The organism is Streptomyces angustmyceticus (assembly GCF_040701845.1).
GTDB lineage: Bacteria > Actinomycetota > Actinomycetes > Streptomycetales > Streptomycetaceae > Streptomyces > Streptomyces angustmyceticus_A.
Genome location: NZ_JBFBHQ010000007.1, coordinates 172244 through 229146 on the forward strand (window position 1 = coordinate 172244; position 56903 = coordinate 229146).

At 72.0% G+C, this 56903-nt stretch carries 51 protein-coding genes and 2 pseudogenes (2 of these 53 running past the window's edge); 38 read left to right on the plus strand and 15 right to left on the minus strand.

Going from position 1 to position 56903, the window contains the following annotated elements; translation table 11 throughout:
- From AB0411_RS18625 to AB0411_RS18640, 4 genes are all read left to right on the plus strand, one after another.
- Window positions 1–633, plus strand: the end of a protein-coding gene (locus AB0411_RS18625; protein WP_366418374.1) for an FAD/NAD(P)-binding protein. Its footprint begins 996 nt before the window's first position; the window shows 633 of its 1629 coding nt (coding positions 997–1629); its start codon lies off the left edge, out of view; it ends in the stop codon at window positions 631–633.
- Window positions 596–1891 carry an ATP-grasp domain-containing protein gene (locus tag AB0411_RS18630; RefSeq protein WP_366418375.1) on the plus strand — a complete coding sequence of 432 codons (1296 nt, stop codon included), beginning with the start codon at window positions 596–598 and terminating at the stop codon, window positions 1889–1891. Before AB0411_RS18625 ends, AB0411_RS18630 begins: the two co-directional genes overlap by 38 nt.
- Before the next feature lie 2 nt (window positions 1892–1893).
- Complete coding sequence (locus AB0411_RS18635; protein ID WP_366418376.1) at window positions 1894–2877, plus strand: hypothetical protein; 984 nt, start codon at window positions 1894–1896, stop codon at window positions 2875–2877.
- Window positions 2878–3067: 190 nt separating this feature from the next.
- On the plus strand, window positions 3068–3895 hold the full coding sequence (locus tag AB0411_RS18640; protein WP_366418377.1) for a UbiA family prenyltransferase: 828 nt from the start codon (window positions 3068–3070) through the stop codon (window positions 3893–3895).
- Between the two features lie 47 nt (window positions 3896–3942).
- Here the strand turns inward: AB0411_RS18640 and AB0411_RS18645 are convergent, their stop codons facing one another.
- Window positions 3943–4608, minus strand: coding sequence for a helix-turn-helix transcriptional regulator (locus tag AB0411_RS18645; RefSeq protein WP_366418378.1), 666 nt, complete (start codon window positions 4606–4608; stop codon window positions 3943–3945).
- An 818-nt stretch (window positions 4609–5426) separates the two neighbouring features.
- Here AB0411_RS18645 and AB0411_RS18650 point away from each other — a divergent pair.
- The 4 genes and pseudogenes from AB0411_RS18650 to AB0411_RS38150 all read left to right on the plus strand — a co-directional run.
- A complete protein-coding gene (locus AB0411_RS18650) occupies window positions 5427–7466 on the plus strand; it encodes a thioredoxin domain-containing protein (RefSeq protein WP_366418379.1) in 2040 nt (679 codons plus the stop codon).
- A gap of 68 nt (window positions 7467–7534) precedes the next feature.
- Window positions 7535–8545 (plus strand): NADP-dependent oxidoreductase, encoded by a 1011-nt coding sequence (locus AB0411_RS18655; protein WP_366418380.1) that lies wholly within the window; start codon window positions 7535–7537, stop codon window positions 8543–8545.
- Between the two features lie 74 nt (window positions 8546–8619).
- A complete protein-coding gene (locus AB0411_RS18660; protein ID WP_366418381.1) occupies window positions 8620–9981 on the plus strand; it encodes an amidase in 1362 nt (453 codons plus the stop codon).
- A gap of 55 nt (window positions 9982–10036) precedes the next feature.
- Window positions 10037–10135, plus strand: a pseudogene (locus AB0411_RS38150) (MerR family transcriptional regulator); the annotation flags it as partial.
- Window positions 10136–10632: 497 nt separating this feature from the next.
- Here AB0411_RS38150 and AB0411_RS18670 read toward each other — a convergent pair.
- Together AB0411_RS18670 and trhA are read right to left on the minus strand one after the other, a co-directional pair.
- Window positions 10633–11262 (minus strand): TetR/AcrR family transcriptional regulator, encoded by a 630-nt coding sequence (locus AB0411_RS18670; protein WP_366418382.1) that lies wholly within the window; start codon window positions 11260–11262, stop codon window positions 10633–10635.
- A gap of 333 nt (window positions 11263–11595) precedes the next feature.
- Window positions 11596–12312, minus strand: coding sequence for a PAQR family membrane homeostasis protein TrhA (gene trhA, locus AB0411_RS18675; protein WP_366418383.1), 717 nt, complete (start codon window positions 12310–12312; stop codon window positions 11596–11598).
- Window positions 12313–12551: 239 nt separating this feature from the next.
- Between trhA and AB0411_RS18680 the strand changes: the two genes are divergently transcribed.
- Window positions 12552–14375: a phosphoenolpyruvate carboxykinase (GTP) gene (locus AB0411_RS18680; protein WP_366418384.1), complete on the plus strand. Its 1824-nt coding sequence runs from the start codon at window positions 12552–12554 to the stop codon at window positions 14373–14375.
- Window positions 14376–14551: 176 nt separating this feature from the next.
- Here AB0411_RS18680 and AB0411_RS18685 read toward each other — a convergent pair whose 3' ends face one another.
- Both AB0411_RS18685 and AB0411_RS18690 read right to left on the minus strand, forming a co-directional pair.
- Window positions 14552–15001, minus strand: a complete 450-nt coding sequence (locus AB0411_RS18685) for a hypothetical protein (RefSeq protein ID WP_366418385.1) — start codon at window positions 14999–15001, stop codon at window positions 14552–14554.
- 85 nt (window positions 15002–15086) lie between these two features.
- Complete coding sequence (locus AB0411_RS18690) at window positions 15087–16298, minus strand: pyridoxal phosphate-dependent aminotransferase (RefSeq protein ID WP_366418386.1); 1212 nt, start codon at window positions 16296–16298, stop codon at window positions 15087–15089.
- Window positions 16299–16474: 176 nt separating this feature from the next.
- Between AB0411_RS18690 and AB0411_RS18695 the strand changes: the two are divergent.
- The 4 genes and pseudogenes from AB0411_RS18695 to AB0411_RS18710 form a co-directional block, all read left to right on the plus strand.
- Window positions 16475–16702: pseudogene (locus AB0411_RS18695) on the plus strand (P-loop NTPase fold protein); the annotation flags it as partial.
- Window positions 16703–16724: 22 nt separating this feature from the next.
- Window positions 16725–17294: a hypothetical protein gene (locus AB0411_RS18700; RefSeq protein WP_366418534.1), complete on the plus strand. Its 570-nt coding sequence runs from the start codon at window positions 16725–16727 to the stop codon at window positions 17292–17294.
- Complete coding sequence (locus AB0411_RS18705) at window positions 17291–18736, plus strand: glyceraldehyde-3-phosphate dehydrogenase (protein ID WP_366418387.1); 1446 nt, start codon at window positions 17291–17293, stop codon at window positions 18734–18736. The genes AB0411_RS18700 and AB0411_RS18705 overlap by 4 nt, the downstream gene beginning before the upstream one ends.
- A gap of 173 nt (window positions 18737–18909) precedes the next feature.
- Window positions 18910–20409 carry an eCIS core domain-containing protein gene (locus tag AB0411_RS18710; protein WP_403146968.1) on the plus strand — a complete coding sequence of 500 codons (1500 nt, stop codon included), beginning with the start codon at window positions 18910–18912 and terminating at the stop codon, window positions 20407–20409.
- Window positions 20410–20460: 51 nt separating this feature from the next.
- On the opposite strand, the gene AB0411_RS18715 is transcribed toward AB0411_RS18710, so the two are convergent.
- Window positions 20461–22101, minus strand: coding sequence for an N-acyl-D-amino-acid deacylase family protein (locus AB0411_RS18715; RefSeq protein ID WP_366418388.1), 1641 nt, complete (start codon window positions 22099–22101; stop codon window positions 20461–20463).
- Window positions 22102–22261: 160 nt separating this feature from the next.
- Complete coding sequence (locus tag AB0411_RS18720) at window positions 22262–23551, minus strand: amino acid deaminase (protein ID WP_366418389.1); 1290 nt, start codon at window positions 23549–23551, stop codon at window positions 22262–22264.
- A gap of 322 nt (window positions 23552–23873) precedes the next feature.
- Between AB0411_RS18720 and AB0411_RS18725 the strand changes: the two genes are divergently transcribed.
- From AB0411_RS18725 to AB0411_RS18740, 4 genes are all read left to right on the plus strand, one after another.
- Window positions 23874–24911 carry a sugar kinase gene (locus AB0411_RS18725; protein ID WP_437042595.1) on the plus strand — a complete coding sequence of 346 codons (1038 nt, stop codon included), beginning with the start codon at window positions 23874–23876 and terminating at the stop codon, window positions 24909–24911.
- Window positions 24912–24978: 67 nt separating this feature from the next.
- Window positions 24979–25731, plus strand: a complete 753-nt coding sequence (locus tag AB0411_RS18730; protein WP_366418391.1) for an IclR family transcriptional regulator — start codon at window positions 24979–24981, stop codon at window positions 25729–25731.
- Between the two features lie 31 nt (window positions 25732–25762).
- Window positions 25763–26173 carry a RidA family protein gene (locus AB0411_RS18735; RefSeq protein ID WP_152104541.1) on the plus strand — a complete coding sequence of 137 codons (411 nt, stop codon included), beginning with the start codon at window positions 25763–25765 and terminating at the stop codon, window positions 26171–26173.
- Window positions 26174–26352: 179 nt separating this feature from the next.
- Entirely contained in the window at window positions 26353–27828 is a 1476-nt protein-coding gene (locus tag AB0411_RS18740; RefSeq protein WP_366418392.1) for a GntP family permease, read from the plus strand.
- A gap of 70 nt (window positions 27829–27898) precedes the next feature.
- Here AB0411_RS18740 and AB0411_RS18745 read toward each other — a convergent pair whose 3' ends face one another.
- Entirely contained in the window at window positions 27899–28387 is a 489-nt protein-coding gene (locus AB0411_RS18745) for an ATP-binding protein (RefSeq protein WP_403146974.1), read from the minus strand.
- 272 nt (window positions 28388–28659) lie between these two features.
- Between AB0411_RS18745 and AB0411_RS18750 the strand changes: the two genes are divergently transcribed.
- Entirely contained in the window at window positions 28660–29511 is an 852-nt protein-coding gene (locus AB0411_RS18750) for a helix-turn-helix domain-containing protein (RefSeq protein WP_366418394.1), read from the plus strand.
- Between the two features lie 10 nt (window positions 29512–29521).
- Window positions 29522–29713, plus strand: coding sequence for a hypothetical protein (locus AB0411_RS18755; RefSeq protein WP_366418395.1), 192 nt, complete (start codon window positions 29522–29524; stop codon window positions 29711–29713).
- Window positions 29714–29794: 81 nt separating this feature from the next.
- Here the strand turns inward: AB0411_RS18755 and AB0411_RS18760 are convergent, their stop codons facing one another.
- Window positions 29795–31147, minus strand: coding sequence for a M14 family metallopeptidase (locus AB0411_RS18760; protein WP_366418396.1), 1353 nt, complete (start codon window positions 31145–31147; stop codon window positions 29795–29797).
- 246 nt (window positions 31148–31393) lie between these two features.
- Between AB0411_RS18760 and AB0411_RS18765 the strand changes: the two genes are divergently transcribed.
- From AB0411_RS18765 to AB0411_RS18825, 13 genes are all read left to right on the plus strand, one after another.
- Window positions 31394–32296 carry a S1 family peptidase gene (locus AB0411_RS18765; protein WP_366418397.1) on the plus strand — a complete coding sequence of 301 codons (903 nt, stop codon included), beginning with the start codon at window positions 31394–31396 and terminating at the stop codon, window positions 32294–32296.
- A 528-nt stretch (window positions 32297–32824) separates the two neighbouring features.
- Window positions 32825–34285, plus strand: coding sequence for a hypothetical protein (locus AB0411_RS18770; RefSeq protein WP_366418398.1), 1461 nt, complete (start codon window positions 32825–32827; stop codon window positions 34283–34285).
- A 155-nt stretch (window positions 34286–34440) separates the two neighbouring features.
- The gene (gene cpaB, locus AB0411_RS18775; protein ID WP_366418399.1) at window positions 34441–35157 is read left to right on the plus strand and encodes a Flp pilus assembly protein CpaB; all 717 of its coding nucleotides are present in this window, start codon (window positions 34441–34443) and stop codon (window positions 35155–35157) included.
- Window positions 35158–35170: 13 nt separating this feature from the next.
- A complete protein-coding gene (locus tag AB0411_RS18780) occupies window positions 35171–36628 on the plus strand; it encodes an AAA family ATPase (protein ID WP_366418400.1) in 1458 nt (485 codons plus the stop codon).
- Window positions 36629–36631: 3 nt separating this feature from the next.
- Entirely contained in the window at window positions 36632–37015 is a 384-nt protein-coding gene (locus AB0411_RS18785; RefSeq protein ID WP_366418401.1) for a TadE family protein, read from the plus strand.
- Window positions 37012–37548 carry a TadE/TadG family type IV pilus assembly protein gene (locus tag AB0411_RS18790; RefSeq protein ID WP_366418402.1) on the plus strand — a complete coding sequence of 179 codons (537 nt, stop codon included), beginning with the start codon at window positions 37012–37014 and terminating at the stop codon, window positions 37546–37548. The genes AB0411_RS18785 and AB0411_RS18790 overlap by 4 nt, the downstream gene beginning before the upstream one ends.
- Window positions 37545–38885 carry a CpaF family protein gene (locus AB0411_RS18795; RefSeq protein ID WP_366418403.1) on the plus strand — a complete coding sequence of 447 codons (1341 nt, stop codon included), beginning with the start codon at window positions 37545–37547 and terminating at the stop codon, window positions 38883–38885. Before AB0411_RS18790 ends, AB0411_RS18795 begins: the two co-directional genes overlap by 4 nt.
- Window positions 38882–39829: a type II secretion system F family protein gene (locus AB0411_RS18800; protein ID WP_366418404.1), complete on the plus strand. Its 948-nt coding sequence runs from the start codon at window positions 38882–38884 to the stop codon at window positions 39827–39829. Before AB0411_RS18795 ends, AB0411_RS18800 begins: the two co-directional genes overlap by 4 nt.
- A gap of 38 nt (window positions 39830–39867) precedes the next feature.
- Window positions 39868–40761 carry a DUF5936 domain-containing protein gene (locus AB0411_RS18805; RefSeq protein WP_366418405.1) on the plus strand — a complete coding sequence of 298 codons (894 nt, stop codon included), beginning with the start codon at window positions 39868–39870 and terminating at the stop codon, window positions 40759–40761.
- Window positions 40762–41364: 603 nt separating this feature from the next.
- Window positions 41365–41529, plus strand: a complete 165-nt coding sequence (locus AB0411_RS18810; protein WP_018089307.1) for a membrane protein — start codon at window positions 41365–41367, stop codon at window positions 41527–41529.
- A 23-nt stretch (window positions 41530–41552) separates the two neighbouring features.
- Window positions 41553–42257, plus strand: a complete 705-nt coding sequence (locus tag AB0411_RS18815) for a pilus assembly protein TadG-related protein (RefSeq protein ID WP_366418406.1) — start codon at window positions 41553–41555, stop codon at window positions 42255–42257.
- Between the two features lie 67 nt (window positions 42258–42324).
- A complete protein-coding gene (locus AB0411_RS18820) occupies window positions 42325–42906 on the plus strand; it encodes a hypothetical protein (protein WP_366418407.1) in 582 nt (193 codons plus the stop codon).
- Window positions 42907–42916: 10 nt separating this feature from the next.
- A complete protein-coding gene (locus AB0411_RS18825; RefSeq protein ID WP_403146992.1) occupies window positions 42917–43552 on the plus strand; it encodes an OmpA family protein in 636 nt (211 codons plus the stop codon).
- A 58-nt stretch (window positions 43553–43610) separates the two neighbouring features.
- Here AB0411_RS18825 and AB0411_RS18830 read toward each other — a convergent pair whose 3' ends face one another.
- Window positions 43611–43964 carry a DUF192 domain-containing protein gene (locus tag AB0411_RS18830; protein WP_366418409.1) on the minus strand — a complete coding sequence of 118 codons (354 nt, stop codon included), beginning with the start codon at window positions 43962–43964 and terminating at the stop codon, window positions 43611–43613.
- Between the two features lie 81 nt (window positions 43965–44045).
- On the opposite strand from AB0411_RS18830, the gene AB0411_RS18835 reads away from it, so the two are divergent.
- Complete coding sequence (locus AB0411_RS18835; RefSeq protein WP_403147235.1) at window positions 44046–44771, plus strand: prepilin peptidase; 726 nt, start codon at window positions 44046–44048, stop codon at window positions 44769–44771.
- Between the two features lie 217 nt (window positions 44772–44988).
- On the opposite strand, the gene mgrA is transcribed toward AB0411_RS18835, so the two are convergent.
- Window positions 44989–46020, minus strand: coding sequence for an L-glyceraldehyde 3-phosphate reductase (mgrA, locus tag AB0411_RS18840; RefSeq protein ID WP_366418411.1), 1032 nt, complete (start codon window positions 46018–46020; stop codon window positions 44989–44991).
- A gap of 140 nt (window positions 46021–46160) precedes the next feature.
- Here mgrA and AB0411_RS18845 point away from each other — a divergent pair, with 140 nt between their 5' ends.
- The 4 genes from AB0411_RS18845 to AB0411_RS18860 all read left to right on the plus strand — a co-directional run bounded on the left by AB0411_RS18845 (window position 46161) and on the right by AB0411_RS18860 (window position 51599).
- Window positions 46161–46940, plus strand: a complete 780-nt coding sequence (locus tag AB0411_RS18845) for an isoprenyl transferase (protein ID WP_366418526.1) — start codon at window positions 46161–46163, stop codon at window positions 46938–46940.
- 563 nt (window positions 46941–47503) lie between these two features.
- Window positions 47504–48826, plus strand: coding sequence for a PhoH family protein (locus AB0411_RS18850; RefSeq protein ID WP_366418412.1), 1323 nt, complete (start codon window positions 47504–47506; stop codon window positions 48824–48826).
- A gap of 408 nt (window positions 48827–49234) precedes the next feature.
- Entirely contained in the window at window positions 49235–49939 is a 705-nt protein-coding gene (locus AB0411_RS18855) for a transglycosylase SLT domain-containing protein (protein ID WP_366418413.1), read from the plus strand.
- 127 nt (window positions 49940–50066) lie between these two features.
- Complete coding sequence (locus AB0411_RS18860; protein ID WP_366418414.1) at window positions 50067–51599, plus strand: AI-2E family transporter; 1533 nt, start codon at window positions 50067–50069, stop codon at window positions 51597–51599.
- Window positions 51600–51681: 82 nt separating this feature from the next.
- Here AB0411_RS18860 and AB0411_RS18865 read toward each other — a convergent pair whose 3' ends face one another.
- Window positions 51682–52215, minus strand: coding sequence for an alkyl hydroperoxide reductase (locus AB0411_RS18865; protein ID WP_086718421.1), 534 nt, complete (start codon window positions 52213–52215; stop codon window positions 51682–51684).
- A gap of 32 nt (window positions 52216–52247) precedes the next feature.
- Window positions 52248–52802 carry a peroxiredoxin gene (locus AB0411_RS18870; protein WP_085926747.1) on the minus strand — a complete coding sequence of 185 codons (555 nt, stop codon included), beginning with the start codon at window positions 52800–52802 and terminating at the stop codon, window positions 52248–52250.
- Between the two features lie 132 nt (window positions 52803–52934).
- On the opposite strand from AB0411_RS18870, the gene AB0411_RS18875 reads away from it, so the two are divergent.
- A complete protein-coding gene (locus tag AB0411_RS18875) occupies window positions 52935–53894 on the plus strand; it encodes a LysR substrate-binding domain-containing protein (RefSeq protein WP_366418415.1) in 960 nt (319 codons plus the stop codon).
- Between the two features lie 228 nt (window positions 53895–54122).
- On the opposite strand, the gene AB0411_RS18880 is transcribed toward AB0411_RS18875, so the two are convergent.
- Complete coding sequence (locus tag AB0411_RS18880; protein WP_366418416.1) at window positions 54123–54722, minus strand: dihydrofolate reductase family protein; 600 nt, start codon at window positions 54720–54722, stop codon at window positions 54123–54125.
- Window positions 54723–54779: 57 nt separating this feature from the next.
- Window positions 54780–56903: the 3' portion of an FtsX-like permease family protein gene (locus AB0411_RS18885; protein ID WP_437042522.1), read on the minus strand. 336 nt of this gene lie beyond the right edge of the window; only the last 2124 of its 2460 coding nucleotides appear in the window; the start codon falls outside the window, past its right edge; it ends in the stop codon at window positions 54780–54782.

Here is a 56903-nt window from a genome sequence, read left to right on the forward strand (position 1 = left end):
CAAGGGTGGCCCCGCGACGAGCGGGACCGTCTGCTCGCCCGGTTCCGCCCGCTGATCAGCCGTCACATCTCCGCCATCCCCGTCTCCAGCGCCCGAACCCTGGCACGGCACGGGCTCGCCGGGCGGCTCGCGGTGCGGCGCGGGACCCCCGTGTCCCTCGCCCCGGCGCCCGGTGGCGGCTGGCACGCCCGGTGGCACCCCGAAAGCCCTGCCGAGCACTACACCCACGTCGTCGCGGCCGCCGGATACCGGCCGCCCGCTGTGTGTACGCACGGCCCGGCTCTGCTGGCCTTCGGCGCGGCCGCCTGCTCGCCCGGCTGCGCTCCGCCCCCCACCGACGACCGCCTGAGGCTCACGACTCCCGACGGCAGGGCGCCGGAGCGGATCTGGATGGTGGGAGCCGCAGCCGGGGCGCGCACCGCCATCGTCAACTATCTGTGGACCGCGGCCGCCCAGGCCGACGTGGTGGCACGGAGTCTCGCCACCACCGCCCCCCGGCCCGCAGGGCCGGCAGCGGTACTCCCGCAACCTGGCGCCGCCCCCACGCTTCAGACGCCCGCAACACGCACGCACCCCAGCTACGAAAGGCACCCTCGTGTACGTACTCGTCGACCCCGTCTCCACCGGCCGTGAACTCGCCGCCGCCTTCCGCGAGGAAGGTGCCCGCGTCCTCCACCTCTACGAGGCGGCCCTGCGCGCTGATCACGCCGTCGACACCGCGCCCCGCACGCACCTGCTGACGCGGACCGGTCCCGGCGCCGTACAGGAGGCGGCCGATCTGTTGCGCAACGAACCGGTCGCTGCGGTGATCGCCGCGAGCGAGCGGGGCGTACTGCTCGCCGACGAACTGGCCCATGTGCTCGGGCTCCCGCACCACGAGCAGCACCTCGCCGCCGCCCGCCGTGACAAGGAGCTCATGGTGCGCGCGTTGGAGGCCGCCGGTATACCGGCGGCCCGCACCCGCACCGTCGCCTCCGTCGCCGAACTCGACGAGGCACTCGACGCATGGGGCACCGCTCCGGGGACACCAATGGTGATCAAGCCGCGGGACAGCGCGGGCAGCGACGGCTGCACCGTGGTCACCAGCCGCGCCCAGGCGCACGCAGCGGTCGAGACCACGCTGCTGAAGTCCAACCTCATGGGGGAGACCAACACCGACCTGCTGCTCCAGGAGTACCTGACGGGCACGCAATACATCGTCAACACCGTCAGCATGGCCGGTCGGCACCTGCTCACGGAGGTGTACCGGGAACGCATCGACACCGTCGGCGGCGCTCCGGTCCTGCGCCACATCGTCTCCCGCCCGCAGCTCGACGAAGGGGAGCGCGACCTCGTCGACTACGTCCTGCGCTGCCTGGACGCCCTGGGCATCAGGGAAGGCGCCGCCCACACCGAGGTGATGCTCACGGCCGCCGGACCCCGCCTCGTGGAGGTCAACTCCCGGATCATGGGACCGTCCCTGGCCCCCGACCCGTATCACGCCGCCTTCGGCTACAGCCACCAGCACCTGGTGGCCGAACGCTTCCTGCGACCGGAGGAGTTCGCCCGCCGGTTCGACCTGCCCTACGGCGGGGGGCGCACGCTCGCCAAGGTCTTCCTTCGGGGCTTCCGGGACGGAGAACTCGCCTCGGTGGAGGGTGCCCGTACCTTGCGCCGCCTGCCTGGCTTCCACTCCATCGACAGGCTTCCCGTCACCGGGGCCCCGATCCCGGACCGGACCCTGACGACCGGGGCCTCGGGCATCGCCTACCTTGTCCACGAGGACGAGGACCTGCTCCACAGCTCGCTGGAGTTCGTCCACCACCTCGAGGACGATCACACCTTCTACCGCATGGCCGACGTCCCCGCAGACGTGCGGGGCGCCGGGGAAGAACGAGGAGCGGCTGCCTGACGATGCGTGCCATAGCCCTGATCGCTTTCTCGGTGCTGATGCAGGCGGCTGCCGAGGCCTTCCTTTCCGGCCGCATCAGCAGCGGTGACAGCCTGCGTTTCTCCCTGCTCGCCTTCCTCGGGTGCACCCTGCTCTTCCTGGCGGTCAACCGAGTGAGCAGGAGCAGGAACCGCCCGAGCAAGTACCCGTCGGCGGGAGTTGGGCAATGGCGCCAGTTCGCCGCGCTCAACGCGGCCAGCGCGGTCACCTTCCTCGGCCTGTATGTGGCGCTGGTGTGGGTACCGGCGGCGTTCGCGGCCAGCCTGATGGCCGGCGTCGGTCCGGTCGCCGCGAGCATCCTCGCCCGGCTGTCGGGTCAGGCCCGTCCGGCCGCGGACTGGCTCCGCTCGGTGGGCTTGTTCGTGGCTTCGCTGGTCACCGCAGCAGCCGTACAGCCCGCCCTGCTCGACACCTCGTCATGGCAGTCCGGCCCGGCCGCGAGCGCCGCCGGCGCCGCGCTCGCCCTGCTCGCCGGCATCGGGGCCACGGTGCTCGCCCGGCTCTCCCGCCAACTCGGGGAGCGCGGGGTCGCGCCGTCCGTCGTGATGGCGCACCGCTTCCACCTGACCTACGTGTCCGCCGCGGCCGCTCTGGTCAATGGTCAGCTCGTCGAGCGCCCGCACCTGGGCTGGGGAGTGACGGCGCTGGTGGCCTTCGCCGGCGTGGTGATTCCGCTCTACGCCCTTCAGGTCGGTGCCCAACGTACGGCGGCCACGGTCACCATGGCTCTCCTCGCTGCTCAGCCCGGCCTGGCCTACCTCGTCCAGGGCGCTCTCGGCTACCCCCTCGCGGTGCAGGGAACCGTCGCCGTCGTTCTGCTGCTGCTTGCGGCGAGCGCGGTGGCCCATGCCGAGCACCGCCGCCCGCAGGAGCACGGCGTGACGCAGGCCGACCGGACCCCGGCAGCGCAGGAGACCGACGCCCCGGCCTCCACCGGAGTCGCCTGACGACGGCGGGCAGTTGCTCAACTGCTGCCACCTTGGTTGTAGAAGCCCCCCGGCGTGCGAGGAGCTCTTCTACGCTCCCCCCATGGTTGCTGTCATCGAAATGTCGGACGGTGCCCGCTTACCCAGGCGGGGAAGGGTCTCCGTCGCCGCGCGAACCGCTCGCCTGTGCTGGACCGAAGCACGGCCCGCCGTGCAGATTGCCTTCCTGCTGCGGTTCGTGACGGGAACGGCCTTCGCAACGCAGGGCGACCCCCGGCTCCCCCGGATCCTGGCAGGGGCGGCGGCATGGTTGTGCGCGAGCGTCTTCGCCTACCTGTTCAACGGCGTGATGGACGTGGACGAGGACCGCCGGAACCATTCCGAACGCCCCATTGCCCGGGCCGCCCTGCCGCTTCGCCGTGCCGTCGCGGTCACGCTGACCGCGGCGCTGCTCGCCCTGCTGCTGTCCGCCCTGTGCGGCGGACTGATCGGCTGGGTCGTTGCCTTCCTCGCGCTGGGATGGGTGTACTCGGCGCCACCCCTGGCCGCGAAGCAGGCGAGCCTTCCGTGCGCGGTCGTGGTGTTCGGCCTCGGCTGGACGTCCTACGCGGGCGGTGCGGCGGCAGTCGGGAACGGCCTCACCGTTCCCGCCGTCGTGTTCGCCACCGCCATGGCCGCGTGGATGGCCCTGGTCGGTGCCGTGGTGAAGGACTTCAGCGATGCGGAGGGCGACGCCGGAGCGGGAAGGCGCACGCTCGCCGCCACCCGCGGCCTGCACGCCGCCAGGCGCCTCGCGATCGCGGGTGCCCTGGCCGTGGGCGTCGGCGCCCCCGCGGCCGCGGGGGCCTGGGCACCCGCCGTCCTGCCGGGCACCCTCCCGCTGGCGCTCGGCGCAGGGTGGGTGACGGTGCGCTGCCTGCGCGGCAGGCACACCGAGCACCGCGATCGACATGCGCGCCGGGACGCCTACCGGGCGTTCATGATCACGCAGTACACCGCGAACCTTGTCATGCTCGTGACGCTAGTGGGTTCGCGGTGACCCCGGCGCCGCTCCAGCCGGCCGTACGGTCGCGCCCGTGGGGACGGTCATCTCCGCTCCGCGCCCTTCAGAACCGCGTCCATCCGGGACGTCGCCCCGAGTTTGTTGAAGATGTTGTAGAGGTGGCGCTTCACGGTTCCCTCGCTGATGTCCAACTGGGAAGCGATCTGACGATTGGTCAGCGCCAAGGCCACCGCGTCGAGGATCTGACGCTCCCGCGGGGTCAGTTCCTCCGGGGCCTCACCCCTCTCGTCATGCGCCGGCGCGGGGTGGTGCGTCTGCATCTCGGGGGAGTGGGGGGCAGCAGGGGAAAGGATCTGATCGCGCGTCTCTTCGTATCCTTGGCTTCCGGCGTAGAGACGCACCGAACAAGCGGCCCGGAAGGCCGCGTTCACCTGCTGCCAGATCACCGCCCGCTGCGGCGGCGCCGCCGACGCCGCCGCCGCATGGACCGCCGGCTGGAGGGCCGACCACAACAGCTCGGCAGCCCGCACCGATTCGGCGACCGGCACTCTCTGCAGGGCTCGGTTCACACCGAGAAGCCGTGTGTAATCCTCCGCCGCCGTGGTGTCCGGCAGGCCCCCCTGCTCCAGGGTGGCAATGCAATCGTCGATGATCGCCACGGCCTGCCGCCGGCACGACGACCACAGATCCGACCGCTCGGCCAGCATGCTTTCCACCCGCAGCAGACCGGCTTGGTAAGCGTCCAGCACATCGGGTACCGAAGAGCGCAGCGCTGTCGCGGCTCTTTGGCGAGGTTCGCCTTCTTCGGGCTTTTCGCCGGCACGGGGCGCCGAGAGGCCGCCGGTTGTATGGCGCTGCGAACGAGGGCCGAGATGCACACATCCTCCAAATCACGAAGCCCTGTACGGGCGAGGCTCATTGGCGGGCCACGGTCCCCCGCCGGGGCAAGTGCCCCCTGCCGGACTGGTCTTTGGGAAATATATTCAGCCGGTGATCAGGTGGCAATGATCGCGTTCCGCCCCTTGGACACCCCCGGTCCTCGCCCCAGCAGGCCCCTCTCACCAGGCATGACGCCACCGCACAGTGCAGTGGCGGCCGAGCGGCCGTCGCGCACGCTACGCCGGCGACGGCATGCCCGGGTGACTTCGGCATGTCGATGCGGTAGAGCCTCCGGAAAGCCCCACGCGTCGGTCTGAGCTCTTTTCGAGAGGTCGTTTCAGATGATTTGCACCACCTCAAGTGAATCCACTCCGTGACTCATGCGTGTCGTGCGCCGGACCGCATGCGGCGCGCAGGACGAAGGGGTGATCTCTGCCCTCTTGGTAATGAAAAAGGCTTCACCGGATGAGACCGGTAATTCGGACCTCCGGTGAAGCCCGCGGGAAATGCCGATAGCGCAAACCCCGCAAGCTGCTTCTCATTGCGGGGGCGTGCCGCGAGCAAACAGACTTCACCGATGAAAACGACCTCTGAGCGCAGGTTTCATCCCGGCAAATGCGGCACCTTGCCCGGGTGAAACCACCCCGGGTGCTGGGCCGGACGCTCCGGATCATGCGACGATGCCGGTATGAACCACCTGGCCGACTCCCAGTCGCCCTACCTGCTCCAGCACGCCTCCAACCCGGTGGATTGGTGGCCGTGGGGAGAGGCGGCGATGCAAGAGGCAAAGAGGCGCGACGTACCCGTACTGCTGTCGGTCGGCTACTCCGCGTGCCACTGGTGCCACGTGATGGCGCACGAGAGCTTCGAGGACCAGACCACCGCGGACCTGATCAACGAGCATTTCGTGGCGGTCAAGGTCGACCGCGAGGAGCGTCCCGACGTCGACGCCGTGTACATGGAGGCCGTGCAGGCCGCCACGGGGCAGGGCGGCTGGCCGATGACCGTGTTTCTCACCCCCGATGCCGAGCCCTTCTACTTCGGTACCTACTTCCCGCCCGAGCCGCGCCACGGCATGCCGTCCTTCGGGCAGATCCTGGAGGGGGTGCGCAGTGCCTGGGCCGACCGGCGTGACGAGGTCGGCGAGGTGGCCGGCCGGATCGTCGCCGACCTGGCCGGGCGGTCGCTGACCGAGTCGCTGCCCGCGGACCGGCGGCCCCCGCGGCCGGAGGAGCTGCACGGCGCCCTGATGGGGCTGACCCGCGAATTCGACGCGGTGAACGGCGGGTTCGGCGGCGCGCCCAAGTTCCCGCCGTCCATGGTGCTGGAGTTCCTGCTCCGCCACCACGCCCGCACCGGGTCCGCCGGGGCCCTGGAGATGGTGCAGGCGACCTGTGGGGCGATGGCCCGCGGCGGCATCTACGACCAGCTCGGCGGCGGTTTCGCGCGCTATGCGGTGGATGCCACCTGGACCGTGCCGCACTTCGAGAAGATGCTCTACGACAACGCCCTGCTGTGCCGGACCTACGCCCATCTGTGGCGGTCCACCGGCTCGGACCTCGCCCGCCGGATCGCCGTCGAGACCGCCGACTTCATGGTCCGCGAACTCCGCACCGAGCAGGGCGGATTCGCCTCCGCGCTGGACGCCGACAGTGACGACGGCTCGGGCACCGGCAGGCACGTCGAGGGCGCCTACTACGTCTGGACGCCCGAGCAGCTGCGCGCCGTACTGGGCGAGGAGGACGCGGAGTTCGCCGCCGCCCGTTTCGGCGTCACCCGGGAAGGCACCTTCGAGGAGGGCGCCTCGGTCCTCCAACTCCCGGACGCGGACGGCCCGGTGGACGCCGACCGGATGGCCTCCGTCAAGCAGCGGCTGCTCGCGGCGCGGGAGGCGCGGCCGCGCCCCGGCCGGGACGACAAGGTCGTCGCCTCCTGGAACGGGCTGGCCATCGCCGCGCTCGCCGAGACCGGCGCCTACTTCGACCGGCCGGACCTGATCCAGGCCGCCACCGACGCCGCCGACCTGCTGGTCCGCGTCCACATGGACTGGCAGGCCCGGCTGCACCGCACCTCCCGCGACGGCACGCCCGGCGCCAACTCCGGTGTCCTGGAGGACTACGCCGATGTCGCGGAGGGCTTCCTCACCCTGGCCTCGGTCACGGGGGAGGGCGTGTGGGCGGAGTTCGCGGGTTTCTTCCTGGACACCGTGCTGCTCCAGTTCACCACCGAGGACGGTGCGCTCTACGACACCGCGGCCGACGCCGAGGCCCTGATCCGCCGCCCCCAGGACCCGACGGACAACGCGACGCCCTCCGGGTGGACCGCCGCGGCCGGTGCTCTGCTGTCGTATGCGGCGCTGACCGGCAGCGACCTCCACCGGGACGCCGCGGAGCGGGCCCTGGGCATCGTCACCGCGCTGGGCGGCCGGGCCCCGCGCTTCATCGGCTGGGGGCTGGCCGTCGCCGAGGCCGCGCTGGACGGTCCGCGCGAGGTCGCCGTCGTCGGCCCGCAGGGTGATCCGGCCACCACCGCGCTGCACCGCGCCGCGCTGCTCGGCACCGCCCCGGGGGCGGTCGTCGCGCTGGGCGAACCCGGGGTCGACGAGGTGCCGCTCCTGAAGGACCGTCCCCTGGTCGACGGCCTTCCTGCCGCCTATGTCTGCCGTCGCTTCACCTGCGAGCGGCCGACGACGGACCCGGAGGAGCTGACGGAACGGCTCGGCAGGTAGGGGCGCAGGCCCCTGGGGCCGGCGGCGGGTTTGACCTTGACGTGCGCGTCAGGTTCTAGCCTCGGGGCATGACAGAGCGCACACACCGTGAAGTCCGCCTGGCCGCCCGCCCCCAGGGGCCCGTCACCGATGATCTCTTCGAGGTCGTGGAGGTGCCGGTTCCGGAACCCGGGCCCGGACAGGTGCTGGTCCGCAACACCGTGATGGGCGTCGCCGCCGTGATGCGCACGCTGATGGACGAGGCCGGCGTGGTGCCGATGCCCTCCTACGAGATCGGTGAACCGCTGCACGGCGCCGCCCTCGGCGAGGTGGTCGCCGCCGCGCCGGGGACCGACCTGCACCCCGGCGACCTGGTGGAACACCGCCTCGGCTGGCGCGAGTACGCCGTGGTGGACGCCGACCAGGCGCAGCGGCTCGACCCCGGCCTGCTGCCCGACCCGGCGGCATACCTCTCGCAGGGCCCCACCGCCTGGATGGGGGTGGTGCGCGGCGCCGAAGTGCGCCCCGGCGACACCGTCTTCGTCACCGGCGCGGCGGGCGGCGTGGGCTCCCTGGCGGGCCAGATCGCCCGGCTGCGCGGCGCCGCCCGGGTCATCGGCAGCACGGGGTCGCGGGAGAAGGGGGACCGGCTGATCAAGGAATTCGGCTATGACGCGGTGGTGATCCGTGGCGCGGGCCCCATCGAGGAGCAACTGCGCACGGCGGCCCCGGAAGGCATCGACGCGGTCTTCGACAACGTCGGCGGCGAACAACTGCGGGCCGCCCTCGCCCTCGCCAACCGTGGCGCCCGGATCGCCGTCGTCGGCGCGCTCGCCGGCCAGCTCTCCGGGGACGTCGGGGCCACCACGGTCGAGATCGACACCCTCTCGCTGCTCTCCCGCAGCGTCACCCTGCGCGGCGTCGCCCTCTACGATCACCTGGACCTGATCCCCGAGTGGAACCAGCGCTTCGGCGAGGGGCTGCGCGAGGGCACCCTCACCTTCCCGCACACCCGGCTGCAGGGGATCGAGCAGGCGCCGCGGGCCCTGCGCGAGCTGACCGAGGGGCGTCATCTGGGCGCCGTGCTCGTGGAGTTGTGAGGCCGCGGCACCGCGTCGCCGGGCGGCGGGGCGAGGCACCCGCCGCTGTCGGTCGCCGGTTGTAGCCTGCACGAGTGACCACCTTGCTCGGACACCGATCGCTCGTCCAGGAGGCCGCGGCGCTGCGGGCCGGCACGGACGACCCCGTCGCAGCGGCCCGCCGCACCTGCGACCGGATCGACGCCGTCGAGGCGCAGGTGCGGGCCTTCGTGCCGGAGGCGGGGCGGCGTACGCGGCTCCTGGAGGCGGCCCGCCGGCGGGCCGCCGCGGGCCGGGGGGACGCCGCCGACCGGCCCGCCCTCCATGGCGTCCCCGTCGGCATCAAGGACATCGTGCGCGTCGACGGACTGCCCACCCGCGCGGGCTCGGCGCTGCCGCCCGAGGTGCTCGGGGGCCCGCAGGCCGCCGTCGTCGACCGGCTGTGCGCCGCAGGTGCCCTGATCGCGGGCAAGACCGTGACCGCGGAGTTCGCGGTCACCGCCCCCGGGCCGACCCGCAATCCGCACCACCCGGCGCATACGCCCGGTGGTTCGAGCAGCGGGTCGGCGGCCGCGGTCGCCGCCGGGATGGTGCCGCTGGCCATCGGGACGCAGACCGTCGGGTCGATGATCCGGCCCGCCGCGTACTGCGGCGTGGTCGGCTTCAAGCCGACCTACGGGCGGATCCCGCTCGACGGCGTGATCCCCAACGCCACCGGCTTCGACACCCTCGGGTGCTACGCCACGGACGTGGCAGGCGTCGCGCTGGCCGCGTCGGTGCTGGTCGACGGCTGGCGGGCACCGGAAGCGGCGGGGCGGGGAGCCCTCCCGGTGCTGGGCGTGCCGGCCGGCCCCTACCTGGAGCGCGCCGGCGACGAGGCGCTGGGCGCCTTCGCGGCGCAGCAGGAACTGCTGCGGGCCGCCGGATACACCGTCCACGAGGTGCCGGTGATGGACGACTTCGAGCAGATCGTGGAGCAGCTCTTCACGATGAACCGCTACGAGGTCGCCCGCGCCCACGCCGACTGGTTCGCCCGCTTCGGCGACCGCTACCGCCCCGAGACCACCTCGGCCGTCCGGCAGGGGCACGCGATCGGGGACGCCGCCTACGAAGCGGCCCGGGAACGGCGCGCGGCCTTCCGCGCACGGCTCGCCGCGGACGGTGCCGCCGCCGGCATCGACCTGTGGATCGCCCCGTCGGCCACCGGCCCCGCGCCCGCCGACCTCACCACCACGGGCAGCTCGATCATGTGCCTGCCCTGGAGCAACGCCGGCCTGCCGGCCGTCAGCGTGCCCGCCGGCCGGGCCGCGGACGGGCTGCCGCTCGGGCTCCAGCTCGTCGGTGGCCACGGGGCGGACGAGGGCCTGTTGTACGGGGCGGCGGGTATCGAGCGGGTGCTGGACGCCGCCCCTACCCGGCACGAGGACGGCCGCCCCGACCGGGAGCGGCGTGGCTGAACCCGCCGGAGGGGGAGGGGAGATGCGCATCGGGGAAGCCGCCGCGGCCGCCGGGATGACGCCGCGGGCGCTGCGCTACTACGAGCAGCAGGGGCTGGTGACGGCCCGTCGGGCACCGTCCGGCCACCGGGTGTACGACGCGGAGGACATCCGCCGCCTGCGGGCGGTGCGCGAACTGCGGGACGCCGGGCTGACGGTGGGGGACGTGCGGGCGTTCGCGCATCTGCTGCCCACGATGCCGCCCGGTGGGGTGCCGGGCCTCATTCCCCGGGGCGCGGGCGCGGAGCGCTGCTCGGCGGTGGAAGCGGTCGCCCGGCGCCGGCTCGCCGACCTGGATGCCCGTATCGAGCGGCTGTCGCACCTGCGGGCGCGCCTCGCGGCCCGGCTGGGCGAACCGGACGCGACGGCGCCGGAGCCGGCAGCACCGGGGGCACCGGACGGGTCGGCGGGGCCGGCCGCCGTGACCCGCGCCGGGGCGGACAGCGGCCCGATCTTCCGCCTGGACGCGCCCACAGGCACGGCCCCTGCCGCCGGCCCCGGCCCCGGCCCCGTCGCCCGGCTCGGCCTCGGGACCGGACGCAAGCCCGCCCCCGGCCCCCACCCAGCCCCCGGCCTCGACGCCGCCCCCGACATCCCCTGGGCGCCCCGCCCTCAGAGCGTGAGTCCACGCCCCAGGACGTCCATGGCCCGGTGGACCGACGCCTCGGCATCGGTGGTCCGGACGCTCTCGCCCCAGTGGAGCAGCGCCTCTTGGAGCGCGGCCAGGATCACGGCGCTGATCACCCGCAGCTCCAGGTCGTCGGCCGGCCGGCCGGAACGCTCCGCCAGGACGGTGGTGAGCATCGCGGCGTCCCGTGCGGTGCGCTCCGCCGTACGGCCCCGGACGGCGGGGACCTCACGGATCAGCCGGACGCGCTGGACGAGTTCGCCCCGGTCCTGCGCGGTCATCGCGCGCAGCGCCTCGATGCTGACCTGCCGCACCGACTCGATCACCGGCTCGTCCGCGGGGCGGGCCCGGATCCCCGTCTCCAGTACGGAGTCGTACTCGTCCGTGAGCACGATGTCCTCCTTGGCGGGGAAGTAGCGGAAGACGGTGCTCGGGGAGACCTCGGCGGCCTCGGCGATCCGGTCGACGGGGGTCGCGTCGTACCCGTGCTCCTCGAAGAGCCGGTAGGCGGCCCGCCGGATCGCCTGCCGGGTCTGGATCTTCTTCCGCTCCCGCCGCCCGATCGGCGCCCCGGGCGGTGTGCTGGCGGAGATAGCTGCGGCCATGCGCAGCATTGTCGGGCATCGGGCTGCCGGGAGGCCACGGCCGGTTTCGTGCGCGGGACGGGCGGTCCGCGGCCGGCAGACCGGATTGTCAGTGGGGCGTGTCACGCTGTGCGTGACCGTGATGACGTTCGGTGAATGCAGGGGGAGGGTCGGCGCGGGGGAGGGGGCGTCGCGTGGAGGGGTGCCCCGTGCGCCCGGCGTGTGAGACGGGGCCCGGCGCATGAGAGGAAACCCGGAGGGTGGGCGGGGGCCGGTGCGCGGAGGCGTGAAGCGCCGTATGGCCGCGACCTCGGGGTCGCGGCCATACGGCGGGCCCGGGGGCGGGCCCTCGGGGTCGGGGGCTCAGGCGTGCGAATAGGCCACCAGGGAGATGCCGACGTAGTGCACGACGAAGGCCGCCAGGGTGAAGGAGTGGAAGACCTCGTGGAAGCCGAACCAGCGGGGCGAGGGGTTGGGGCGCTTGATCCCGTAGATCACGCCGCCCGCGCTGTAGAGCAGCCCGCCGACGATGACCAGTACCAGGACGGCGACACCGCCGGTGTGCAGGAAGTCGGGCAGGAAGAAGACCGCGGCCCAGCCCATGGCGATGTAGCAGGGGGTGTAGAGCCAGCGCGGGGCGCCGACCCAGAAGACCCGGAAGAGGATCCCGGCCAGTGCGGCCGCCCAGACCGCCCAGAGCAGTGCCTGGCCGCGGGAGCCGGGCATGAGCAGCATCGTCAGCGGCGTATAGGTGCCCGCGATGATCAGGAAGATGTTGGCGTGGTCGAGCCGGCGCAGCACGCCGTCGGCCCGCGGCCCCCAATTGCCCCGGTGGTAGAGCGCGCTGACGCCGAAGAGCAGGCAGGCGGTCATGGTGTAGATCGCGCAGGCCAGGCGGCCGCGGGGGCTGTCGGCGAGGGCGGTGAGTATGACGCCGGAAAGCAGGGCGGCGGGGAACATTCCGGCGTGCAGCCAGCCGCGCAGTTTGGGCTTGAGGGGCGCGGCCGCGGCGGCGACAGCCGCGGCCGCGGGCGGCGCGGAGGAGGGCTGGCTCTCGGCGGCGTCAGGCGCGGAAGTCATGGTCGTCATGCTACCTACGCGACCGTAAGTTACGGATTCATGCCGAAGTGGTGACGGTCACGAAGGTGCCCTCTGGACAGAACTCTATCCGGGTCGGATGATCAAATGAGTGCGGTCGGCACCGGATGAGCGGTCACGAAGCATCCGGGTCGCGGCCCCCAAGGGGCAGACAAACAAAAGAAGCGGGTTTTCCGGCAAACCGGGCATAAATCCGTCCACACCCTCATCTAGGAGCGATCGTGGCGCGCGACAACGCGGCTCCCTCTGCCCATCCGACCCGTCACCAGGACCTCATCTCCTGGGTCGACGAGATCGCAGCACTCACCCAGCCCGACCGGGTCGTCTGGTGTGACGGCTCGGAGGCGGAGTACGAGCGTCTGTGCGAGGAGCTCGTCGACAAGGGCACGTTCAAGAAGCTCGACCCGATCAAGCGCCCCAACTCGTACTACGCGGCCTCCGACCCCTCGGACGTGGCGCGGGTCGAGGACCGCACCTTCATCTGCTCCGAGAAGGAGGAGGACGCCGGGCCGACCAACCACTGGAAGGCCCCCGCCGAGATGCGGGAGATCTTCGCCGGCGAGAAGGGCATCTTCCGCGGTTCGATGCGCGGCCGGACGATGTACGTCGTCCCGTTCTGTATGGGCCCGCTGGGCTCCTCGCTCTCCGCGATCGGCGTGGAGATCACCGACTCCGCCTACGTCGCGGTCTCGATGCGCACCATGACGCGCATGGGACAGCCGGTGCTCGACGAGCTCGGCGAGGACGGCTTCTTCGTCAAGGCGGTGCACACCCTCGGCGCCCCGCTGGCCGAGGGCGAGGCCGACGTGCCGTGGCCGTGCAACTCCACCAAGTACATCTCGCACTTCCCCGAGGACCGCGAGATCTGGTCCTACGGCTCGGGCTACGGCGGCAACGCCCTGCTCGGCAAGAAGTGCTACGCGCTGCGCATCGCCTCCGTCATGGCGCGTGACGAGGGCTGGCTCGCCGAGCACATGCTGATCCTCAAGCTGACCCCGCCGCAGGGCGAGGCCAAATACGTCGCCGCCGCCTTCCCGAGCGCCTGCGGGAAGACCAACCTCGCGATGCTGGAGCCCACGATCTCCGGCTGGACGGTCGAGACCATCGGCGACGACATCGCGTGGATGCGCTTCGGTGAGGACGGCCGTCTCTACGCCATCAACCCGGAGGCCGGATTCTTCGGCGTCGCGCCCGGCACCGGTGAGCACACCAACGCCAACGCCATGAAGACGATGTGGGGCAACTCCGTATTCACCAACGTCGCGTTGACCGATGACGGCGACGTGTGGTGGGAGGGCATGACCGAGGAGAAGCCCGCGCACCTCACGGACTGGAAGGGCAACGACTGGACCCCGGAGTCCGGGACCCCGGCGGCCCACCCCAACGCCCGCTTCACCGTCCCGGCCGGCCAGTGCCCGATCATCGCGCCCGAGTGGGAGGACCCCAAGGGCGTGCCGATCTCGGCGATCCTCTTCGGCGGCCGTCGCGCCAGCGCCGTACCGCTGGTGACCGAGTCGCTGACCTGGCAGCACGGCGTCTTCCTCGGCGCCAACGTCGCCAGCGAGAAGACCGCCGCGGCCGAGGGCAAGGTCGGCGAGCTGCGCCGCGACCCGTTCGCCATGCTGCCGTTCTGCGGCTACAACATGGGCGACTACATGGGGCACTGGGTCAAGGTCGGTGCGGACAAGGACCAGTCCAAGCTGCCGAAGATCTACTACGTCAACTGGTTCCGCAAGGACGACAAGGGCCGCTTCGTCTGGCCCGGCTTCGGCGAGAACGGCCGGGTGCTCAAGTGGATCGTCGAGCGGCTGGACGGCAAGGCCGAGGGCGTCGAGACGCCGATCGGTGTGCTGCCCACGAAGGCGGCGCTGGACACCGAGGGCCTGGACCTCGACGACGCCGACCTCGACTTCCTGCTGACCGTCGACAAGGACGTGTGGCGCGAGGAGGCGGCGCTGATCCCCGAGCACCTCAACACCTTCGGTGACCACACGCCGAAGGAGCTGTGGGACGAGTACCGCGCTCTGGTCCAGCGGCTCGGCTGACCGCCGCACCGCTCACCGCCCGGCCGGGGCCCCGCACCTTCGGGTGCGGGGCCCCGGCTCGTTTGCGTGCGGGCCCCGGCTCGTTCACCCTCCGCAGTGCGGAAGCCGGGCCGCCCCGTTGGGCCGGTGGAGTGATGCCGGGCCCTCGCCGGAGGAGTGCGGGCCGGCCGCGGGCCTCACGCCGTGGCGAGATCCCGCAGCGGTGCGGCGTGTGCCTCCATCCGCTCCGCGGCCAGGGCCATCGCCGCCGCGTCACCGCGGGACGTGGCGACCGCCAGGGCGTTGCCGGCGAGGGTGTGGGCGCGCTGCTGCAGGGCGCCGGCCCGGGACGGGCCGGCGTCGTCGGAGGGCTCGGCGCGCAGCGGATAGTGGCCGCCGCTCAGCCGCGCGACCTGCTCGGCGATGCGCTCGGCGGCGGCGGCGAGTGCGGCGCCGTCCGGTGCGGCCCCGCGGGCTGCGCCGCCGTCCTCCCGCGTCGCCAGGGCGTGCAGCTCGTCGGTGACGGTGAGCAGCGCGGTGAGCTGTCCGGCGAGCCGGATGTCCAGCTCCTCCTCGCGGGAGCGGTGCGGGACCTCCGGGGCGGCGGCCATGGTGTGGACCGACTTGGTGCGGATCGGTTCGTACATGGGACGGCCTCCTGAGAACGTCTAGGAGACCATCCTAGCTTGGACACTGTCTAAAGTTATGGCTCGTACAGAAAACGGCTCCGGGTCAGTACTGTCCGTAGCCGTCGAGGAAGGAGCCGATCCGGGTGACGGCGTCCGTCAGATCGTCCTTGCTGGGCAGCGTGACCAGGCGGAAGTGGTCCGGCTCCGGCCAGTTGAAGCCGGTGCCGTGCACGATCATGATCTTCTCGGCGCGCAGCAGGTCGAGCACCATCCGGCGGTCGTCCTTGACCTTGTAGACGTGGGGGTCGAGCCGCGGGAAGGCGTAGAGCGCGCCCTTCGGCTTGACGCAGCTGACGCCGGGGATCTGGGTCAGCAGCTCGTACGCGGTGTCGCGCTGCTCCAGCAGCCGGCCGCCGGGCAGCACCAGTTCGTTGATCGACTGGCGGCCGCCGAGGGCCGTGGCGACCGCGTGCTGGGCCGGCATGTTGGCGCACAGCCGCATGTTGGCGAGGATCGTCAGGCCCTCGATGTACGAGGCGGCGTGCGCCTTCGGGCCGCAGACCGCCATCCAGCCGCTGCGGTAGCCCGCCACCCGGTACGACTTCGACAGGCCGTTGAAGGTCAGCGTCAGCAGGTCGGGGGCGAGCGAGGCGAAGGGGGTGTGGGTGACGCCGTCGTAGAGGATCTTGTCGTAGATCTCGTCGGCGCAGACGATCAGGTTGTGCCGCCGGGCGATCTCCGCGATGCCCTGCAGCAGCGTGTCGTCGTACACCGCACCCGTGGGGTTGTTGGGGTTGATGACGACGATGGCCTTGGTGCGGTCGGTGACCTTGCGCTCGATGTCGGCGAGGTCCGGCATCCAGTCCGCCTGCTCGTCGCAGCGGTAGTGCACGGCGGTGCCGCCGGAGAGGGAGACCGACGCCGTCCACAGCGGGTAGTCCGGGGCCGGCACCAGCACCTCGTCGCCGTCGTCCAGCAGCGCCTGCATGGACATCTGGATGAGCTCGGAGACGCCGTTGCCCAGGTAGATGTCGTCGACGGAGAGGTCGATGCCCTTGGTCTGGTAGTGCTGCATCACCGCCCGGCGGGCGGAGAGCAGGCCCTTCGCGTCGCCGTAGCCGTGTGCCGTGCCGACCGAGCGGAGGATGTCCTCCAGGATCTCGGGCGGGCACTCGAAGCCGAACGCCGCCGGGTTGCCGGTGTTGAGCTTGAGGATGCGGTGACCCGCCGCCTCCAGCCGCATGGCCTCCTCGAGCACCGGGCCACGGATTTCGTAGCAGACGTTGGCGAGCTTCGTTGACTGGATCACCTGCATGTCCGCCACCTTACGGGCGCGTTTCGGACCCTGCCCGGTGTTTTTCCCCACGTCCGTCAGCGGACGGTGTGGGGTGTGTCACGCGTAGTGACGCTCCGTGGTCCGCGGCCGGGTTACCGCTCGCGGGGCGCCGCTGATTCCGCGGGCGCAGGCGCGGCTCGGTACGCTCCGGGCGCATGGTCACCTCGGCGCACTTACCCCCGCCCGCCGTCCCCTCGGCCGCGGCGCCCGCCCCCTCGTCGCGCGGCCCCTTCGCGCTGCTCAACGACGAACCGGTGGCCGGGCCCGGCGACGATCTGCTCGGCGCCGGCCGGGCCGCCCGCCAGCTCGCCGGGCTGCTGGTCGCCTCCCGCGGCTCCACCCCGTTCACGCTGGCCGTCGACGCCGGCTGGGGCATGGGCAAGAGCAGCCTGATGCGGCTGGGCGGTGACCCGTTTCCTGCGCGAGCACGACCTGCCGGAAGGGGCCGTGGAGCGGCGGGGCGAGGTGCTCGGCCGGCTGGAGCGCCAACTGCCCAGTGGATTCCCCGACATGGTGGCCGACCAGGAGTTCACCTCGCTGATCGACGGCCTGGTGGCGCTGCCCCGGTCCGGGGAGTTGCTGCTCCGGCTGCGCGAGGGGGCCGCGCTCCCGGCGGCGGTGCGGCCGGAGCCCGTCGCGTACTCCGCGCCGCCCCGGCCCGGGTGCCGTCATCGGCCCGGGGCGCGGCGCGGACCGCGGCCTCCCGCGCGGACGGCGCGCTGTTGCGGGGTGTGGCGTCTCGTGCGGATCGCGGCCGGGCGGGCGCACCGCTGCCATGGCAAGGGTCACACAGCGACGAAAGTCCCGAAATCCCCACAAACAGGGAAGCTGACATCCGGCATATCGGCGCATTCCGCCCCGGGTGTGGCGCTGGTTCGCGATCGCGGCATCCCGCTCGGGGGGCACCGTTTGAATGATGAAAAGAGCGGGGCGCTAGCATATGAGCACCGCCTAGCTCGAAAGATAAGCCTGTGACTGTCAATGACGACTCGTTCACCAACTGGAAGAACCGCGAGGAGATCGCGGAGTCGATGATCCCGATCATCGGGAAGCTGCACCGCGAGCAGGACGTGACGGTCCTGCTGCACAGCCGCTCCTTGGTGAACAAGTCGGTGGTCAGCATCCTCAAGACCCATCGGTTCGCCCGGCAGATCGCCGGTGTGGAACTCTCGGTCACCGAGACGCTGCCGTTCCTGCAGGCACTCACCTCGCTCGATCTCGGCCCGTCCCAGATCGACATCGCCCTGCTCGCCGAGGCGTACCGCACCGACGACCGCGGTCTGTCGGTGGCGGAGTTCACCGCCGAGGCCGTCGCCGGCGCCACCGGTGCCGACAAGATCGAGCGCCGCGAGCCGCGCGATGTCGTCCTCTACGGCTTCGGCCGCATCGGCCGCCTCGTCGCCCGTCTGCTGATCGAGAAGACCGGTTCCGGCAACGGCCTGCGGCTGCGCGCCATCGTCGTCCGCCAGGGCGGCGACCAGGACATCGTCAAGCGCGCCTCGCTGCTGCGCCGCGACTCCATCCACGGGCAGTTCCAGGGCACGATCACCGTTGACGAGGCGAACAGCACGATCATCGCCAACGGCAACGAGATCAAGGTGATCTACGCCAACGACCCCTCCGAGGTCGACTACACGGCGTACGGCATCAAGGACGCCATCCTCATCGACAACACCGGCAAGTGGCGCGACCGCGCCGGCCTGTCGAAGCACCTGCGCCCCGGCATCGACAAGGTCGTCCTGACCGCGCCGGGCAAGGGCGACGTCCCCAACATCGTGCACGGCGTCAACCACGACACGATCAAGCCGGACGAGCAGATCCTGTCCTGCGCCTCCTGCACCACCAACGCGATCGTCCCGCCGCTGAAGGCGATGGCGGACGAGTACGGCGTGCTGCGCGGCCACGTGGAGACCGTCCACTCGTTCACCAACGACCAGAACCTGCTGGACAACTACCACAAGGCCGACCGCCGCGGCCGCTCCGCGCCGCTCAACATGGTGATCACCGAGACCGGTGCCGCCTCGGCCGTCGCCAAGGCGCTGCCCGAGCTCACGGCCCCGATCACCGGCAGCTCGATCCGGGTCCCGGTCCCGGACGTGTCGATCGCGATCCTCAGCCTGCGGCTCGGCCGGGAGACCAGCCGCGAGGAGGTCCTCGACCACCTCCGCGCCGTGTCGCTGACCTCGCCGCTCAAGCGCCAGATCGACTTCACCACCGCGCCCGACGCGGTGTCGAGCGACTTCATGGGCTCGCGGCACGCCTCGATCGTCGACGCGGGCGCGACCAAGGTCGACGGCGACAACGCGATCCTCTACCTCTGGTACGACAACGAGTTCGGCTACTCCTGCCAGGTCATCCGGGTCGTCCAGCACGTCTCCGGCGTGGAGTACCCGACCTACCCGGCTCCGGAGGCCTGAGCCCGGGAACCGCTCGGTCCGCCGGCCCTTCCACCGCCCCCCGGCTGTGGGAGGGCCGGCGTCGAACTGCGCCCGTCCGGTCAGCACATGCTGCCCTTTCGTACCTTGCCCCGGTGATCCCCCGGCACGTATCCAGAAAGGGTCGACGAACTCGCGCCGGAAGAGGGACCCCTGTGCACCATCACGAGCAGGCCGGACATGCCGCAGCGGGCAGCGGCCGTACCCCGGTACACAAGCCCGCATCCGCCCCGCCCGAACCGCCGCGTGGCCTGCTCGGCCTGCGGGCCGGCGCGGGCAACGCCGCGGTCGTCCAGCTGCTCCGTCAGGCCGGCCACCCGTGGTCCCAGGAGCAGCATCAGCACGGCGCCGGGTGCGGCCACCGGCACGCCGGGCCGGAGCCGGCACCGCAGCCCGCGGTGCAGCGCTCCGCCGTCCACGAGGTGCTGCGCACGCCCGGCCGGCCGCTGGACGACGCCACCCGGGCCGACATGGAGGCGCGGCTGGGCGCGGACTTCTCCGACGTCCGTATCCACAACGACGCCGCCGCCAGGGCCTCGGCCGCCGAAGTCGGTGCCCACGCCTACACCAGCGGCCCTCACGTCGTCATCGGTGACGGCGGTGCGGACAAGCACACCCTGGCCCACGAACTCACCCATGTCATCCAGCAGCGCCAGGGCCCCGTCGCCGGTGCCGACAACGGCAGCGGACTGAAGGTCTCCGACCCGTCCGACCGCTTCGAGCGCGAAGCCGAGGCGAACGCCGCCCGGGCCATGGCCGCCGGCCCCCCGGCCGCTCAGAGCCTGCAACGCCGCGAGGCGCCCGCTACCGCGCAGGGCGCCCGCCTGGCGGTGCAGCGCGCCTACGACCACGACAACCCGGCGAACCCGCAGAACGTCATGACCACCGAGCACTGGGAACGCCGGGCGGGGGTCATGGGCGCCGACGGCAAGGCCACCAAGGACATGGCCACCGCCAAGGTGAGCCTCACCAACGCGGCCAAGAAGAACAAGAAGGCCAAGGCGGGGAAGGGGCGGACGATGGAGGAGATCGTCGCGACCGTCGGCCCGGACCTCCTGCGCCAGCTGCAGAGCAAGCCGGAGACGGCGGGGAAGCTGGAGCTGTACCGGGCCATGAGCCTCGAAGAGGCGATCGGCATCACGGAGTACTGGGGCAGTTCCGCACAGGCCGCCGCCCTGCAGTACGTGGCGGACGGCGGGGGCTCGGCCAAGGGGTTCAAGACCGAGCACAAGGGCATGACCATCGGTGCCCACCTCGGCGACCGGGCCCAGGCCGACGCGTACCACGGCATGGGCGGCGAGGCGTATCAGGTCATGCTGAAGTTCACGCTGAAGCCCGGTGCGCACGAACTCCTCTTCCAGCCGCAGCACATGGCCCTCGGGCCCTCCTACAACAGCGAGTTGATCCGCAGCGCCCAGGGCGGCGACTATCAGAACGCCAATGCGAACGAGGGCGCGCTGCCCGGCTACATCGGGGTGAAGGCGGAGGAGAACGAGCCGTTCAGCATCGCCGTCGCGCAGGGGGCCAAGAGCAAGAAGGGCCGGGAAGCCGGACCGAGCCAGCTGCTGTTCCAGTTGTTCGTCGCGGACGTGAGCGTCGTGGGCAACAAGTCGGGGACACCCCTGGCGGGCGAGGCGGCCGCAGCGGCCGTGTAACGCCAACCTCCGCGGCCCGGCGGCGCCTTGGCCCGACCTCCGACCCAGGCCCTAGCCCGGGCCGCGCCCCGTCGCCGTCCGCCGTACCGCCCGCCCTGCCAGGACATCCGTCCGCCGGCCGTCCTCCATCACGAACCGGCCGTCGATCAGCACATGCGGGATGCCGGTGGGCAGGGTGCGGGGGGCGTCGAAGGTGGATCCGGCGGCGACCGTCTCCGGGTCGAAGAGGACGAGGTCGGCGCGGTGGCCCGCACGGACGAGGCCGCGGTCGGGGAGCCGCAGGCGCGCGGCCGGGCGGCCGGTCAGATGGGCCACGCACTCCTCCAGCGACAGCACCCCCAGCTCACGGACGTACCGGCCGAGGTACTGGGGGAAGGTCCCGTAGGCGCGCGGATGCGGCTTGTGGCCCTGGAGGATGCCGTCGCTGCCACCGGTGTGGACCCGGTGGCGCATGATCCGGCGGACGTTGTCCTCGTGGCCGACGTGCTGCAGGATCGTCGGGCCCAGGCGGTCGTCGGTCAGCAGACGCCGGGCGGTCGCCCACGGCTCCTCGCCGCGCTCCGCCGCGCTGCGGGCGACGGTCTTGCCGACGTAGCCGGACAGCGCGGGGTCCGCGACCCCGGAGATCTCGATGGTGTCCCATGCGATGGGCACCCCGTGGCAGCCGTCGGCGCCCTCGACCTCCATGACCCGGCGGATGCGCTCGGCCGTCGTCTCGTCGCGCAGACGGGCGAGGATCGCCTCCGGGCCGCCCTCGCTCGCCCAGCTCGGCAGCATCGCGACCAGGGTCGTGCAGCCGGGGGTGTAGGGGTACGTGTCGAGGGTGAGGTCGGCGCCGGCGTCCAGCGCGCCGTCCAGGAGCGCGAGCAGCTCGGGCGCACGGCCCTCGTTGACGCCGAAGTTCATGGTGGCGTGCGCCAGGTGCAGCGCACAGCCGGCCTCGCGGGTGAGCGCCACCATCTCCTCGTACGCCTGGAGGGCGCCGGCGCCGTAGGAGCGGTGGTGCGGGCAGTAGTAGCCGTCGTAGCGGGCCACCACCCGGCACAGTTCGGTCAGTTCCGCGTCGGAGGCGTACATCCCCGGGGTGTAGGTCAGTCCCGAGGACAGCCCCACCGCGCCCTGCTCCAGGCCCTCGGCGACCAGCTGCTTCATCCGCGCCAGCTCGTCGGCGGTGGCGGGCCGGTCGTCCCAGCCGAGGGCCAGCATCCGCACGGTGCCCTGCGGGACGAGGTAGGCGGCGTTGACGGCGATGCCCTGGCCGTCGAAGCCGTGGTCGAGGCGGTCGAGGTAGCCGCCGACGGTGCGCCAGGTGAAGTCGACGGAGGTGTCGCCGGGGCCGCCGCCGTTCCAGCCGGTGATCTGGGTGCGGACCTCGGCGAGGGTCCGGTCGTCGACCGGCGCGTACGACAGGCCGTCCTGGCCGAGGACTTCGAGGGTGACGCCCTGGGCGGCCTTCGCCTCGTGCGCCGGGTCGCGCAGCAGCGCGAGGTCGCTGTGCGCATGCATGTCGATGAAGCCGGGGGAGAGGGCGAGGCCGTGGCCGTCCACCACGCGGGCGGCGCCCGGGCGCGGGCCGCCGTCGGTCTCGCGGTGGATCACGGCGATCCGGCCGCCGGCCAGGGCGACATCGGCGCGGTAGGACGGACCGCCGGACCCGTCGAGGACGCGGACGTCGCGGAGCACGGTGTCCATGGCTGGGACTGCCTTTCTCGGTGCCTTCGGGCCGTCGGGCGGTGCCCTGGGCCCGGGGCCCGTGCGGGCCCCGGGCGGGGGACCGGCGGGGCGCGCCGCGGGGGGCCGGCACGCACCGCCGGGGTCGGGGAGGGGGCAGGTGATCCCGGCCCCGGGCCTTCTAGAAGAAGGTGCGGAGGTAGTCGGTGACCGTGCCGTCCTGCTCGACCAGCGGGATCAGCTGCCACTTGTCGAAGGACGTGCAGGGGTGGGACAGGCCCAGCCCGACCCAGTCGCCGACCTCCAGGTCGCCGGCCCGCTCGGTGGCGACCCAGGCGTGCTGGTCGGACAGGCCGGTGACGGTGACGCCGTCCGCCGGGCGCAGGGTGCCGTCCCGGCCGGACCGTACGACCTGGGCCTGCGGCAGATGCAGGTCGTACGCCGCATCGCGCTTGCCCGCGTTGAGGAACGCCTGCTCGGGCGTGGGGCGGGAGACGACCTGCGCCCAGAGGCGGAAGGCGGGTCGCAGGGCACCCTCCTCCGGGATGCGGTGGAAGGGGGTGACCGTGCTGTAGTGGCCGTCGTCGTGCGAGACGTACGCGCCCGAGCGCAGCAGCTTGAGGACCGGGGCGGACAGTTCGGGGACCTCGGCGAAGACCTCGGCCACCGCGTCGAACCAGGCGCTGCCGCCGGCGCTGAGGACGATCTGGTCGAGGTCGGCGAACCGGCCCGACGCGTCGAACTCCACGGCCAGGGCGACCAGCCGGCGCAGCCAGGCGGTCACCCGCTCGGGGGTGGCGTCGGGCACCTCGCCCTCGTAGCCGGCGACGCCCACCAGGCGGAGGGTGTCCACGCCCGCGATGGCGTCGGCGAGTTCCAGGCACTCGGCCTCGGTCCGCACGCCGGTACGGGCGCCCTCGCCCGCGCCCAGCTCGACGACGACGTCCACGGGACGGGTGGCGCCGGCCTCGCGCAGCGCGGTGTCCATCAGCTCGATGCCGCGCAGCGAGTCGACGTAGCACACGAAGCGGAAGCCGGGGTCGGCGGCGAGCTCGGCGGCCAGCCAGCGCAGCGCGGCCGCGTCCACGAGCTCGTTGGCCAGGAAGATCCGGTCGATGCCGAAACGGCGGTAGACGCGGACCTGGTGGGGGACGGCGGCGGTGATGCCCCAGGCGCCGTGTGCCAGCTGCCGGGCGAAGAGCTGCGGCGCCATGCAGGTCTTGCCGTGCGGGGCGAAGGCCAGGCCGTGCCGCTCGGTGTAGGTCTCCATCAGGGCCAGGTTGTGGGCGACGGACTCGGCGGAGAGGGCGAGGACGGGGGTGGTGAAGCCGTCCCGGAAGAGGTTGCGGCGCTCGGCGGCGAGCTCGCCGACGGTCCGGCCCTCGGCGTCCGGGGGAAGCGCCTTGAAGCGGTGATCGACCCGCTCGCCGGCAAGTTCCTCGAGTCCCTGCGCGAGCCGTTCGCCGGCCATGGGGCCTCCTCAAAAGTCTTCGTTGCACTGTCTGCAACACTCATTGCGCATATCGCTGACCGCTGTCTAACATCCGAGCCATCGCCCGGTCAACGGTGCGCAACGCGGCCGCAAGCGGCGGGAAACGGCCCGCACGCCGCGCCGCACGGGGCCGGAATCCCGTGCCGCACCCGGCCCGCACCCCGCGCGCCACCCCGGTCCGGGCAGGCACCACAGCGAAGGAGCGGAACCGATCGTGACCAGGCCCTCGAACGCCGGCGGCACCCCCGCCCGGGACGGCACACCCGCCCCGGACGTCGACGTCGTCTGTCTCGGCGAGTCCATGGTCACCTTCCTGCCGACCCGGCCCGGCCGACTCGCCGACGTACCGTCCTTCGACCGCGCCATCGGCGGCGCCGAGTCCAACGTCGCCTGCACCCTCGCCCGCACCGGCCACACCGCGCGCTGGATCTCCCGGGTCGGCGCCGACGGCTTCGGGGACCACCTGCTGGCCGCCATCGCCGACTGCGGCGTCGACGTCACCCATGTCCGGCGCGACCCGCTGCGCCCCACCGGCATCTACTTCCGCACCGCGGGCGACCGCGCCGGCGACACCCACGAGGTCGCCTACTACCGCGCCGGCTCCGCCGCCTCCGCCATGACGGCCGCGCACCTGGACCCCGACGCGATCCGCTCCGGCCGGATCCTGCACCTGTCCGGCATCACGGCGGCGCTCTCCGCGGACTGCCTCGGCCTGATGCGCGAGCTGACCGCCCGCCGCCCCGGCCGCCCGCTGCTCTCCTTCGACGTCAACTACCGGCCGGGGCTGTGGCGTGAGCCGTCACGGGCACAGGCGCTGCTCGACCTGGCCCGGGGCGCCGACCTGGTCTTCGTCGGCGACGACGAGGCCCGGGACGCCTGGGGCCTGCACGGGGCGCAGGCCATCAGCGACGCGCTGCCGGAACCGGCCCTCCTGGTCGTCAAGCAGGGCAGGCGCGGCGCCACCGTGTTCCAGCGCACCACCGCGACGGGCGAGCGCGGCGGCGACACGGCCGGCGAGCGCGGCGGCCCCGCCACCTTCGTCCCCTCCCTCGACGTCGACCTCGTGGCGGCCACCGGCGCCGGCGACGCCTTCGCCGCCGGGTTCCTCTCCGCCACCCTGCGCGGCCTGCCGGTGCGCACCCGCATCCGCCACGGCCATCTGTGGGCCGCCGCCGCCCTCACCGTCCCCGGCGACCTCGCCGCCCCGCCCGGCCGCGCCCACGCCGACCGCCTGGCGGACCTCGACGACGCGGCCTGGGGGAGACTGCACCTCGGCCCCGGCTGGACCGAAGCCGGCGCCTGCGGCCACCGGGCCGACGAGGAGGTACGGACACCGTGAACGAGCGACGCGAGACAGCCCTCGACGAGAGGCGCACCCCCGACGACGGGCGAAGCGGGGCACGCGCATGAGCCAGACCGTCGACCGCGCGCTGAGCATCCTGCCGCTGCTCGCCGAGGGGCCCGCCGACCTCGGGCAGGTCGCCGACCGCCTCGGCGTCCACAAGTCCACGGCCCTCCGCCTGCTGCGCACCCTCCACGAACACGGCCTCGTCTACCGCCAGTCCGACCAGCGCTACCGCCTCGGCGCCCGGCTCTTCAACCTCGCCCAGCAGGCCGTCGAGAACCTCGACGTCCGCGAGATCGCCCACCCCCACCTCGTCGAACTCAACGAGAAGTGCGGCCACACCGTCCACCTGGCCGTCCACGAGGAGAACGAGGTCCTCTACATCGACAAGGTCGAGAGCCGCTACCCGGTACGGATGTACTCCCGGATCGGCAAGCCCGTCGCGATCACCGTCGCCGCGGTCGCCAAGCTGCTCCTCGCCGACCTGCCCGAACCCGAGCGCCGCGCCCTCGCGGAGAAGCTCGACTACCCCCTCTACACGTCCCGTTCGACGCCCCACGCCACGGCCTTCCTCGCCGAACTGGCCAAGGTCCGCGAACAGGGCTGGGCCACCGACCTCGGTGGCCACGAGGAGTCCATCAACTGCGTCGCGGCACCCATCCGCGGCGCGGACGGCCGCCTGGTCGCCGCCATGTCGGTCTCCGCGCCGAATGTCGTCGTCACCGCCGAGGAACTCCTCACACTGCTCCCGCTGGTACGCCGCACCGCCGACACCATCAGCCGGGAGTACTCCGGAACCGCCATTCCCCAGTAACCACTGGTCCCGTACAGGAAGCCTGAACACCATGACCGAGAAGATCGCGCTCACCCCGGCCACCCACACCACTCCGCCCGCGAAGTTCTCCCACGGCGTCAAGAAGGGCAACATCCTCCAGGTCGCGGGCCAGGTCGGCTTCCTCCCCGCCGTCGAGGGCCAGGCCCCCACCCCGGCCGGCCCCACCCTGCGCGAGCAGACCCTGCAGACCCTCGCCAACGTCCAGGCCATCCTCGAAGAGGGCGGCGCGAGCTGGGACGACGCGATGATGATCCGCGTCTACCTCACCGACGTGGACCACTTCGCCGAGATGAACGCGATCTACAACGCCTACTTCGAGGAGCAGGGCCTCAAGGAGGCCCCCGCGGCCCGCACCACCGTCTACGTCGGGCTGCCCAAGGGCCTGCTCATCGAGATCGACGCCCTCGCCGTCCTGAGCTGAGGCCGAAGAACCCTTGCTCCGCCTGCCGTTAGCGCCACCCCGAGCGCACTGTTCGCCGCACGGCACGGCGCCCCGTACCGACGGGGCGCCGTGCCGCGGTCCCCCCTGCCTGGAGATGCCTTCCAGGGGACTTTCCGGACCTCCCGGGACCCGCCCCTGCCTGACAACGGAGTCACCCCATGTTCCTCGCCGCCACGCCCGCCACCCCGCCACCACCACCCCATACGGGTGGACTGCCCGCCCTCATACCGGGCACCGCGGGGCTCCTCACGGTCGCCGCCCTGGGCATCGCCCTGCTCCTCGTCCTGATCATCAAGGTCCGGCTGCAGCCGTTCGTCGCGCTGCTGACGGTCTCCATCGCGGTGGGCCTGGCCGCCGGCCTCTCCGTCACCGAACTCTTCGGCACGGTCCAGAAATCCGACGCCGTCTCGATGATCGAGACCGGTATGGGCGGCATCCTCGGCCACGTCGCCATCATCATCGGCCTGGGCACCATGCTCGGCGCGATCCTGGAGGTCTCCGGCGGCGCCGAGGTCCTGAGCTCCCGGCTGCTGCGGCTCTTCGGCGAGAAGCGCGAACCGCTCGCCATGGGACTCACCGGCCTGATCTTCGGCATCCCCGTCTTCTTCGACGTCGGCATCTTCGTCCTCGCGCCGATCGTCTACGCCGCCGCCAAGCGCAGTGGAAAGTCGGTCCTCCTCTACTGCATGCCGCTGCTGGCGGGCCTGTCCATGACCCACGCCTTCCTGCCGCCGCACCCCGGACCGGTCGCCGCCGCCGGCCTCTTCAAGGTCGACCTCGGCTGGATCATCCTCATGGGCATCCTCTGCGGCATCCCGGCAGTCCTCGCCGCCTGGGGCTACGCGGCCTGGATCGGCAAGCGCCTCTTCGTCCCCGTCCCCCAGGACATGGTCGAGGCGGCGGACGAGGCCAAGGCCGCGGTCACCGCGGAGAAGGCGGCGGCCGGCGGCACGCCCGACGAGGCACCGGTTCCCCTGGCCACCGTCCTCACCATCATCGGCACCCCGCTGCTCCTCATCCTCCTGGCGACCTTCTCCTCCATCGCCCTGGCCCCCTCCACCGGCCGCTCGGTGATCGAGTTCTTCGGCCACCCCTTCGTCGCCCTGACCCTCGCCCTGCTGATGTCGTACTACCTGCTGGGCATCCGCCGCGGCTGGTCCCGCAAGTCCCTGGAGACGGTCTCCACCGCCTCGCTCAAGCCGGTCGGCAACATCATCCTGGTCGTCGGCGCCGGCGGTATTTTCGGCGCGGTCCTCAAGGGCAGCGGGGTGGCCACGGCCCTCTCCGACACCTTCCACAACGTCGGCCTCCCGGTCATCGTCCTCGCCTACCTCCTCTCCCTCGTCCTGCGCGTCGCCCAGGGCTCGGCCACGGTCGCCATCGTCACCACGGCCGGCATCGTCGTCCCCCTCGTCGAGGGCCAGGGCATGTCCCAGGCCCACCTCGCGCTGATCATCATGGCGATCTCGGCCGGCTCGATCTTCGCTTCGCATGTGAACGACGGCGGGTTTTGGATGGTCTCCAAGTACTTCGGGATCACGGAACGCGACACCCTCAAGTCCTGGACGGTGCTGGAGTCCGTCCTCTCGGTGGCCGGATTCGCGGTGGCGGCGCTGGTGAGCCTGGTCGTGTAGGCCCCGGTGGGCGGCTCCCGCCTTCGTACGTACGCCGTTGGGGCGCCCGGCACCGGGTGCCCCAACGGCATCACGCCGCGCGCCCGTACGCCCGTGCCCCCTCGCGCGGCAGCACCGCCCACAACCGCGTTCCGTCCCCGGGGACAGACGACTCCCCGAACCCCCACTCACCGTCACAGGCGTGCATCACACAGGCCAGCAGCAGAAGCAGAGACCGCCGCCTGCCGTCACAGGCCGCTGCGAGACGCCGGTGGGTATGGCGCGGATGCCCGTCGTAGAGGCAGACGCGCAGCGCGTCATCGCGGTAGCGCAGCGACAGATAGACACTGTCGGATGGCGTGAACAGGCAAGCAGAGGCGGCGAGTTCACCGATCACCTGGGTCGCGGCGGCGGTTACGTCATGCAGGCCGTGCGCTTCCAGGATCGTACGGGCGGCGGACCGTGCGACGGCCGGACTGGCGAGCGCGGCGGGAAGCGTGAGGCTGTAGGTCAGGTTCTCCGGCACGCGAGGTGTGCGAGTGTCGAGGGGGTGCGGGCAGACGGACAGGGCTGTGGGCATAACAACTCCCTTGTGAACGCGGGTGGTTGATGTGCAGCAGCCGGTGGCCTGTCTCCCTGGCGCGGACCTGCCCCTCCCAGGGCAGGAGGAAATGCGGGCAGGCTCGCGCGATGCGCTTCCGACTGCGTGGAGCGTGAGCGTTGCGTTACTGACTGTAGGGAGTGTCTGGCACTGTGTCTACTTGCTTAAGGGGTAATTACCCCCACCTGTGATGGACTGGCGTGGCCGCGCAGAGGCAGACTGACCTCGACCACCGCGCGGGAAGGGACTGCATGCCGACCAGGAGCACACCAACGGTGCGCCAGCAGCGACTTGGTGCCGAGCTACGCAAGATGCGTATCGCTGCCGGAGTCACCACCGAATACGCCGCGGGGCTGTTGAACATCGACCGGACGCGGATCTCCAACATGGAGGGCGGCATCAGGCCGGTCTCCCCTGATCGTGTGCGTACTCTGGCTTGCAACTACGCCTGCCCGGACGAGTCGTACGTCGATGCTCTGGTCGACATGGCGGCGAACCGGGAGCGCGGCTGGTGGGAGCGGTACCGGGGCACGCTCGCCGCAGGGCTGCTGGACATTGCGGAGCTCGAATGGCATGCCGCACGCATCAGCACCACGCAGACGGTCCACGTTCCCGGGCTGTGTCAGACCGAGGACTACGCCCGAGCGGTCTTCACCGCCGTCTTGCCGCCGCCGGCACGACTCGAAATCGAATTGCGAGTCGCCCACCGTATGGAGCGCCAGAACGTCTTCGAGCGGCCTGAGTCTCTCACCTATGTGGCGTACGTCCACGAAGCGGCGCTGAGGATGAGGTTCGGCGGAGCCGACGTCATGCGCCATCAGCTCAAGCATCTGTGCCACGCGTCGGAACGCGAGGGAGTCGACGTGCGGGTCCTCCCGGTGGATGCGGGCGCGTTCCCGGGAGCTGGACATGCTCTCCTGTACGCCGGAGGCGTCGTACCCCAGCTCGACACGGTGCAACTGGACTCTGCCCATGGCCCGGAATTCACGCACGCCGAAGCCCAGCTCGCGAAGTACCGCGCCCATCTGGACTGGATGGACAACGCGGCGCTGTCGGTCCCGGCTTCGCGTGACTTCATCCGTAACGTCGAGCGCTCACTCTAGGAAGGTCACCATGCGAGACATCAGCTGGGAAGAGCCCTACTGCGGCGAAGGCAACAACTGCTTCCGTGTAGGAACCGATGGCCAGGGCAACGCCTACATCGCTGTAGCGGGTGCCGAGGACGCCTACGTGACCGATACCCGCGAAGCCCTCCGCACGCTCATCCGCGAGATAAAGGCCGGTAAGGCCGACCACCTGCTCTAACGCCCCGTAGGGGAACGGCGGACGGGCGCCCGGCGCCGGTGCGGGACCGGGCCGGGCGCTCTTCGGTGGGCCGGTGCGGGGTCACTTCGCCTTGCAGTACTGCCCTTCCTTGCCGATCGCCCGGTACGGGCAGTCCGCGATCTCCAGGAGTCGCAGCACCGCCTCCCTGTTCCGTGACGTCTCCTTCGGGATCACCGAGTCCTTCGGGTAGAAGCCGCCGCCCAGGAAGGACGACGGGTACATCTCGAAGGTGTAGGCGAACACCTTCTGGTCGCCCCACAGCCAGTCGTCGATCGAGCCGTCGGTGATGTACAGGTCGCTGGACTGCTCGGGGGTGTAGCCGTTGGTGGCGGCCATGTCCTTGCCGATGGTCGCGAAGGCGTCGTGGTCGTCCTGCGTCATGCCGGTGCCGGTGTCGTCGTCGGTGAAGCCGAAGGGCCACAGGACGAGTTCGCTGTAGGTGTGGAAGTCGATGGCGGCCTTGATCTGCTGCTTGCCGCCGACGATCCGGCTGCGGACGAACTTCGAGACGACCTGGACCTCGGGGGCGGAGGCGGGGGACGCGCCGCGGTACGTCTCGGAGGAGGTGCTCGACGAAGAGCCGCCGCAGCAGCCCCACTTGAAGTCCCAGTTGCGGTTGAGGTCGGTGCCGATGTTGCGGGAACCGGTGTTGGGCTGGCGGTTCTTGCGCCAGCTGCGGAACGAGCCGGAGGCGATGTCGTACGCGCCGCCGTCCGGGTTGAGGTCCGGGACGATCCAGACCTCGCGGGAGTCGAGCATCTTGGTGATGCGGGGGTCGGTCCCGTACTTCGAGGTGAACTCGTTCAGGAGGTAGAGGGCCATCTCGACGGTGAGGTGTTCCCTGGCGTGCTGGTGGGCGGTGAAGAGGACCTCGGGCTCCGCCTCGTCCTGGGCGACGTTCTTGCTGAGCTTGAGGGCGAGGAGGGCGCGGCCCTCGTGGGAGGTGCCGATGACCTGCTTGCTGAGGAGGGCCGGGTACTTGGCGACGAGGGCGTCGATCTCCTTCGTGGCCTCGTCGTAGGTGTGGTACTTCGTGTAGCCGGCGGGGAAGTCCTTGACGCGGGTGCCGGTGGGTGACGCGGGCCCGGTGGCCGGCGGGTCGGGCAACCTGCGGACGGTGTGGCCGAGTTGGCGGGCGGCGCGGGCCTGGGCGCGGTTCGCCGTGATGACGACCTTCCGGCCGTGGACCTCGTCGATGGTGGCGCCGGTCGCGGTGAGGGCGGTGCGCTGTGCGGCGGTGGCGAGGCCGGTCACCTCGTACTGATGGGGGAGTTCGGAGTGCGCCGCGGTGCCGGTGGCGGGTTCGCCGGAGGGGGCGGCCTGTGCCTGGGCGGCCGCGATCGGGGCGGCGAGCGCGAGGGAGAGGAGCGCGGCGAGGACGGTGGTCCGTCCGCCGCGGAGACGTGGTCGCATGCGGTCTCCTGTGGGGTGTGAGCGAAGCGACGGCGTCAGAGTGGCGCGTTGGCATGGCCGGGTCAAGGCGTCGTACGGCCAGATACGGGGCCGCCCGATGGGGCGTTCCGTAGCGGATGGTCCCGGCAACTTCCCATCGTTTCCGCTGAATTGATTGCCACCTCGGGCCGTGGAGCCAACAATGCGCACGACAAAGCCGAAGGTGCCCGAAGGGGCTTCGGCGACATAAGCGGAGAGGACCCCCACATGAACAGACCTCTCGTCGGCTCCCTGGCCACGGCCGTGCTGGGAGCCGCAGCCCTGGTGGGCACCGTCGGAACGGCCCACGCGGCGCCGCAGCACGGGGCGCCGCACGCACAGCGCCACCTCTCGCCGCAGCACCCCTCGCAGCAGCGGACCAAGGCGGTGGACTTCGCCGGCACCGTCGCGCTGAGCAACTGCTCGGGCTCGGTCGTCCGGATGCCCACCTCGCAGCCGAACGACCCGGCCCTGGTGATGTCCAACGGCCACTGTCTGGAAAGCGGTATGCCGGACCCCGGCGAGGTCATCGTCGACCAGCGGTCCAGCCGCAGCTTCACCCTCCTCGACAAGTCGGCCGGCCGGGCGGGGACGATCAGGGCCACCAAGGTCGCGTACGCCACGATGACCGACACCGACGTCACGCTCTACGAGACCTCCTCGACCTACGCCCAGATCGAGCAGAAGTACGGGATCAAGGCGCTGGAGCTGGCCACCGACCACCCGGTCAAGGGCGCGGCGATCAGCGTGGTCTCCGGCTACTGGAAGAAGATCTACACCTGCAACATCGACGGCTTCGTGCCCACCCTCAAGGAAGGCGGCTGGAGCTGGAAGGACTCGGTCCGCTACACCCCGCAGTGCAAGACGATCGGCGGCACGTCCGGGTCGCCGGTGGTCGACAACGCCACCGGCAAGGTCACGGCCATCAACAACACGGGCAACGAGGACGGCGAGAGGTGCACCGTCAACAACCCGTGCGAGGTGGACGAGAACGGCAACGTCACGGTGCACCAGGGCACCAACTACGCCGAGGAGACCTACGGGATACCCAAGTGCTTCGGCGTCGGCAACAAGCTGGACCTCGGCGCGGCCGGGTGCACGCTGCCGAAGCCGGCGGCCACCCGCAGGTGACATGACGTGAGGCGCGACGCCGGGTCCCGTGCACGGGGTGCGCGGGACCCGGTGGTGTGCGGGGCTGCCGCAGGGCGGTGGTGTGCCTCCGCCGTCCCGCAGAGGGGCAACCGGCGTGCCGGCCCCGCCTGCTCCGCGGCGATATCTGCCTTGAATTCGCCGGTGGAGCCGTGGCCGGCGGCCCGGTGCGGGCCCGTGGCCGAGCGCGCGGGGTGCCCGGTCGGTTCGGTGGAGGGGGGCGAGGATGCGGGCCGGGACCGGTGACGTGGCGTCCCTGTGCCTGCCGTAGCGCGTGGTCCGGCCCGTGATCTGTCAAGAGTTCTGCCGGAGGCGGACGTTCCGCCGAGCGCCGTGCGGGCGGTACACGCCATTTCCCTACCGGGTGATGGTCATGACGAGTAGCCCAGAACGTGTTCTCTCGGGCGTATCTCTGTGGATAAAGTGCTGAGCGTATGGCGCCTCTGGCGCAGAGCTGTGCCGATCCGCGGTCCCGGGGCCCCCGGCGGCCGGAGGGAGTGGGGGAGCGACGTGCCGACCGCGATTGCCGTCACCAGCCCGGACCTCGCGCTGCCCGCGACCGACCGGCAGACCCCGGCCGCCGTCGTCCTCCGGGCCCCGCAACTCCAGCCACTGGACGACGCCCTGACGGAGACCAGTGCCGTCCTGGAGCACCACGGCCACCTCGTCGTGCTGTACTCCTCGGCCTGCCCGCCGGAACACGTCCGCCGGATGCACACCCTGCGCGCCGTCCTGGAGAGCGACCGGATCGCTCTCGTGCCGCTGCCCCTGCCGCCGCTGGGCGTGGCGCTGCTCGCCCGTCAACTGCGGCAGTTGTCGCTGTGCGAGTTCACCCCCGGCGTGCTGGCCAGCGCCGCGCGGCTGCTGTCCCACTACCTGCACGCCGGCGCCCTGCTGGGCAGCGTCAGCGGCCTGGACCGCATCGAGGTCGACCTGCGCGCCCATGTGAAGTCGTGGCTTCCCGGGGCGCACTTCGCGGTGCTGGCGCACCCCGGGCCCCAACTGCTGCACCTGGACCGGCACAGCACCGAGGCCGGGCTGCCCGCACCGGGTTTCGCCACGGAGCTCGCGGTCGCCCGCGGCCAGCTCACCTCCGAGTGGGTCACCGGGGCGCTCGCCCCGGCCTGGCGGGTACAGGGGGTGTTCGAGGCCCGGCTGCCGGACGAGTCCGCCCGGTGGTGGGGGACCCAGAAGCTGATCGAATTCGCGGCGGCCATACCGGATGTGGCCGTCCTGCGGCAGTTGGTGGCCTCGGTACGGCGTGCCGAGTGCGGCTGGTGCGGCCTGGAACTCCTCGGCGACCACTGTGCGTTCTGCCGGTCCCCGCTGACGAGGGAGCGGGCGGCGGGGGGTGGCGGCTCGGGCCAGGAGCCGGCGGCCATAGGAGGGCCGGAACAGCGGACGGGGGCGGGCGGCGCGACGACGCAGGCCCTTCCCGCGACGCCGTCTCCGGCTCCTGTGCCGTCTCCGGCTTCTGTGGCGGCGTCCGCTCCGGGGTCGGCTCCGGCCCCGCCGCCGGCGTCGGCTCCGACCGCCCCACCGCCCCCCGCCCCTGCCTCCGGCGGGCCCGGGGAGCAGCCCGTCGCTCCCGCCTCGCCGCCGCCCGGGCCGCCCGCCTCGCCCTGGGGCGAGCGCGGGCTCTCGCCGGTGGCGCCTCCCGGTGTGGCCGGTGTGCTCGGTGTGCCGGGTGCGTCGGACCCAGGAGGTGACGGGCCCGACGCACCGGGGGAGTGGGACGTCCGCGGGCCGGATCTCAACGCGGGCGGCGCGGGCGCGTCGGCGAACCCGTACGGGTCCGGGCGGCCCGTGCCGGGGAACCCCTACGCGTCCGACGGCCCCTGTACCCCCGGCCAGTGGGACCTGCCCGGCCACCCCGATTTCGCCGGGCCCCCGGAGCACCCCGGGTACCCGGACCTGTCCGGCCGGCCGGAAGTCCCCGGCACCCCGCGGACGGTGGCCCGCGTGCGCTGAGCCCACCCGGGCCGTCCGTGCCCCCGCCCCTGCCGACCGGGAGCCCGGCGGCCGCCCCCGGCCGTCACCGCCCGGCGACCGCCCGCCGGTTCGCCCGATCCCGCCCGTCCACCCCGCCCGCCCTCTCTCCCCGTCCCGATCGAGGTCCCTCCCCCATGAACTCACGCCAGCGCCGCGGAGTGATCCTGCTGCTCCTGTCGGTTCTCTGTGCGGTCGGCGCGTTCGTCGGCGTACTGTCGGTGATCAACAACGTCGAGTCCAAGGTCGGTCCCGAAACGACGGCGTACCGGCTGAAAACGGATGTCGCGGCCTATAAAGCGCTGGATCCGGGGCAGTTCGAGAAGGTGAAGATGCCCGAGCGGTGGCTGCCGCCCACTGCCGTGACCGATCTCGACAAGGTCAGCGGCAGGATCGCGGTGACACCGCTGAAGAAGGGGTCGCTGCTGCAGGACGACATGATCGTCGAGCGGCCCGCGCTGCGGGCCGGGCAGCAGGAGATCGCCATCATGATCGACGCGGCCACCGGGGTGGCCGGCAAGATCAACCCCGGCGCCCGGGTGAACATCTACGCCACCTTCGAGGGCAAGCGTCCCGAGGACAAGCCGGTCTCCAAGGTGATCGTCTCCGGCGCCCAGGTGATCGACGTCGGCAAGCTGACGCCGCTGGAGGCCAAGGACCCCGGCGACACCACCGCGGGCCGGCCGGCCGGTGACGCCGTCCCGATCACCTTCGCGCTGAACACCCAGGACGCCCAACGGGTCGCGTACGCGGAGTCGTTCGCCTCGCACGTACGGCTCGCCCTGCTCGCGCCCGGCAGCGAGGCCACCGTCCCGCCCGGTCAGCGCACGTACACCCTCGACGGCGACAAGTGACCCGGAGGCCCAGGTGACCATCCGTATCCTCCCGGCGGTCGGCGACCCGGACGCCGCGCGCGCGGTGTCCTCACTGCTCAACCAGTTGCCGGACGCCGATCCCGCACCCGCCGTCGCCGACTCCACCGCGCTGCTCAACGCGCTGGCCGGCGCCGCCGCGCAGGGGGCGGGCGCCTCCCCCGGCGGCGCGCCCGCGGCCGGTCCGTCCGCCGTCGAGGCGCTGCCCGAGGTGGTGCTCGTCCATGAGCGGATCGGGCCGATGCCGGCGCTGGAGCTGATCCGCGAGGTGGCGCTGCGCTTCCCCGCCGTCGGCGTCGTACTGATCACCATGGACGCCGGGCCCGCGCTGTTCTCCGCCGCGATGGACGCCGGCGCCCGCGGCATCGTCGGACTGCCGCTCGGCTACGACGAGCTGGCCGCCCGGGTGCAGGCCGCCGCCCAGTGGTCGGCGGGCGTACGGGTGCACCTGGGGGGCAGCCCGGAGGCCGCCCCCGGGCCGACGGGCACCCTGGTCACCGTGACCGGCGCCAAGGGCGGGGTCGGCACCACCGTCACCGCCGTGCAGCTCGCGCTGGCCGCCCGGGCCGCGGGCCGGAGCGTCGCGCTGGTGGACCTGGATCTGCAGTCCGGCGATGTGGCCTCCTACCTGGATGTCCAGTTCCGCCGCTCGATCGCCGACCTGGCGGGCATCGCGGACATCTCCGTACGGGTGCTCCAGGACGCGGTGCACGACCACCACACGGGGCTCGGGCTGCTGCTGGCGCCCGAGGAGGGGGAGCGCGGCGAGGAGGTCGACGACCGGGCGGCCCGCCAGGTCATCGGCGCGCTGCGGGCCCGCTACGAAGTGGTGCTGGTCGACTGCGGCTCCCAGATGCAGTCCGCCAACGCCGCGGCCGTCGAACTCGCCGATGTGGCCCTGCTGGTGACCACTCCGGACGTGGTGGCCGTACGGGCCGCCAAACGGCAGGTGCGGCTGTGGGACCGGCTGCAGATCCGCCAGGCGGAGGACACCACGACCGTGGTCAACCGCCTCACCCGCAACACCGAGATCCAGCCGCCGCTGGTGGCCAAGGCCACCGGCACCCAGGTCGCCAGGACCCATGTGCCGGCCGCCTTCAAGGAGCTCCAGCCCTGTGTCGACGCCGGCCGGATGCAGGACCTCGACGGCCGGTCGACGGTCCGCCAGGCGCTGTGGGCGCTGGCGGGCGAGCTCGGCCTGGTCGAGTCGCCGGCCGTACGGCGGGAGGGCCGGGGCAGCCACCGGGCGCGCCCGACGCTGACGGGGCGCAGGCGCAAGGCCATAACGCCGGGGGCGGCTCCCGGCTCGGGGACGGGTCAGGGTCCGGCACCGGGGCCGGCCTCCGGGGGCGGGTCGGGGTCCGGCCTCCGGTTCGGCGCCCGGCGCGGCCCCGCGGCGGCGGCCGGCGGCCCGGGTCCGTTCGATCCGGCCGGTCCGTACGAGGAGGGCTGAGCGGTGCGGCGCCCACTGGGCGGCAACGACCGCGGGCAGGTCGCCGTGGAGTTCATGGGCATGCTCCCGCTGATCCTGGTGGTCCTCGCGCTGCTGTGGCAGCTGGTGCTGGTCGGCTACGCGTATGCGCTCGCCGCCCACTCCGCCGACCGGGGCGCGCGGGCCGGCACCGCCACGGAGGGCGGCGGCGCGGGTGCCTGCCGCGCCGCCGCCGAGGCCGAACTGCCCGGCTCCTGGCGGGGCGGCGCCACCATCGCCTGCAGCCCCGCGGGGGGCGTGTGGAAGGCGAAGGTCCGGATCGAGGTCCCGGTGCTCTTCCCCGGCGCGGGCAGCTTCTCGTTGCCGGCGCAGGGCTCGGCCGGCGCCGCGCAGGAGGACCCCCGGTGAGCGCCGTACGCCCGCCGGCCCGGCCCCGGGCCGCCGCCAAGTCCCCCGGCCCCGCCCGGCCCCGGTTCGCCGCGCCCCGGCTCCGGCTCCGGCTCCCCGCCCGGCTGCGCGGCCACGGCCGCGACCGGGGCACGGTGTCCATCGAGTTCCTCGGCTTCCTGCCGATCCTGCTGGTCGTCGGGCTGGCCGTGGTCCAGCTCGGGCTGGCGGCGTTCGCCGTCCAGCAGGCCGGTACGGGAGCGCGCGCCGCGGCCCGCACCGCCTCGATGGACGAGACCGACCACCCGCCCGACCCGGCGGCCGCCGGCCGGGCCGCGATGAGCGACTGGGTCGACGCGGGCATCACCGTGGGCGGCGGCGACGGCGGCGGTTCGGTCCGGGCGACGGTGCGGGTCACCATCCCCTCGATCGTCCCCGGCGTCGCCGACTTCGGCACCGCCTCCCGCAGCGCCACCATGCCCCGCCCGCAGGAACCCCGCGCCCTGGGCCCCGGCCCCGCCGTGGACACGTACGAAGGAGCACCCCCGCGATGAGCCTGAAAGCCCGGATCGTCGCACCCGAGCCGGCCGGCGAGGCGCGCCAGGACGGCAACATGGTCGCCGTCTACCGCGCCAAACTCCTGGAGGAGATCGACCTCGCCGAGATGTCCTCGCTGGCCGCGGCCGAGCGCCGCGGTCGGCTGGAACGCGTCCTGGGCCACATCATCAGCCGTGAGGGCCCCGTCCTCTCGACCGCCGAACGCGCCCAGCTCATCCGCCGGGTGGTGGACGAGGCACTCGGCCTCGGCGTGCTGGAACCGCTGTTGGAGGACGCCTCGATCACCGAGATCATGGTCAACGGCCCGGACCAGGTGTACGTCGAGCGGGCCGGCCGGGTCGAGCTGCTGCCGGTGCGCTTCGCCTCGCACGAGCAGCTGATGCAGACCATCGAGCGGATCGTCTCCACCGTCAACCGGCGGGTCGACGAGTCCAATCCGATGGTCGACGCCCGCCTGCCGTCCGGCGAACGCGTCAACGTCATCATCCCGCCGCTCGCCCTGAACGGCGCCACCCTCACCATCCGCCGCTTCCCGCGCGCCTACACCCTCGCCGAACTCATCGGCATGGGCACGCTCGACGAGCAGATGCTGATGCTGCTGGCGGGGCTGGTGCGGGCCAAGTTCAACGTGGTGGTCTCCGGTGCCACGGGCGCGGGCAAGACCACCCTCCTCAACGCGCTGTCCGGCCTGATCCCGGACGGCGAGCGGATCATCACCGTCGAGGACGCCGCCGAACTCCAGCTCCAGCAGAGCCATGTCATCCGGCTGGAGTCCCGGCCGCCCAACGTGGAGGGCAAGGGCCGGATCACCATCCGCGACCTGGTGCGCAACTCCCTGCGGATGCGCCCCGACCGCATCATCGTCGGCGAGGTGCGCGGCGGCGAGACCCTCGACATGCTCCAGGCGATGTCGACCGGCCACGACGGTTCGCTCGCCACCGTCCACGCCAACAGCGCCGAGGACGCCCTGATGCGGCTGCAGACCCTGGCCTCCATGTCGGACGTCAAGATCCCCTTCGAGGCGCTGCGGGACCAGATCAACAGCGCCGTCGACTGCATCGTCCAGCTCACCCGGCACGCCGACGGCTCCCGCCGGATCAGCGAGGTCGCCATCCTCGACTCACGCGGCCACGAGGACTACCGGATCGCGACGGTCTGCCGCTTCGACGCCGAGCCGATGGGCGCCGACCGCATCGTGCACGGGCGCTTCCGCTACTTCCCGCTGCCGCGCCGGGTGGCCGAACGCCTCTTCATGGCGAGCGAGCCCACCCCGCCCGCCTTCGGCGTCGCCACCGACGACGCCCAACTCGCCACCCGGAAGGCCCTGTCATGACCGGCGGGAACGACCTCGCCCTGCTCGCCATCGGCGCCACCGTGCTGTGCGGGGTGCTCGCCATCGCCGGCGTACGGACGTACGCGACCGGCCGCGCCCAGCGCCAGGCCGTCGTCGACCGGCTCGACGACGAGCGGCGGCTGCCGTCCGACGGGCGCCGGCGCCGCTTCCCGTCCGTCGACCGCGCCCTGCGCGGCACCCGCTTCGGCCGCCGCCTCGAACTGCGGCTGGCCGCCACCGGCCTGGACGTCACCCCCGGCGAGTTCTTCGTCTACATGCTCGGCGCGGTCCTCGCGCTGTGGCTGGTCGCGCAGGCCGCCCTCGCCCCCTTCTTCGGCCCGATCGCGGGGCTGGTCGCCGTCTGGGCGGCGTTCGCCTTCCTCAACTGGCAGCGGCAGAAGCGCATCGAGAGGTTCATCAACCAGCTGCCCGAACTCTCCCGGATCCTGGCCAACGCCACCCAGGCCGGGCTCGCCCTGCGGACCGCGCTGGCCATGGCGGCCGAGGAGCTGGAGGCGCCGGCCGGTGAGGAGCTGGCCAAGGTCTCCGACAAGCTCTCCGTCGGCCACTCCGTCGACGAGGCGCTCGGCGAGCTGGCCGAGCGCCTCCCGTCCCGCGAACTGGTGGTGCTCGTCACCACCCTGGTGCTCTCCAACCGCGCCGGCGGCACGGTCGTCGGCTCGCTGCGCAACCTCACCAAGACCCTGGAGGAGCGCAAGGAGACCCGCCGCGAGGTCCGCACCCAGCTCTCCCAGGTCGTGGTCACCGCCTATGTCGTCCCGCTGCTCGGCATCGGCACCCTGCTGCTGATGAACCGGATCGCCCCGGGCGCCATCGACCGGATGACCTCCTCCTTCCTCGGCCAGCTCGCGGTCGTCGCGGCCTTCGTCCTCTACGGGCTCGGGTTCTTCTTCATCCGCCGGCTGTCCAAGATCGACGTCTAGCTACCGGCACCGGCATCGGTGTCCCCAGGGGAACAGGAATGGGAATCGGAATTCTGCTGGCCGCGGCCTTCGCCCTCTCGGTCGCCGGCGTCTGCTGCGGTGTCGCGCTCTACCGCCGCGAGGCCCGGCTGCCGCCCGACCTGGCGCTGTCCCTGGAGGTCGGCGCGACCCGCACCACGGTGGTCGGCTCGGCCGTCGACCGCACCGGCATGCGCTACGCGCCGCTGGTGCTGCGGCTGATGGGCGACAAGCGCACCGCCCGGGTCCGCCGGCGGATCGACCTGGCCGGCAACCCCGGCGGGCTGACCGTCGACCGGTACGCCGCCCGGCGCGCCGTCTACGGCGCCCTCGGATTCGTCGGCGCGCTGGTGATGTTCCTGCGCGGGCAGCCGCTGCTCGGCGTCCTGATGGTGCTCTTCGGCCTCTTCTGGACCGAAGTCGGCATCTGGGCCGCGATCCGCCAGCGCAAGGACACCATCGAGCGCACCCTTCCGGACTTCCTGGACGTCCTGGCGGTCGTGGTCAGCGCGGGCCTGGGGTTCCGTCAGGCGCTGGACCGGGTCGCGGAGAAGTACGAGGGTCCGTGGGCCGACGAACTCCGGATCACGCTGCGGCAGATGGACATGGGCGTCAGCCGCCGCGCGGCCTTCGAGGAACTGCGCAAACGCAACGACTCCGAACAGGTCGCCCAGTTCGTCACCGCCCTCCAGCAGGGCGAGGAACTCGGCTCGCCGATCGTCGAGACCCTGATCCAGATCGCCAACGACATGCGCCGCACCGACGCCCAGAACGCCCGGCGCCGCGCCGCCCGCGCGGTCCCCAAGGCCACCATGGTCGTCACCACCTTTATGGTTCCGGCCACGATGATCCTGCTCATCGCGGGGTTCTTCCTGGGCTCGGGCACCAACTTCGGCTCGCTGATGGGGAAGTGAACCGTGCCACACCGTCCCGCCCCGGCCCCGCCGCCGGCCGCCCGGCGCCGCCCGGCCGGGAGCGGGGCGCCGGCGCCGGAGCTCCCCGGCACGACCCGGCCCGGCCCCGCGGCCGCCGGCCGCGCCGCCCGGGCCCGCGGCCGTCAACCCGGCGGACGACCCTTGCGGGTGCACATCCCCGGGCGTTCGGGCCCCTGCGACGGCCGCGCTCGGCGCCGATGGCCCGTGCCCGGCCGGATGCGGACGCTGCACCGCTCGCTTCCCGACAACTCCTTCGCACGAGCAACGAGTTGTGTCACAGTGGGTGGGCGGACGGTTTCGCTCGCACTATGGTGCGGACGGGCCGCCCGGTCCACATGGGCAGGGGCACGGGGCATGGTTCCGAAGGGGGAACGGGGGTGGGTGGGGTGCGACTGAGTGGCCGAAATGCGCCGTTGTGCCCGCCGTCTGTGATCCGAAATGAGGATTGGGTAAGGAATCCCTGTTCCGGGCACGCTGTTCCGGCGTACTTTTCTCGTGTCGTGAGCGCGGTCGACCGCGCCGGCATCACGGGGGCAGACCAGCCGGACCAGAGCGGTACGGCCGCCCATGGAGGGGAACACGATGGCGAAGCGTATTTTGGGGAACGACCGGGGACAGACCTCGATCGAGTACCTCGGCATCATCGCGGTGGTCGTGGCGATCGTCCTGGTCCTGTCGACCACGGACTTCGGCAGTCAGATCGCCAACGCCATCGCCAACAAGATCTCCGACGTCGTCGGCATTTAGGCCCCGCCGCTGCCGTCGCGCTCGTGCCGGCCACCGCAGTGCGCCGCCGGCGCGACGCCGGACAGGCCTTTCCGCTCTACATCGTGGCGGTCGGGGGCCTGCTCTTTCTCGCGCTCGCCTTCTTCGCCGTCGGGCAGGCCGCGGCCAGCCGCAACGGCGCCCAGACCGCCGCCGACGCGGCCGCGCTCGCGGCCGGCCAGAAGTACCGCGACCTGCTGACCGAGGACCTGCTCCGCGGCGTCCGCGACGGCAGCTACGAGAGCAACCCGGCCGCCTGGAAGGACCTGCTCAACGCCCGCGGTGCGCAGTCCGGGCCGGCCTGCGCCAGCGCGGGCTGGTTCGCCGGACGCAACGACGCCGATCTCTCCGGCTCCGGTTCCGGTGCCGGCTGCGTCCCGGGCTCCTGGCCCACCTCCTTCGCCGTCGAGGTCACCACCCGCAAACCCGTGGGCGATTCGGTCATCCCGATGACCAAGAGCACCCATGCCGAGGCCGGGGCGAAGTCCGTCGTCGCGCCCCGCTGCACCCTCGACCCCGCCGAGGACGGCCCGGACGGGCCCGACGGCAAGGGCGACGGTGGCGGCAAGGACGGCAAGGACGGCAAGGGCAAGGACGACGCCGCGCCCCTCGACCTCACCTGCGACGGAAAGCACTGGACGCTCGACCCCGACGACCTGAGCGACCTCCCCGGCGCCGCCGACCTCTTCTCCGTACGCCTCGCCCGATGACCGGCCGCCCCCGCACCCCGACCCGCACACCGAGACGACCAGACGACGATCAAAGGAATCGCATCCAATGAGCATTCGGCGCACCACGAAGGCCGCCAGGGGCGCGGTCGCCATGGCGAGCGCTGTCGGCCTGGCTCTGGTCGTGGCCGGCTGTGGTGGTGGCGGCGGTGCGAAGGGGACGGACGGCGACAAGCCCCCGGTCCGCAGCACCGCCCCCAAGGACAGCGGCCCCGGCAGCCCGGCGGCCGACTCCGACAAGGTGATCGGCGAGATGAAGGGGCCGGACGGCGTGGTCGTCACCCTGCACTCCGTCGTCCGCGACTCCGGCGGCTTCGTGACCGTCAACGGCACGGTGTCCAACCACGGCAACCGCGCCTTCAACGCCATCGACTGGCGGTCCAACGAGACCGAGCTGCGCTCCCGTTCGTCCATCTCCGGGGCCACCCTCGTCGACAAGGCGGGCAAGAAGCGGTACTTGGTGCTGCGGGACACCAACGGCGAATGCCTGTGCACGACCGGCCTGAGCGGTCTGATGCCGGGGGCCAGCCGCCCGATCTTCGCGCAGTTCCCGGCGCCGCCCGCCAAGGTGACCCAGGTCGACTTCCAATTGCCGACCATGCCCCCCGCCAGCGTGCAGATCACGGACTGAGCGGGTACCGATGACCGCGAACCGGATGCCCCGAGAAGCCCGCGCGCGCCGAGCGCCCCGTACGGCCGTCACCGCCGCGGTCGCCCTGCTGCTGACCGCGGCGCTGACGGTCCCCGCCGCCCACGCCGACCCGCCGGGCCTGACCGAGGACTCCAGCCCCCCGGTCCGCATCGACCCCGGCGACCCCGACCTGCGGATGGTGCAGGGCGCCAAGCTCGCCCCCTCCAAGGTCCTCAACATCAAGTCCATCGTCGAGACCGACGACGGCTCCGAGCGCCGCCAGGACACCAACGACAATGTGACCTTCTCGCTCCAGGCGGAGGTCCTCTTCGACAAGGACAGCGCCGAGCTGTCGTCGGACGCGCTGTCGCGGATCGGCACCATCGCCGCGGAGATCAAGAAGCAGAACGCCACCAACCTGCGGGTCTTCGGCTTCACCGACAACCTCGGCTCGGCGAGCCACGGCCTGGTCCTGTCCAAGAAACGGGCCAACGCCGTCCAGGAGGAACTCGCCAAGGACCTCGGCTCGTCCGTCGGCTTCCAGATCCGCGGCTACGGCGAGCAGTACCCGATCGCCGACAACGGCACCGAGGCGGGCCGCAGGAAGAACCGCCGGGTCGAGGTCAGCTTCCCGCGCGCCTCCTGACCGGCCCCGGACCCGGCCGCGGGCCCCGGACCCGGCCCGACGCGGGACCTGCCGCCGGTCAGCGGACGGGCTCGACGCCGAGCCGGATGCCCGGCCGCAGGCCCCAGCGCGCCATCGCACCGGCCTCCGCCTCCAGCACGTGCCGGGCGCGGAGGCGGGGCAGCCCCAGCCGGCCCGGACGCATGGTGCGCACGGCGAGCACGGTGAAGTCCCGGCTCAGATAGGCGACATCGATCGCGAACCGCATCCCGAAGGTGTGCACACTGCCCGCCGGGGTCAGCAGCAGTGCCCCCTCGATGCCGTCACGGCCCAGCAGCCCCCGGGTGCGGGCCCGGTAGGACGCCGCGATCTCCACCGGAACACGGGCCCGCGCGCCGTGCAGCACCCCCGGGCCGTTCTCCCAACGCGCCATGCACAGCGTTCTATCAGCTCCCGCGCCCCCGGAACCCTCCGCGGCCCGGGAGCCTGGCTCTAGGGTCGGCATGTGTCCGTGATGCTGATGATTCTCGCCGCCGCCTACGGGGCCGCGGCCGGGCTGCTCCTGCCGCGGCCCGCCCACCGGATGGCCGTCGGGCCCGAGGAGGAGTGGCGCGCGGTCTGCCCCGGCGGGCATGCGATCACGGGCGCGGCGCGGGGCTGGCTGGGGCGGGGGCACTGCCCGGACTGCGGGGCGTACGGGCCGGGAGTGCTGCCGACGGCGGCGGCCACCGCGCTGGCCTGCGCGGCCCTGGCGGCGGCCACCGGGCCCCGGCCGGAACTCGCCGCCTGGCTGGTGCTGACGCCGCTCGCGGTGCTGCTGGTCACCGTCGACTGGCGGGTGCGCCGCCTCCCGGACGAGCTGACCGTGCCGCTCGCCGTGCTGGGGGCGCTGCTGCTGGGGCTCGCCGGCTGGCTCACGGGGGAGGGCGGGGCATGGCGGCGGGCCCTGCTGGGCGGCCTGGTCCTGGGCGGCTGCTACCTCCTGCTCTATGTCGTCAACCCGGGCGGGATCGGGCTGGGCGACGTCAAGCTCGCGGTCGGGCTGGGGGTCGCCCTGGGGTGGTACGGCTGGCGCACCCTGGTCACCGGCGGGGCGGCGGGGGTGCTGGCCGGTGCGCTCTACGGCGCGGGACTGCTGCTCGTCCGGCGCGGCGCACGGAGCACGGCGATGCCGCTGGGGCCCTTCATGATCCTCGGCGCGTTCTGCGGGCTGCTCCTGGGAGCCGCCGCGGCCGCCTGACCGCGGGCCCCGGCCGCGTACCGGAAGGATCCCCTCCGCCGACCCCGCCCCGGCTCCCCGGCCCGTCCGGGTCCGGATGCCACGCCGCCGCGCGCCGGTGCACGAACCATCCCTCCCGCGGGGTTATGGTGGAAACCCCCCCTCGGGCCGGTCCGTATCCCCCCACGGACCGGCCCGCTTTTTTGTGCCGGTGCGCCGGCCCCAGGGGGAGGACCCGCTAGCGCCGCGCCCAGATGTTCACGCCGTCCGTCGTCCTCGCGTACGTGTCGATCTCGGCCAGCTCGGCATCCGTGATCGCGGGGGCGTCGAGGGCGGCGATATTGGCCTCCAGCTGGGCGACGCTGCTGGCGCCGATCAGGGCGGAGGTCATCCGGTCGTCGCGCAGCACCCAGCGCAGCGCGAGCTGGGCCAGCGACTGGCCGCGCCGGGCCGCGATGTCGTTGAGGCCGCGCAGGCGGCGGACGACCTCGTCGGACAGCAGGCCCGGGTCCAGGGACTTGCCCTGGGAGGCCCGCGAGCCCTCGGGGATGCCGTGCAGGTACTTGTCCGTGAGCATGCCCTGCGCAAGTGGCGCAAAAGAGATGCAGCCCATGCCCTCGGCTTCGAGGGTGTCCAGCAGCAGATCGTCCTCGGTCCAGCGGTTGATCATCGAGTACGAGGGCTGGTGGATCAGGGCGGGCACCCCCATTCCGCGCAGAATTCCGGCGGCCTCACGGGTCTGCTCGGCGTTGTAGGAGGAAACCCCGACATACAGGGCCTTGCCCTGCTGGACGGCGGACGCCAGCGCGCCCATCGTCTCCTCCAGCGGGGTGTCCGGATCGAAGCGGTGCGAGTAGAAGATATCGACGTAATCGACACCCATCCGCTTCAGTGAGGCATCCAGCGACGAGAGGAGATATTTCCGCGAACCCCATTCACCGTAGGGGCCCGGGTGCATCAGATATCCGGCCTTCGTCGACAGAATCATCTCGTCGCGGTAGCCGCGGAAGTCCTGCGCGAAGATCTTTCCGAAGTTCAGCTCGGCGGACCCGGGTGGCGGTCCGTAGTTGTTGGCCAGATCGAAGTGGGTCACACCCAGATCGAAGGCGCGCCGCAGGATGTCCCGCTGGGAGCTCAGGGTGCGGTCATCACCGAAGTTGTGCCACAGTCCAAGGGAGATAGCGGGGAGTTTGAGTCCGCTGCGACCCGTTCGACGGTACTTCATCGAGTCGTAGCGGGAATCCGCTGCGCGGTAGTCGGTGCCAGTCATGCTCATCTCCCTATCACGTACTTGTGACCTACCTGATTGGGCTGTCGAGACAGCCGAGAAGTAAAGTTGCCCACTTGAGGCGACGGGGCGACCGCCATTGGCACGGAGGGGCTGGACCACACATGCTGCGATCTTCCGGGATGCGCATCCCTTATCCGCCTGCACTGCGCAATCTGGTCTACCGGCTGTATGCGCGCAGAGTGGAGGGTCGCCTGGATCACACCCAGGTGCCCAAGCACATCGGCGTCATCCTGGACGGCAACCGGCGCTGGGCGCGGGCCGACGGGCGGACGACCGAGCAGGGCCACCAGGCCGGCGCGGCCAAGATCAGCGAGCTGCTCGGCTGGTGCGAGGAGACCGATGTCGAGGTGGTCACGCTCTGGCTGCTGTCGACGGACAACCTCGACCGGCCCGAGGAGGAGCTGAAGCCGCTGCTCGGCATCATCGAGAACACCGTCCGCGACCTCGCGGCCGACGGCCGCTGGCGGGTGCACCACGTCGGCAACCGCGATCTGCTGCCGACCGCCACCCAGCAGGTGCTCAAGGAGTCCGAGCAGGCCACCCGCGACAACACCGGCGTCCTGGTGAACGTCGCGATCGGCTACGGCGGCCGGCAGGAGATCGCCGACGCGGTGCGCTCGCTGCTGCTGGCCCACGCCGAGCGCGGCACCTCCTTCGAGGAGCTCGCCGAGATCGTCGACATCGACCTGATCTCCGAGCACCTCTACACCCGCGGCCAGCCGGACCCGGACCTGGTGATCCGGACCAGCGGCGAGCAGCGGCTGTCGGGCTTCATGCTGTGGCAGAGTGCCCATTCGGAGTACTACTTCTGCGAAGTTTTCTGGCCGGCGTTCCGGAAGGTCGACTTCCTGCGCGCCCTGCGCGACTACGCGGCCCGGCACCGGCGCTACGGCTTCTAGGAGGCGCCCGGGCGCTCCGCGGCGTTCCGCCAGGCGAGTTACTCACGCCCTGTAAGTCCGTTACACCCCTGAAGTTCCTGATGTCCCCGGTGTTACGGGGCGTCACCGGGCCCCGTCGGCGCCATGTGCCGCTGACGGGGCCTCTTCTGACGCGGCTTCCCCTCCCGTACCACTGGAGAGCCGCCGCCGCCCGGCGAGCAGGCGTCACCCAAGGTTCATCGCCTGTGCGTCATATGCCGTGGCATGGCTACGCAGGTTCGAGGGAATATCCCTTCCAGGTCGGCGTCCGGAACAAGCCATCGGGCGCCGTATCTCAGCGGACGGCATGGGGCCGTCCGCCCGGGAGGCCCTTTGCACATCACGGAGGTCCGTGCGTACCGCACGGTCGACGCGGAGGGCCGGCGTTCGGCCCGCGCACTGTGGTCCGAGCCCGGTCCGGTCATGAGATGGCCGGGTGTCCCGGGGACGCCGCCCAGCGGTAGCTGGACCGGTGGTTCCCCCGGGAGCACACCGCCCCGCGACGCCGTCGCACCCCAACCTCATCCGAGGGGGTTCGTCCACCCGTGGTGAACATCAAGCAGCGCCGTGAGCACGACCGGCGCACTTATGTCCTCGACACCAGTGTCCTGCTGGCGGATCCAGGAGCCATGGCCCGCTTCGACGAGCACGAAGTCGTGCTGCCGGTCGTGGTGGTCACGGAACTGGAGGCCAAAAGGCACCACCCCGAGCTCGGCTACTTCGCCCGGCAGGCGCTGCGCCTGCTGGACGAGTACCGGGTGCAGTTCGGGCGGCTGGACTCGCCCATCCCCATCGGGGATCTCGGCGGGACACTCCGGGTCGAGCTGAACCACTCCGACCCCGGGATCCTGCCCGCGGGCTTCCGGCTCGGCGACAACGACTCGCGGATCCTCGCGGTGGCGCGCAACCTGCAGGCCGAGGGGTACGACGTCACGGTCGTCTCCAAGGACCTGCCGCTGCGCATCAAGGCGTCCTCGGTCGGGCTGCTGGCCGAGGAGTACCGCGCCGAGCTGGCGATCACCGACTCCGGCTGGACGGGGATGGCCGAGCTGACCGTCTCCGCCGAACAGATCGACGACCTCTTCGCCGCCGAGACCGCACATGTCCCGGAAGTCTCCGAACTTCCGGTGCATACCGGACTTGTGCTGCAGTCCGAGCGCGGCAAGGCGCTCGGCCGGGTCACCGCGGAGGGCGCGGTCCGGCTGGTACGGGGCGACCGGGAGGCGTTCGGGATCCACGGCCGCAGCGCCGAGCAGCGGATCGCCCTGGACCTGCTGCTCGACCCGGACGTCGGCATCGTCTCGATGGGCGGCCGGGCCGGTACGGGCAAGTCGGCGCTGGCGCTGTGCGCCGGCCTGGAGGCCGTATTGGAGCGCCGGCAGCACCGCAAGGTGATGGTGTTCCGCCCGCTGTACGCCGTCGGCGGACAGGAGCTGGGCTACCTGCCGGGCAGCGAGGCGGAGAAGATGAGCCCCTGGGCGCAGGCCGTCTTCGACACGCTGTCCGCGGTGACCAGCAAGGACGTCATCGAAGAGGTGGTGGGGCGCGGCATGTTGGAGGTGCTGCCGCTGACCCATATCCGCGGGCGTTCGCTGCATGACGCGTTCGTCATCGTGGACGAGGCCCAGTCGCTGGAGCGCAACGTCCTTTTGACGGTTCTGTCCCGTATCGGCGCCAACTCCCGGGTCGTGCTGACGCACGATGTCGCGCAGCGCGACAACCTGAGGGTGGGGCGGTACGACGGCGTGGTCGCGGTGGTCGAGAAGCTGAAGGGGCATCCGCTGTTCGCCCACGTCACGCTGAACCGCTCGGAGCGTTCGCCGATCGCGGCGCTGGTGACCGAATTGCTGGAGGACGGCAGGATCTGACCGGTTGTGAACACGGCGCCGCCCGGCGAAGCGAAGGAGCTTAGCCGGGCGGCGCAGTGCTGCGAGTGGATATCCGAAAATAGTTTGCCGTAAACGGGGTGTGAGCTTTCACACCCAGCGGGGAATTGCCTCGCGGCATCTCGTTCGGGCAGAGTCTGGGTCCTGTCAGGCCCCGCATACGGCAGCATCAACACCCCCAGCGGTGTGGAACGAACACGAACTTCATAGCGAAACGCCGTATGCCGCCCGAGCACCACGCGGACCCCGAGGGGGACGTACCGGGCCAGTGCCTCCCGTGACCAGCCGGACCCGCCCGCTCAACAGGGCCCGGAACAAGGGGAGACCAGCGTCAGGGGCACGATTGCGCCCGCGAGGTCACCTATGCGGGCGATGCTGGAAGGAAAACGTGTGAGCCGGATCTCGGTCCGGGGATTCGCCGTGGCATCCGCCACCGCGGTCACCACCGTCGGCGCCGTCGTCGGCGTCGCTGCAGGCAACGAGCCCGCCTCGGTCGGCAACACCGAGGCCACCGCTGCCGACGCGACGATCGCCGACATTCCCGCGGGCGCACAGGCCCAGGTGCAGACGGCTTCCCTGACGCAGCAGGCGGACGACCAGTCCACCCAGGCGGACACGGCAGCGCTGAAGTCCGCTCAGGAGTCGGCCCGCAAGGCTGCCGCTGAGACCGCGCAGAGCAAGAAGGACGCGGCGGACGAGGCGAAGGCCAAGAAGGAAGCCGACGCGCGCAAGAAGAAGGAGCTGGCCGCGTCCCGCTCCTCCACGCGCGGTGACCTGGGCGACCTCCTCGGCAAGGGCTCGTACTCCATCGCCGAGACGCAGGCCATCGCGCGGCAGATGATGGCCGGCGACCAGTTCCAGTGCTTCAGCAACATCGTGGACCACGAGTCCGGCTGGAACTACAAGGCCACCAACGCCGGCTCGGGCGCCTACGGCCTCGTGCAGGCGCTGCCCGGCTCCAAGATGTCCTCGGCGGGCTCCGACTGGCAGACCAACCCGGCCACCCAGATCAAGTGGGGGCTCAACTACATGAACGACCGCTACGGCAGCCCCTGCGGCGCCTGGTCGTTCTGGCAGGCCAACAGCTGGTACTAGGCCCGCCGGCTGTACCACCGCACTTCCGAAACCCCCGAACGCGGCAGCGTCGGGGGTTTCGTGCGTCCGGCGCAGGTAACGTCGTCCCCGTCAGGTTGTGGCGCGTGGGAGGGGAAGAGGAAGGCACATGTCCAGATTGCCTCAGTGGGTCGGTGGCCTCGGCGCCGGTCTGACGCGACTCTCGCAGCGGCTGGAGGAACAGCGCCGCCGCACGGAGGGCGCGGTGGGGGTCCCCCCTGACGGGAGCCCGTCGCTCTCCTCGGGGGAGGCGGGCGACCCGGAAACGCTGAGGCGTGCCGGACACGCGGATGCCCCCGCGGCCGCCGGCGCGGTGGACGACGCGACGGCGCGCGACGGCGCGCCGGGCACGCTCACCGTTCCCCGTACGCAGCTGCCGGAAGCGACCGACGGGGTGCCGCACCCCGCGACCGAGCTCGTCGCGCCGTCCCCGCATGCCGTTCCGACGGCACCGGAGACCGTTCCGCCGCCGCCCTCCTACGCCCCGGCCGTCGCGGCCCGGCCCGAGCCGGCCGACGCGGTGCCGTGGGGTGTCCGGGTCGCCGCCGAGGCGAGCTGGCGGCTGTTGATCCTGGCGGCCACGCTGTGGGTGCTCGCGCGCGTCATCACCACCATCGAACTGGTGGTGCTCTCCTTCGTCGCGGCGACGCTGATCACCGCGCTGCTGCAGCCCACCGTGGCCTGGCTGCGCCAGCGGGGGCTGCCGCGCGGACCGGCCACCGCGCTGACCTTCATCGGCGGGTTCGTCATCATGGGCCTGGTCGGGTGGTTCGTCGTCTGGCAGGTCCAGGACAACATCGACTCGGTCTCCAGCCGGATCCAGGAGGGCATCACCGAGCTCAAGGGCTGGCTGCTGAAGAGCCCGTTCCATGTGACCGAGTCTCAGATCAACCACATCGCCAAGAACCTGCAGGACGCCGTCGGCGCCAACACCGAGGCCATCACCTCGGCCGGCCTGGAGGGCGTCACCGTCGTCCTGGAGGTGTTCACCGGCATCCTGCTGGCGATGTTCACCACGCTCTTCCTGCTCTACGACGGCCGGCGGATCTGGAACTGGCTGCTCAGGCTGGTCCCGAGCGCGGCCCGCGGGGGAGTGGCGGGCGCCGGGCCGCGGGCCTGGCGGACGCTGACGGCGTATGTGCGCGGCACCGTCGTCGTGGCCCTGATCGACGCGATCTTCATCGGTATCGGGCTCTACTTCCTCAATGTGCCGCTGGCCGTGCCGCTCGCCGTCTTCATCTTCCTGTTCGCCTTCATCCCGCTGGTCGGCGCGGTGGTCTCGGGCGCGCTGGCGTGTGTCATCGCCCTGGTCGCCAACGGGGTGTTCACGGCGCTGATGGTGCTGGCGGTCGTGCTGGCCGTCCAGCAGATCGAGGGGCACGTCCTGCAGCCGTTCATCCTGGGCCGGGCGGTGCGGGTGCATCCGCTCGCGGTGATCCTGTCGGTCGCGGCCGGCGGGCTGATCGCGGGCATCGGCGGCGCGGTGGTCGCGGTGCCGTTGGTGGCGGTCACCAACACGGTGGTCGGCTACCTGCGTTCGTACTCCACGGAACAGGCGCTGCGGATGTCGGTGGCCCCGCGCGGTGCCACCGCGATCTCGGTGGCACCGACACCGCGCCCGCCGGAGGAACCCTCGGCGTGACCCGGCCGGGAGCCGGACGCACAGAACCCCGCAGACGTGATGTCTGCGGGGTTCTTGCCTGCGGGGGTCGCGCGCGGTCCGATTACTCGGCGAGCGCGGCCTCGGCGTCCAGGGTGGCGCCGACGGCCTGCAGGACGGACGCGATCTTGACGGCCTCCTGGATCGTCTCGCGGTCCACGCCGGCCTTGCGGAGCACCTGCTCGTGCGAGTCCAGGCACATACCGCAGCCGTTGATGGCCGAGACGGCCAGCGACCACAGCTCGAAGTCGACCTTGTCCACGCCCGGGTTGCCGATGACGTTCATCCGCAGACCGGCGCGCAGGTTGCCGTACTCCGGGTCCGACAGCAGGTGCCGGGTGCGGTAGAAGACGTTGTTCATCGCCATGATGGCGGCGGCCGACTTGGCGGCGGCGTACGCCTCGGCGGAGAGGTTGGCCTTCGCCTCCGGCTCCAGCTCGCGCAGCACCTTCGGCGAGCGCGAGGCGATCGCGCAGGCCAGCACGGTGCCCCACAGCTGCTGCTGCGGCAGGTCGCTGTTGCCGATGACCGAGCCGAGGTTCAGCTTGAGGTCCTTGGCGTAGTCCGGGACCGCGGACTTCAGTTCGTCGAGAGCCATGTCAGATCAGCCTCCAGTTCGCTAGCGGAGTGTCACTCGCCCGAGAGCAGCGCGACCGGGTCGAGGGTGTCCTCGCCCTTGGACCAGTTGCAGGGGCACAGCTCGTCGGTCTGCAGGGCGTCGAGGACCCGCAGGACCTCCTTGGGGTTACGGCCGACGGAGCCGGCGGTCACCATGGTGAACTGGATCTCGTTGTTCTGGTCGACGATGAAGACGGCGCGCTGCGCGAAGCCGTCCTCGCCCTCGATGCCCAGGTCGCGCATGAGCTCGTGCTTGGAGTCGGCGAGCATCGGGAAGGGCAGGTCGGTCAGGTCCGGGTGGTCCTTGCGCCAGGCGTGGTGCACGAACTCGGAGTCGCCGGAGAAGCCGAGGATCTGGGCGTCACGGTCGGCGAACTCGTCGTTCAGCTTGCCGAACGCGGCGATCTCGGTCGGGCACACGAAGGTGAAGTCCTTGGGCCACGCAAAGACGATCTTCCACTTGCCCTCGTAGGTCTTGTGGTTGATCTGCTCGAACTCCTGGCCCTTCTCCAGCGAAACGCAGGCGGTCAGGTCGAACTCGGGGAACTTGTCACCGACAGTGAGCACGTACTCTCCTTGTTGCGCAGAAAGTCCCTTTTGGGGCCTTTCCTTGAGGCTTGGACGGGTCTCACAGTGCCACAGGAGGCATTGATCAGTGAAATAGCTAGACTGGTTGATGTTGATCGGAGGTGGTTATCAGTGGCTTCACCGGCAAGTCAGGGCGGCCGGCCCCGCCAGCCCAGCCTGGCCCAGCTGCGGGCGTTCACGGCGGTGGCCGAGCATCTGCATTTCCGCGAGGCGGCGGCCGAGATCGGGATGAGTCAGCCCGCGCTGTCCGGGGCGGTCTCCGCGCTGGAGGAGACGCTCGGAGTGCAGCTGCTGGAGCGTACGACGCGCAAGGTGCTGCTGTCGCCCGCGGGGGAGCGGGTGGCCGCACGGGCCCGGACGGTCCTGGAGGCCGTCGGCGATCTGATGGAGGAGGCGGAGGCGGCCCGCGCGCCGTTCACGGGCGTGCTGCGGCTCGGCGTCATCCCGACCGTCGCCCCGTATCTGCTGCCGGCCGTCCTGCGGCTGGTCCATGAGACCTACCCCGACCTGGACCTCCAGGTGCACGAGGAACAGACCGCCTCCCTCCTGGAGGGGCTGGCGCACGGACGCCTCGACCTGCTGCTGCTCGCCGTGCCCCTCGGCGTCCCCCAGGTCACCGAACTCCCGCTCTTCGACGAGGACTTCGTCCTGGTCGCCCCCAAGGAGCACTGGCTCGGCGGCCGCGGCGACATCCCCCGCCAGGCCCTCCAGGAGCTGGACCTGCTGCTGCTCGACGAGGGCCACTGCCTGCGCGACCAGGCCCTGGACATCTGCCGGGAGGCCGGCCGGGACGAGAACACCCCCGTCACCACCAGCGCGGCGGGTCTGTCCACCCTGGTCCAACTGGTCGCCGGCGGCCTCGGCGTGACCCTGCTGCCCCGCACCGCGCTGCGCGTCGAGACCGGCCGCAACGACCAGCTCACCACCGGCTACTTCGCCGACCCGGCACCTTCGCGGACCATCGCCCTCGCCATGCGGTCGGGCGCCGCCCGCCAGGGCGAGTTCGAGGAGTTCGCGGCAGCGCTGCGCGGGGCCCTGCGGGGGCTGCCGGTGCGGATAGCGGAGGCGTGAGGGGCAGGGGCGGGCGACGTCGAGGGTGATCCCGGCGCCGGTGGAGTCCGGGAGGGTGCGCTGCCGGCCGGGGACGTGGACGCGGTGGCAGCGGTACGCGTCGGCGGTCGGGACGCGGCGGCGGCGCCGGTGCCCGTCCCGTCCGGACCCGGTCACCTGTTCATGGCGCCTCCTCAGGGAGCGGGCGCCGGATGACCGCTCCACGAGGAGGCGAGGAGCCCGCCGCGATCAGGCCGTGGTCTCCCGCGTGTACGTCAGGAAGGCCGCTCCGCTCTGGAGCACCGTGTGTTCGGTCAGTTCCCAGGTGCGGGGGTCGAAGGCCGTGGTGGGGGCGAAGAGCGGGATGCCGGTGCCGAGGGTGAGCGGGCTGAGCTTGACGATCAGCTGGTCGATCTCCGGGTAGAGCGCGCCGGCCAGTTCGCTGCCGCCCAGCAGCCAGATGTCCTTGCCGTCCGCGTCCTTCAGCTCCCGCACCTTCGCCACGGGGTCGGTGGCCACCAGCTCCACCGCCGGGTCGGGGCTCTCCTTCAGGGTCCGGGAGAAGACCAGGTGCCGCAGGTGGGGGTAGGCGTCGGTGAAGCCGGCCCGCAGGCCGATCTCGTAGGTGCGCCGGCCCTCCAGGACGGTGTCGAAGTGCGTGCCCTCGTCGGTGATGCCGAGCGCCGCCCTGGCGTGGGCGGGGAGGATCTCCGGGAGTTCGGCGGCCAGATGCTTGAGGTAGTCGTCGGCGATGGGCCAGAAGCCGTCCGGGCCGGTGGGGTCCGCACCGTCAGGGCCGGCGAGGAAACCGTCGAGGCTGGAGGCGATGCAGTAGACGAGCCGGCGCATAGAGGGTCCCCCTGGGGCAGTTGATGAGCGCTGCGGTGGCGAAATGATCTCGCAGATTCATTCCGTGCGCAGCCCGTCCGGCCGCATCATCCGCCACAGCGGCGGCAGGCTCAGCAGCGTCACGAAGAAGATCATGCCGCCGCCGATACCGGCCGTCCCGGCCACCACCGGCCAGTCGACCGTCACCGCGCTGTCGATCATCGTCAGCAGCAGCGCGCCCAGCGCCAGCCCGCAGCCCAGCGCCAGGCCCAGGCCGAGCGCCACCGGCAGGGCGGTCTGCCACAGCACCGACCAGCCCAGGGTGGCGCGGCGGGTGCCGTACGCGTCGAGGGTGGACAGCAGCCTGCGGCGCTCGTGGAGCTGCTCGACGGTGGAGATGATCAGGCCCGAGCCGATCAGCAGCAGGGTGAGGGCGGCGCCGGCGAACAGGCCCTGGCGGACGCTGGTGTACTGCGCGTCGTGCGGGTTGTCGACGGCGGAGTACTCGGTCATCGCCGGGTTGATGCGGGCCACGGTGTTGCGGATGTGCTCCACGGCGTCCGGGGTGCCGCGGTCGAAGTCGACCTTGAACTCCATGGTGGGGTGGCCGAGCCGTCCGACGTCGAGCGCGGACGGGGTCGCCAGCAGGTCGTACGCGACCCGGTCGGGGCCGCGGCCGTGGTCGAGGAGCCGGGCGCCCCGGGCCGCTGCGGGGATCGTCCAGGGGTGCGGGGGCTGCGGATCCTCCTGGGTGTACGGGGGGTTGAGGCTGACCCGCGCCCCGGGGGCGAGGGCGGGGTCGCGGCCGGCGGCATCGGTGAGGTAGACCTCGCCGTCCCGGCAGGAGTCCAGCCGGGCCACCTTCCGCAGCGCGGCGCAGCTGCCGACGGCGAGCGTCGAGGGCGTCGCGGCGGACGAGGGATGTCCGTCGGCCGGCAGCCGGCCGATGTTCGCGTCGATGGTGCCGCGGACCGCCGTCACCCCGGGGGTGGCACGCAGCGCGTCGAGCGCCCGCTGGGTCCGCGGCCAGCCGTCGGCGTTGCCCCACAGGCCGATCCGCGGGTCCTTGCCGGACTCCGCGTACGCCCGGGCGTAACCGGCCTGCATACCCGTCATGAGCATATGGATCGCGATCGCGCCGGCCACCGCGACGGTGATGGCACTGACCGCGCGGGTGGCCGAGCCGCTGTTCCACTGCAGGCGGCGGACGGCGAGTTGCCAGGGGACCGGGCCGCCGTGCAGCCGGCCGACGACCGCGTCCACCAGCCAGGGCAGCAGGGCGGTGACGCCGAGCAGCAGCGACATCGCGCCGGCCGCGAGGGCGACGGTGTGCAACGGGGTGTCGTGCCACGGCCGTTCCCGGGCCAGCGGCACCAGCAGCAGGATGCCCGTGGCGGGCAGCGCCACCCGCCACCACAGCCGGCGGCGGAGCGCGGGCCGGTTGCGGACGATGCCCAGCGGCTCGACGGTGATGCCGCGCTGGGCGAACAGCGTCACCACCACGGCCGCCGTCGGGACGAGCACGGCGATCAGCGCGGCGGCGAGGGGCGACGGGGCCACGTCCGAGGGGAAGACGTTGACGTCCCACAGCGTGATCACCGAGGCGCACTGCCGGCCGGCCAGGAACAGCGCGCCGCCCCCTGCCAGCCCCAGCAGCGCACCGAACAGCGCCTCGCCGGAGGCGATCCGGCGGGTGGTGCGGACGTCGGCGCCGACCAGCCGGAGCGCGGCCAGCCGGCGCTCCCGGCGCTCGTTGCCGAACCGTACGGAGGTGCCGATGAAGACCAGCACCGGCGTCATCAGCGTCACGCACGTCATGACCACGAGGAGCACGACGGGCGCCCGCACCGGCGGCGGCTGCCAGTTCGTGCCGAAGTGGTCGATGCGGTTGCCGTCGGCCGCGGAGAGCGTGGCGCTCTGTGCGACGTAGGTGAGTTCCCGCGGGCCGAGCAGACCGTCGTCGCCGATCACGCCGGCGATCTTGTAGTCCAGCCGGTCGCGCAGCAGCGCACCGCGGGGGGAGTCCAGCAGCTCTTTGAGCGCCGGGGAGACCAGCATCCGTCCGGGCCCGGGGAACCGGCCGATGCCGGGGGGCACGGGCGGATGCGCGCCGTCCGGGCGGACCAGGCGGCCGCGGATCGGCGTACCGCGGAAGGTGGTGTCGACGGAGGCGTGGAGGAGGGTGCGGTCGGAGGGCGGGGG

What these genes read in the sequence shown, in the direction of transcription:
- AB0411_RS18635 (WP_366418376.1), top strand. Translation starts at nt 1,894, where the DNA reads ATGCGTGCCATAGCCCTGATCGCTTTCTCGGTGCTGATGCAGGCGGCT.
- AB0411_RS18650 (WP_366418379.1), top strand. Translation starts at nt 5,427, where the DNA reads ATGAACCACCTGGCCGACTCCCAGTCGCCCTACCTGCTCCAGCACGCC.
- AB0411_RS18655 (WP_366418380.1), top strand. Translation starts at nt 7,535, where the DNA reads ATGACAGAGCGCACACACCGTGAAGTCCGCCTGGCCGCCCGCCCCCAG.
- AB0411_RS18670 (WP_366418382.1), bottom strand. Translation starts at nt 11,262, where the DNA reads ATGCTGCGCATGGCCGCAGCTATCTCCGCCAGCACACCGCCCGGGGCG.
- trhA (WP_366418383.1), bottom strand. Translation starts at nt 12,312, where the DNA reads ATGACTTCCGCGCCTGACGCCGCCGAGAGCCAGCCCTCCTCCGCGCCG.
- AB0411_RS18685 (WP_366418385.1), bottom strand. Translation starts at nt 15,001, where the DNA reads ATGTACGAACCGATCCGCACCAAGTCGGTCCACACCATGGCCGCCGCC.
- AB0411_RS18690 (WP_366418386.1), bottom strand. Translation starts at nt 16,298, where the DNA reads ATGCAGGTGATCCAGTCAACGAAGCTCGCCAACGTCTGCTACGAAATC.
- AB0411_RS18715 (WP_366418388.1), bottom strand. Translation starts at nt 22,101, where the DNA reads ATGGACACCGTGCTCCGCGACGTCCGCGTCCTCGACGGGTCCGGCGGT.
- AB0411_RS18720 (WP_366418389.1), bottom strand. Translation starts at nt 23,551, where the DNA reads ATGGCCGGCGAACGGCTCGCGCAGGGACTCGAGGAACTTGCCGGCGAG.
- AB0411_RS18725 (WP_437042595.1), top strand. Translation starts at nt 23,874, where the DNA reads ATGGTCACCTTCCTGCCGACCCGGCCCGGCCGACTCGCCGACGTACCG.
- AB0411_RS18730 (WP_366418391.1), top strand. Translation starts at nt 24,979, where the DNA reads ATGAGCCAGACCGTCGACCGCGCGCTGAGCATCCTGCCGCTGCTCGCC.
- AB0411_RS18735 (WP_152104541.1), top strand. Translation starts at nt 25,763, where the DNA reads ATGACCGAGAAGATCGCGCTCACCCCGGCCACCCACACCACTCCGCCC.
- AB0411_RS18740 (WP_366418392.1), top strand. Translation starts at nt 26,353, where the DNA reads ATGTTCCTCGCCGCCACGCCCGCCACCCCGCCACCACCACCCCATACG.
- AB0411_RS18745 (WP_403146974.1), bottom strand. Translation starts at nt 28,387, where the DNA reads ATGCCCACAGCCCTGTCCGTCTGCCCGCACCCCCTCGACACTCGCACA.
- AB0411_RS18750 (WP_366418394.1), top strand. Translation starts at nt 28,660, where the DNA reads ATGCCGACCAGGAGCACACCAACGGTGCGCCAGCAGCGACTTGGTGCC.
- AB0411_RS18755 (WP_366418395.1), top strand. Translation starts at nt 29,522, where the DNA reads ATGCGAGACATCAGCTGGGAAGAGCCCTACTGCGGCGAAGGCAACAAC.
- AB0411_RS18760 (WP_366418396.1), bottom strand. Translation starts at nt 31,147, where the DNA reads ATGCGACCACGTCTCCGCGGCGGACGGACCACCGTCCTCGCCGCGCTC.
- AB0411_RS18765 (WP_366418397.1), top strand. Translation starts at nt 31,394, where the DNA reads ATGAACAGACCTCTCGTCGGCTCCCTGGCCACGGCCGTGCTGGGAGCC.
- cpaB (WP_366418399.1), top strand. Translation starts at nt 34,441, where the DNA reads ATGAACTCACGCCAGCGCCGCGGAGTGATCCTGCTGCTCCTGTCGGTT.
- AB0411_RS18795 (WP_366418403.1), top strand. Translation starts at nt 37,545, where the DNA reads ATGAGCCTGAAAGCCCGGATCGTCGCACCCGAGCCGGCCGGCGAGGCG.
- AB0411_RS18800 (WP_366418404.1), top strand. Translation starts at nt 38,882, where the DNA reads ATGACCGGCGGGAACGACCTCGCCCTGCTCGCCATCGGCGCCACCGTG.
- AB0411_RS18805 (WP_366418405.1), top strand. Translation starts at nt 39,868, where the DNA reads ATGGGAATCGGAATTCTGCTGGCCGCGGCCTTCGCCCTCTCGGTCGCC.
- AB0411_RS18810 (WP_018089307.1), top strand. Translation starts at nt 41,365, where the DNA reads ATGGCGAAGCGTATTTTGGGGAACGACCGGGGACAGACCTCGATCGAG.
- AB0411_RS18820 (WP_366418407.1), top strand. Translation starts at nt 42,325, where the DNA reads ATGAGCATTCGGCGCACCACGAAGGCCGCCAGGGGCGCGGTCGCCATG.
- AB0411_RS18825 (WP_403146992.1), top strand. Translation starts at nt 42,917, where the DNA reads ATGACCGCGAACCGGATGCCCCGAGAAGCCCGCGCGCGCCGAGCGCCC.
- AB0411_RS18830 (WP_366418409.1), bottom strand. Translation starts at nt 43,964, where the DNA reads ATGGCGCGTTGGGAGAACGGCCCGGGGGTGCTGCACGGCGCGCGGGCC.
- AB0411_RS18835 (WP_403147235.1), top strand. Translation starts at nt 44,046, where the DNA reads ATGCTGATGATTCTCGCCGCCGCCTACGGGGCCGCGGCCGGGCTGCTC.
- mgrA (WP_366418411.1), bottom strand. Translation starts at nt 46,020, where the DNA reads ATGACTGGCACCGACTACCGCGCAGCGGATTCCCGCTACGACTCGATG.
- AB0411_RS18845 (WP_366418526.1), top strand. Translation starts at nt 46,161, where the DNA reads ATGCGCATCCCTTATCCGCCTGCACTGCGCAATCTGGTCTACCGGCTG.
- AB0411_RS18860 (WP_366418414.1), top strand. Translation starts at nt 50,067, where the DNA reads ATGTCCAGATTGCCTCAGTGGGTCGGTGGCCTCGGCGCCGGTCTGACG.
- AB0411_RS18865 (WP_086718421.1), bottom strand. Translation starts at nt 52,215, where the DNA reads ATGGCTCTCGACGAACTGAAGTCCGCGGTCCCGGACTACGCCAAGGAC.
- AB0411_RS18880 (WP_366418416.1), bottom strand. Translation starts at nt 54,722, where the DNA reads ATGCGCCGGCTCGTCTACTGCATCGCCTCCAGCCTCGACGGTTTCCTC.